This is a genomic window from Pseudomonas fluorescens (assembly GCF_902497785.1).
Lineage (GTDB): Bacteria > Pseudomonadota > Gammaproteobacteria > Pseudomonadales > Pseudomonadaceae > Aquipseudomonas > Aquipseudomonas fluorescens_BO.
In genome coordinates, this window is record NZ_CABVHK010000010.1 from 114373 (window position 1) to 172043 (window position 57671).

The following is a 57671-nucleotide window of genomic DNA, read 5'->3' on the forward strand; positions in this document are numbered from 1 at the left end:
TGTGGCTGCTTCCTTCCGGATCTGACCAGGTTCACGGGTAATCGTTGCGGGGGGACCGATGGGGTCACCATAACGACGCTCACCTGACGGCGAGCCGCGCCATTGTACCTGTCTGAGACGAAGTTACAACCGTCCGCGCGGATAAAAAAATATGAGCGGCTTCAAGGACATGCGGTGCCCCGAAAAAGATCGCAGCCTGCGGCAGCGCCTACATGGATCGGCGTACATCCGTAGGAGCTGCCGCAGGCTGCGATCTTTGGACCTCACTGCGCCAGCACCTCATCCGCCCTGCCGCCCTCTTGCTGGATCACCAAATGGATGAAGTGCAACTTGGCGATCACCGCCGGCGGCAGCACGAACGGATAGAAATCCGGCTGTCCCATACTGCGCGACAGTTCGTTGAGCATGCCCGCCAATTCTATCCACGCGTTGACGAACGACAGGAACGCTTCGCCGCCGGGATGCTGCGGATCGTAGAGGGTGCTGGACGGGAACGGTTGGTAGTCAAAATCCATTTCTCGTGCGCTCATGCCGAAACCGAGGGCAGTGTCCACCGCATCCATCATGTGCAGGTAGTGCGCCCAGGTTTCCGCCCAGTCTTCCCACGGATGCATCGTTGCGTAGGCGCTGACGAAATGTTGCTGCCAGTCCAGCGGAGCGCCGTGCTGATAATGTTGATCGAGTGCTTCGGCGTAACTGGCGCGCTCGTCACCAAACAGGCTGCGAAACGGCTCCAGCCAGTGACTGTTGGCAATCAACCGATCCCAATAATAATGCCCGACCTCATGTCGAAAATGCCCAAGCAAAGTGCGATAGGGTTCGTGCATCTGCACCCGGACGTGCTCGCGGTGCGCGTCGTCGGCTTCGTTGATATCGAGGGTGATCAGGCCGTTGGCGTGGCCGGTGGTCGGTGGCTTGCCTTCGAGGTCGACGCCAATGAAGTCGAAGGCCAACCCGGACTCTTCATCCACGCTTTTGGGAATCACCTGCAAACCCAGACTCACCAGCTGCGCGACCAGGCGCCGCTTGGCGGTTTCGACCTTGCGCCAGCGCTCGTGGTTTTCGGCGATCGACAGGTCGGGAATAGTGCGATTCAAGCTACAGGCGATGCACAGCACCGCGTGATCGTCAGCCGGCAGCAGCCAGTTGCACGCAGCCGGGGATTGCAGATTGGCGCAGCGGCGCAATTCACCCGCTTCGGGATCGGCGTCGAGTAGCCAGGTGTCGGCTTGCAGCCCGGGCTGTAACGACGACAAGCGGCTCTGTTGCGGTTGATACCCCAACGCCGCAGAGCACGCCAGACACTGACTGTTGCGAAAGAACAGCGATTGCCCGCAACGGCAATGCCAGACCTTGCTGTTGCGCGAACGCTCGCCCATGAAAGGCGCGGCGATCCGAGAGCTGAGCTGTTCGAAGAAGCGGTGCATGGCGATCTCTCCCTGGGGCTTGCCAAGACTAGATCATGATGGGGCTTCGATCGTTCCCGCTTTTTGCGCTGCGGCAAAAATTGCCTTCGCGAGCAGGCTCGCTCCCACATTCGATTGCATTCTTACAGGAAGAACCCGATTAAATGTGGGAGCGAGCCTGCTCGCGAAGGGCATCACACGGAAATACCGTGCGTAGCCAGAAACCCGACAAACGCCTCTTCATCCAGCACTTTCAACCCCAGCTCATTGGCCTTGGCCAATTTCGAACCGGCACCCGGCCCGGCCACTACGCAGTGGGTCTTGGCCGACACCGAACCGGCCACCTTGGCGCCGAGGCTTTCCAGTTTGTCTTTGGCGACGTCACGGCTCATCAACTCCAGCGAGCCGGTCAGCACCCAGGTCTGCCCGGCCAGCGGCAGTCCTTCGACAACTTTTTTCTCGCTCTGCCAGTGCATGCCGAAATCGCGCAACTGTTTTTCGGCGGCTTCGGCCACTTGGCGATTCTCGGCTACCGCAAAAAACTCCCGAACCGCATTGGCCTGTTTCTCCGGCAGCGCCTGACGCATGTCCAGCCAATCAGCGTTGAATACACCTTCCAGCGACCCGAACCGCTCCGCCAGCTTTTGCGCCCCGCCCGGCCCGACCGAAGGAATGTGCAGTTTGTCGAGAAAACCGCCCAGCGTGGTGCTTGCCGCAAACTCGGCGCCCAATTCGCCCTGATCCTGAATCTGCAAGCCGTGCTTGAGTAAATCAGCGATCACCTGCCGGTTGTGCGCATCTTCAAAAAAGCTGTGAATCTCGTGAGCCACTTCAAGGCCGACATCCGGCAAGTACGTGAGCACTTGCGGCAATGCCAGTTGAACCCGCTCCAGCGAGCCGAGGGAACGTGCCAGCACCTTCGCCGTCTCTTCGCCGACATCGGGAATCCCGAGGGCGTAGATAAAGCGCGCCAGGCTCGGCTTCTTGCTGTCCTCGATAGCGCTGAGCAGCTTCTTGCTCGACAACTCGGCAAACCCTTCGAGGTCGACAATGTCGTCAAACTTCAGTGCGTACAGATCGGCCGGGGAATTCACCAGGCCTTCATCGACCAGTTGCTCGACGCTCTTGTCGCCCAGGCCTTCGATGTCCATCGCGCGCCGGGAAACAAAGTGAATGATCGCCTGCTTGAGCTGCGCACCGCAGGCCAGGCGACCGACGCAGCGATACACCGCGCCTTCACTGACGGTCTCGCGCCCTTTGCTGCGCTTGACCAGTTGAGTGCGCTCGACATGCGAGCCGCAGACCGGGCATTGCTCGGGGATATGCACAGGCCGCGCGTTTTCCGGACGGCGCTCGAGAACCACCTGCACCACTTGCGGAATCACATCACCGGCACGCCTGATGATCACCGTGTCGCCGATCATCAGGCCCAGCCGCGCAACCTCGTCCATGTTGTGCAGGGTCGCATTGGCCACGGTGACGCCAGCCACTTTGACCGGTTTCAAGCGGGCCACCGGCGTCACGGCACCGGTGCGGCCGACCTGGAACTCCACGTCGAGCAGCTCGGTGAGTTCTTCCATGGCCGGGAATTTATGCGCGATTGCCCAACGCGGTTCGCGAGCGCGGAAACCCAGTTCACGCTGGGCGGCGATGCTGTTGACCTTGAACACCACGCCATCGATTTCATAAGCCAGGCCGTTGCGGCGCTCACCGATGTCGCGGTAGTAATCCAGGCATTCATCGATGCCGTGCGCCAGTTTCAGCTCGCGACTGATCGGCATGCCCCACGCCTGCAACTGTTGCAGATTGCCAATGTGCGTGTCAGCGATGTCCGCGGAAATCTGGCCGATACCGTAGCAACAGAATTCCAGTGGCCGGTTGGCGGTGATCTTCGAATCCAGCTGGCGCAAACTGCCCGCCGCCGCGTTGCGCGGGTTGGCGAATGTCTTGCCACCGACTTCCAGTTGCGTGGCGTTGAGGCGCTCGAAACCGGCCTTGGACATGAACACTTCGCCGCGCACTTCGAGGGTCGCCGGCCAGCCGCTGCCTTGCAGCTTGAGCGGGATGTTGCGCACGGTGCGCACGTTGACACTGATGTCTTCGCCGGTGGTGCCGTCGCCGCGTGTCGCGCCGCGCACCAACACACCGTCCTGATAAAGCAGGCTGACCGCCAGGCCATCGAGCTTTGGTTCGCAGCTGTACTCCACCGCCGCGCCAGCGCCGAACAAGTCGCCGGCCGGCAGGTCCAGACCTTCGGTGACTCGACGATCGAACTCGCGCATGTCGGTTTCTTCGAAGGCGTTGCCGAGGCTGAGCATCGGCACTTCGTGGCGAACCTGGGTGAACGCCGACAGCGCCGCACTGCCGACGCGCTGGGTTGGCGAGTCGCTGGTGATAAGGTCAGGGTGGTCCGCTTCGAGCGCCTTGAGTTCATGAAACAAGCGGTCGTATTCAGCGTCCGGAATGCTCGGCTCGTCCAGCACGTGATAACGGTAGTTGTGCTGATCCAGCTCAGCGCGCAGCTCTAGAATGCGGTTTTTGGCGGCGGTCATGGGTGTTCTCTCATAAAGCAAAAGAGCAGCCGAGGCTGCTCAATCTGATTTCATCAAGATCAAAAGATCGCAGCCTCGTTTCACTCGACAGCTCCTGCACAGCGCCTACAAAAAATCGCGATACCGTAGGAGCTGTCGAGTGAAACGAGGCTGCGATCCGTTGACCTTAGCGCTTCTGGGTCAATGCGCGACGTTCGAATTCAACGATGCGCTGACGATAGTGCTCAATCGTCTGGGCAGTCAGTACGCTGCGTTGATCGTCTTTCAGTTCGCCGTTCAGCTCCTGGGACAATTTACGCGCCGCCGCCACCATCACGTCGAAGGCCTGCTTCGGATGACGCGGGCCCGGCAGGCCGAGGAAGAAGCTCACCGCCGGCGTGCTGAAGTGGTCGATGTCGTCCAGATCGAAGACACCCGGCTTGACCGCATTGGCCATGGAAAACAGGACTTCGCCATTGCCGGCCATGCTTTCGTGGCGGTGGAAAATATCCATCTCGCCAAAACGCAGGCCGCTTTCCAGAATGTTCTGCAACAGCGCCGGGCCTTTGAAGCCAGCGGCGTCGCGGCAGATCACGCTGATCACCAATACTTCTTCGGCTTGCGGTTGTTCTTTTTCGCTGACCGAAGGCGAGGCCTTGGTGTCATCCGGGAAATCGTCGTCACGGCTGTTGAAGCTCGGGCCGCCGTCCAGGTCCAGGCTGAGGTTCATATCGCCCTGGGAAGGCTCGCCATGGCCACGCTTGCCACGCTTGGAACCCGACTCACGGGCTTCACGGGCCGGCATGCTCACCGACGGCAGATCGTGCTCGTCCAGTTGCGGTTCCTTGTGATTATCCAATACGCGCGGCGGGCCCAATAGCTCGGCACCGGCGTCTTCGTCCGGCAAATTGGACAGACTTCGGTCAAGACGGAATTTCAGTTTTCCCTTGCCGCCGCGCATGCGACGCCAGCCATCGAAAAGAATACCGGCAATGACAATAATGCCGATGACGATCAGCCACTCGCGCAGACCGATTTCCATGTAATCCCGTGCCTCTATAAAAAATGCTGAAAAATAAGGGGTTTACAACTCGCAAACCGCTTTAAAACGTGGCGCCAACTCTATGTTCTGACAGGCGTTTTGCCCACGTATACGAAAAATTGACATTAAACTAGCACGACCAAAGGCAACTTTACACCGTCTGTCACAATGGCTTGCGCGAATATGTCGTGGGGCCAGCCAATAGAGACAGGTAAAAAAGTCCTACCGACTAAAAATACTTGCCCTACTAATGCCCCCTCACGCATCCACCATCGCCATTGCCTCCTCGACATCCACTGCCACCAGACGCGAGCATCCCGGTTCATGCATCGTCACCCCCATCAGTTGATCGGCCATTTCCATGGCGATCTTGTTATGGGTGATGTAGATGAACTGCACCGTCTCGGACATCTCTTTGACCAGCCGTGCGTAGCGTCCAACGTTAGCGTCATCCAGGGGTGCGTCCACTTCGTCGAGCATGCAGAACGGCGCCGGATTCAACTTGAAGATCGCAAAAACCAGGGCCAGTGCGGTCAGGGCTTTTTCGCCACCCGAGAGCAAATGGATGGTGCTGTTCTTCTTTCCGGGCGGCTGCGCCATGATCGTCACCCCTGTATCGAGTAGATCTTCGCCCGTCAGTTCCAAATAGGCGCGGCCGCCACCGAAAACTTTTGGGAAAAGCGCCTGTAATCCGCCATTGATCTGATCAAAGGTATCTTTGAAGCGGTTGCGGGTTTCCTTGTCGATCTTGCGGATCACGTTTTCAAGAGTGTCCAGCGCTTCCACCAGATCGTCGTTCTGTGCATCCAGATAACGTTTACGCTCGGATTGTTGCTGGTATTCGTCGATGGCTGCGAGGTTGATCGCACCGAGTCGCGCAATGCGCGCGGCAATGCGTTCGAGTTCTTCTTCGGCGTCCTTCTCGTTAGCCTCAGTGGTCAGCGTGGCGAGCACGCCGTGCAGGTCGTAACCGTCTTCCAGCAATTGGTCTTCGAGGGCCTTGCGGCGAACGGTCAGGGCTTGCCATTCCATGCGCTGCGTTTCCATCTGGCCACGAATCAACTGCGATTGCTGCTCGGCCTGGTTGCGGCGTTTCTCGGCGTCGCGCAGCTCACGGTCGGCGTCTTCCAATGCTATCTGCGCGGTTTTGAGTTCTACGTCGACGGTCATGCGCTTGTCGAGCAACTCTTCGAGTTTGAGGCGCAGCTCTTCCAGCGGCGCCTCGCCCTCCTCCAGATTGAGGCTCAATTGTTCGCGTTTTTCGGTCAGGCGCTCGGACTGCATTTCCAGCCGTTCCAGCGCCTGACGCGTCGAGTCGTGTTGTGCCTTCAACGACCCCAGACGCACCGCCAGCTGATGCGCGTGATCCTTGTGCTGCCGCGCCTCCTGACGCACGCGATCCAGTCGCTCGCGCAGGCTGTCGCGCTGGGCCAGCAGTAACTCGCGCTGCTCGGTGTCCAGCGCCATGGCATCCAGAGCGTCTTGCAATCGCAGACGCGCTTCGCCGATGTTTTCGTGCTCCTGCGCGCGCTGTTCGGCGAGTTCGGTGAGCTCCTCATCGAGCCGCTTACGGCGCAACGTCAGCTGCTCGACCTTGGCTTTACCGGCAGACAATTGAGCTTTGAGTTCACCTTGCTGGCGCGCTTCGTCCTGGAGCAATCGGCGCAGATGTTCGCGACCGTTTTCCTGCTGGCGCTGTTGCGCCCTGAGGTTCTGCAGTTGGGTTTCCAGGGTGTCGACCGTGGCCTCGCGCTCCTCGCGCTCGAGGCTCAGACGCTGGATTTCCTGCCCGCGAGCCAGCACGCCGCTTTCGGCTTCGCTGGCGCGACGCACGCGTAAAAAGTGCCGACCGACCCAGTAACCGTCGCGGCTGATCAGGCTCTCGTCGGCGCTCAATTGCCCACGCAGGGCCAGGGCCTGCTCGAGGCTTTCAACCGGTTTGACCCGGCCCAGCCACGGCGACAGATCGATCTGCGCCTCGACTTTATCGAGCAAACTGCCGGGCACCCGCACGCCATCGCTGGCCGGGCTGAGCAAACGCAAATCGCCCTGGGCAAAACCGGCCAGGTCGAAATCGCCGAAGTCATCCACCAGCACCGCTTGCAGGTCGGCACCGAGTACGGTTTCCACCGCCAGCTCCCAACCCGCTTCAACCTTCAGGCCTTCGGCCAGACGCGGACGGTCGGCCAAATGTTGCTCGCGCAGCCATTCAGCCGTGCCGGTGCCTGGATCCAGCGCAGCCTGCTGCAAGGCTTCCAGCGAGGCGAGGCGGCCGTTGAGGCGCTGCAAATCGCCCTGCGCCGTTTGTTGGCTGTGCAGCGCCGATTGCAATTCCTGCCGCAGTTGCTCAAGGCGTTCAACCTGCGCTTCTTCGCTGGCCTGAAGGTCTTCAAGCGTGGCCTCGGACGCGGCCAGCTGCTCGCTGAGTTCCATGATCGCCGCGTCTTCCGGGTCCGCCGAGAGCAAGGCGCGCTCTTCGCCAAGGCGTTTCTGGCGATCGGCAAGACGCTCCATGCTGGTTTCCAGCTGCTGGATCCGCGACTGCTGCACTTCGGATTGGCGACGCGGCTCGGCGGCAGTCAGGTTGAACGTGTCCCACTGCTCCTGCCAGGCGTGCATGGTGGTTTCGGATTCTTCCAGCGCGGCGGCGGCTTCTTCGGCGGCGGCGCTGGTGATTTCCTGTTCCGGCGTGAGCATGTCCAGCTCTTCGCCGAGGGTTTGCAGCAACGTGCGGTCGAGGCCCAGGTGCGACTCGGTTTCCAGGCGCGCGCGCTCGGCTTCCTTCAGATCATCTTGTAATTGGCGCAAACGCTGCTGACCGTGCTGGATGCTCTGCTCGACCCGGGCGATGTCGCCCCCGACCGAATAGAAGCGCCCCTGCACCAGATTGAAGCGTTCGGACAGGTCATGGTGGCCGTCACGCAAGCGTTCGATGCTTGCGTCGGCGTTGCGCTGCTCAGCGACCAACGCTTCGAAAGTGACTTCCTGATTGCCGATGACCGCTTCGCGCTGCCCGACCTGCTCATTCAACGCCTGCCAGCGCAGGGCCGACAGTTGGGCCCTGAGCTGACGCTCCTCGCCTTTGTATTCCTGATACTTCTTGGCCGCCTCGGCCTGACGGTGCAAGCGTTCAAGCTGACGCTCGAGCTCTTCGCGCAAGTCGGTGAGGCGGGCGAGGTTTTCGTGGGTGCGGCGGATGCGGTTTTCGGTCTCGCGCCGACGCTCCTTGTATTTGGAGATGCCTGCCGCTTCTTCGATAAAATTGCGCAAGTCTTCGGGCTTGGACTCGATCAGCTTGGAGATCATCCCCTGCTCGATGATCGAGTAGCTGCGCGGGCCGAGGCCGGTACCAAGGAAGATGTCGGTGATATCGCGGCGTCGGCATTTGGTGCCGTTGAGGTAATAGGTGGTTTGGCTGTCGCGGGTCACTTTGCGGCGAATGGAGATTTCCGCATACGCGGCGTATTCGCCGAGCAAGGTGCCGTCGGAATTGTCGAACACCAGCTCGATGCTGGCCTGGCTCACCGGTTTACGGCTGGTCGAACCGTTGAAGATGACGTCGGTCATCGACTCGCCGCGCAAGTTCTTGGCCGAGCTTTCGCCCATCACCCAGCGCACGGCGTCGATGATGTTCGACTTGCCGCAACCATTGGGCCCGACCACTGCCGCCATGTTACTGGGGAAGTTCACCGTGGTTGGATCGACGAAGGATTTGAACCCCGCCAGCTTGATGCACTTGAGCCGCACCCTTATGCGTCCGTCAGGGCAGAAACCACCAGGTCGCAACTGCGCTGGGCGTAGGCCGTCAGCACGATGCGAATCTGCGGAAAATCACGGGCCAGTACGGCGGCGAGCAAGCGTTCGAACAGTTCGAGGAACTCGCTCATCGAGGCCTTGCGCTGGTCGAGGGCGAGAAAATACGCGCGGCTCATGGCCGGCTGCAGATTCTCGACGGTTTCCTGCAAGTACGGGTTATTGGCGAACGGGTACGCGGCGCGCATCACATTGAAGCTGTCGTCGACAAAGGTGCGGATGTCCTGACGCTCGTAGCTGGCGGTCAGGCGCTGCTGGATCTGCACGAACGGCGCCATGTCGGCCTGCACTTGCCAGCCGCTGGCCACGGCGTTGCCGAGCAAAATATACAACTCGCTCATCAGCGTGCACAGGCTCTGCACCTTGTGCGCGGTGAGCTCGGTGACATGAGCACCGCGGCGCGGCAGGATCGCGATCAGGTGCCGACGCTCGAGAATCAGCAAGGCTTCGCGAACCGAGCCGCGGCTGACATTGAGGGCCAGCGTGACCTTCTGTTCCTGGATGCGCTCCCCCGGCTTCATTTCGCCACGGATGATGCGTTCGGCGAGGTGGTGAGCAATTTGCTCGGCGAGGCTGTCCGGCGCCTTGAACGTCATGGTTGTCCCTTCAAACTCTTCGATCTGCACAAGCGGCGCAGTGTAGCGCACATGAAGGGTCATGGCGGAGTGCCCACTCAGCGGTTTTTGGCACGAATCCCGCAAAAAAGCAGGCTATCCCGAGAGGGTCAATACTGTAGGAACGTGTTGTTGATCGACAAAATGCTATTTCCTGACCTTTAAGTCAGAAAATCATTGACCGAAAAGTCAGACCTGATAAATTCGGTCCCAGTCGCTTAACAACAATAATGAGTCTGCGAGGCCTTCCGTGATCCAGTTTTTATTAAACCAGGAACTCCGTAGCGAGCACGCCCTGGACCCGAACCTGACCGTGCTCAACTATCTGCGCGACCATGTGGGCAAACCCGGCACCAAAGAAGGCTGCGCCAGCGGTGACTGCGGCGCGTGCACCGTGGTGGTCGGCGAGTTGCAAACGGCGGACGATGGCCGCGAGCACATCCGCTATCGCAGCCTCAATTCGTGCCTGACGTTTGTGTCGTCGCTGCACGGCAAACAACTGATCAGCGTCGAAGACCTCAAGCATCAGGGCGAACTGCACAGCGTGCAGAAAGCCATGGTCGAGTGCCACGGCTCGCAGTGCGGTTTCTGCACGCCCGGCTTCGTCATGTCGCTGTTCGCCCTGCAAAAGAACAGCGATCAACCGGACTCGCACAAAGCGCACGAAGCGCTGGCCGGCAACCTCTGCCGCTGCACTGGCTATCGGCCGATTCTGCAAGCCGCCGAGCAGTCCTGCTGCGGCCAGCAACCGGATCAATTCGATGCGCGCGAAGCGGACACCATTGCCCGCCTCAAAGCCATCGCCCCCACCGACATTGGCGAACTCAACAGTGGCGACAAACGTTGCCTGGTGCCGCTGACGGTCGCCGATCTGGCCGACCTCTACGACGCTTATCCACAAGCGCGGCTGCTGGCCGGCGGTACCGACCTGGCGCTGGAAGTCACGCAGTTCCACCGCACCTTGCCGGTGATGATTTACGTTGGCAACGTCGCCGAGATGAAGCGCATCGAACGCTTCGATGATCGCCTGGAAATCGGCGCCGCCACCGCCCTTTCCGATTGTTACGAAGCCTTGAAGGCCGAGTACCCGGACTTCGGCGAATTGCTGCAACGCTTCGCCTCGTTGCAGATCCGCAACCAGGGCACCCTCGGCGGCAACATCGGCAACGCCTCGCCCATCGGCGACTCACCGCCGCTGCTGATTGCCCTCGGCGCGCAGATCGTTTTGTGCAAGGGCGAGACCCGCCGCACCCTGGCGCTGGAAGATTACTTCATCGACTACCGCGTCACCGCGCGTCAGGAAAGCGAGTTCATCGAGAAGATCATCGTGCCGCGTGCCAGCGTCGAACAGCTGTTCCGCGCCTACAAGGTTTCCAAGCGTCTGGACGATGATATTTCCGCGGTGTGCGCGGCGTTCAATCTGCGCATCGACACCGGCGTGATCGCCGACGCACGCATTGCCTTCGGAGGCATGGCGGCGATTCCGAAACGCGCCAGCCGTTGTGAAGCCGCCCTGCTTGGAGCGCCCTTCAACCACGACACCGTCGAACGCGCCTGCGCCGCACTGGCCGAAGATTTCACGCCGCTCTCGGACTTCCGCGCGAGCAAGGAATATCGCCTGCTCAGCGCACAGAACCTGCTGCGCAAATACTTCATCGAACTGCAAACGCCGCACATCGAGACTCGGGTGACTGCTTATGTCTAATCATCACGCTGTAGAGAAGACCCAAGCCGAACTGGCTGAACTGTTCGCCAAGGACCTGACCTCCGGTGTCGGCCGCAGCGTCAAGCATGACAGCGCCGCCAAGCACGTGTCCGGCGAAGCGCAGTACATTGATGACCGTCTGGAATTCCCTAACCAGTTGCACGTTTATGCACGGCTGTCGGACCGCGCCCACGCGAAAATCATCAGCATCGACACCCGGCCCTGCTACGCCTTCGAAGGCGTGCGCATCGCCATCACCCATGCGGACGTGCCGGGGCTGAAAGACATCGGGCCGCTGCTGCCGGGTGATCCGTTGCTGGCGATTGATGACGTGCAGTTCGTCGGGCAACCGGTGCTCGCCGTCGCTGCGAAAGATCTGGAAACCGCACGCAAAGCGGCGATGGCTGCGATCATCGAATACGAAGATCTTGAGCCGGTGCTCGACGTGGTCGAAGCCTTGCGCAAACGCCATTTCGTGCTCGACAGCCACACCCATCAGCGCGGCGATTCGGCGACTGCCCTGGCCACCGCTGAGCATCGGATTCAAGGCACGCTGCACATCGGCGGCCAGGAACACTTCTACCTCGAAACCCAGATCTCTTCGGTAATGCCGACGGAAGACGGTGGGATGATCGTCTACTGCTCGACGCAGAACCCGACCGAAGTGCAAAAACTCGTCGCCGAAGTGCTCGACGTGTCGATGAACAAAATCGTCGTCGACATGCGCCGCATGGGCGGTGGTTTCGGTGGCAAGGAAACCCAGGCCGCCAGCCCGGCGTGCCTGTGCGCGGTGATCGCGCACCTCACCGGCCAGCCAACCAAGATGCGCCTGCCGCGCGTCGAAGACATGCTGATGACCGGCAAGCGTCACCCGTTCTACGTCGAGTACGACGTCGGTTTCGACAGCACCGGCCGCTTGCACGGCATCGCCCTCGAACTGGCCGGCAACTGCGGATGCTCGCCTGACTTGTCGGCTTCTATCGTCGACCGCGCGATGTTCCACGCCGACAATTCGTACTACCTCGGCGACGCGACGATCAATGGTCACCGCTGCAAGACCAACACCGCGTCGAACACCGCTTACCGGGGTTTCGGCGGCCCGCAAGGAATGGTCGCGATCGAAGAAGTGATGGACGCGATTGCCCGGCACCTGGCCCTCGATCCGTTGGCGGTGCGCAAGGCCAACTACTACGGCAAGACCGAACGCAACGTCACCCACTACTACCAGACCGTCGAGCACAACATGCTCGAGGAAATGACCGCCGAACTGGAAGAAAGCAGCCAGTACGCCGAACGCCGCGAAGCGATCCGTCGCTACAACGCCAACAGCCCGATCCTGAAAAAAGGCCTGGCGCTGACGCCGGTGAAGTTCGGTATTTCCTTCACTGCCAGCTTCCTCAACCAGGCCGGTGCGCTGATCCACGTCTACACCGATGGCAGTATCCACCTGAACCACGGTGGCACCGAAATGGGCCAGGGTTTGAACACCAAAGTCGCGCAGGTCGTGGCTGAAGTGTTCCAGGTGGAAATGGACCGCGTGCAGATCACCGCGACCAACACCGACAAGGTGCCGAACACCTCGCCGACGGCAGCCTCCAGTGGCGCCGACCTCAACGGTAAAGCTGCGCAAAACGCGGCTGAAATCATCAAGCAACGCTTGGTCGAATTCGCTGCACGACACTACAAGGTCAGCGAAGAAGACGTGGAGTTTCACAACGGCCATGTGCGGATTCGCGATCACATCGTGACGTTTGAAGCGTTGATCCAGCAGGCCTATTTCGCTCAGGTGTCGCTGTCGAGCACCGGGTTCTACAAGACCCCGAAAATCTTCTACGACCGCAGTCAGGCACGCGGTCGGCCGTTCTACTACTTCGCCTTCGGCGCAGCGTGCTGCGAGGTGATCGTCGACACCCTGACCGGCGAATACAAAATGCTGCGCACCGACATTCTTCATGACGTCGGCGCGTCTCTGAATCCGGCCATCGACATCGGCCAGGTCGAGGGCGGTTTCATTCAGGGCATGGGCTGGTTGACCATGGAAGAGCTGGTGTGGAATGCCAAGGGCAAGCTGATGACCAACGGCCCGGCGAGCTACAAGATCCCGGCCGTGGCGGACATGCCATTGGACTTGCGAGTGAAGCTGGTGGAAAACCGCAAGAACCCGGAAGACACGGTGTTCCATTCCAAGGCGGTGGGTGAACCGCCGTTCATGCTCGGCATCGCCTCGTGGTGCGCGATCAAGGACGCCGTGGCGAGTCTGGGCGATTACAAACATCAACCGAACATCGATGCGCCGGCAACACCGGAGCGGGTGTTGTGGGGCTGCGAACAGATGCGGCAGTTGAAGGCGGCGAAGGCTGTTGAAGCTGAAACCGAGTTGGCTTCGCTTTAAGACCGAGGCGCGGCCATCGCTGGCAAGCCAGCTCCCACAGGATTTGTGTGAAACCAGATTTTGTGGACACCACAAAACACTGTGGGAGCTGGCTTGCCAGCGAAGAGGCCCGGACAGACAACACTGATGTCGAGGTGAATATGTACAACTGGATCGACGCCCTCGCCGACCTGCAAAACCGCGGTGAGCCCTGCGTGTTGGTGACCATCATCGAAGAGCTCGGCTCGACGCCGCGCAATGCCGGTTCAAAAATGGTCATCAGCGACAGCCAGACCTTCGACACCATCGGTGGCGGACACCTGGAATACAAAGCCATGCAGATCGCTCGCGAAATGCTCGCCAGCGGCAAACAAGACACCCATCTGGAACGCTTCAGCCTCGGCGCCAGCCTCGGCCAGTGCTGCGGCGGCGCGACGGTGTTGCTGTTCGAACCGATGGGCCAGGTGCAGGCGCAGATCGCCGTGTTCGGTGCCGGCCACGTCGGTCGGGCGCTGGTGCCGCTGCTCGCCAGCCTGCCCTGCCGGGTGCGCTGGATCGATTCGCGGGAAGACGAGTTCCCCGGACACATCCCCCACGGCGTGCGCAAAATAGTTGCCGAAGAACCGGTAGATGAAATCGACGATTTGCCCGCTGGCAGCTACTGCATCGTCATGACTCACAATCACCAGCTCGACCTCGAACTCAGTGCCGCGATCCTCAAGCGCAACGACTTCGCCTACTTCGGCCTGATCGGCTCGAAGACCAAGCGGGTGAAGTTCGAACACCGTCTGCGCGACCGCGGTTTTGACAGCAGCGTGCTGCAACGCATGCGCTGCCCGATGGGTATCGGCGAAGTCAAAGGCAAGCTGCCTGTAGAAATCGCCATCTCCATCGCCGGCGAAATCATCGCCACCTATAACGCGAATTTCGGCCAGCACACCGCCAGCGCCGGATCATCGATTGCCAAACTGCTGCCTGCTTCCCGCCGCAGCCAAGCCACCCGTTGAGAACCCCCATGCCTCTGACTCGCAAAGCCTACCGCGCCGCCATCCTGCACAGCGTTGCCGACCCCGCCGAAGTCGGCATCGAAGCCTCCTATGAGTATTTCGAAGACGGCCTGCTGGTGGTCGATAACGGCCAGATCAGCGCCCTCGGCCACGCCAGCGACTTGCTGCCGACCCTGCCCGCCGACATCGAGATCACCCATTATCAGGACGCGCTGATCACCCCAGGCTTCATCGACACCCACATTCACTTGCCGCAAACCGGCATGGTCGGCGCCTACGGCGAACAACTGCTGGACTGGCTCAACACCTACACCTTTCCGTGCGAAAGCCAGTTCGCCGACAAGGCGCACGCCGACGAAGTCGCGGACATTTTCATCAAGGAATTGCTGCGTAACGGCACCACCACCGCGCTGGTATTCGGCAGCGTCCACCCGCAATCGGTGAACTCGTTCTTCGAAGCCGCCGAACAGCTGGACCTGCGAATGATCGCCGGCAAGGTGATGATGGACCGCAACGCACCGGATTACCTGACCGACACCGCCGAATCGAGCTACGTGGAGAGCAAGGCGCTGATCGAGCGCTGGCACGGCAAGGGTCGACTGCATTACGCGGTGACTCCGCGCTTCGCGCCCACCAGCACCCCGGAACAACTGACCCTCGCCGGTCAATTGCTGGGCGAGTATCCGGATCTGTATATGCAGACCCACATCAGCGAAAACCTCAAGGAAGTCGAATGGGTCAAGACGCTGTTCCCGGAGCGCAAGGGCTACCTCGACGTCTACGATCACTATCAACTGCTGGGCGAGCGCTCGGTGTTTGCCCACGGTGTGCACCTGTGCGACGACGAGTGCGCGCGCCTGGCCGAGACCGGGTCGGCGATTGCCTTCTGCCCGACGTCGAACTTCTTCCTCGGCAGCGGCCTGTTCAATCTGCCGATGGCCGAGAAGCACAAGCTCAATGTCGGTCTGGGCACGGACGTGGGCGGCGGCACCAGTTTTTCGCTGCTGCAAACGCTGAACGAAGCGTACAAAGTCATGCAGATGCAAGGTGCGCGACTGAGCCCGTTCAAATCGCTGTACCTGGCGACCCTCGGCGGTGCGCGTGCGCTGCGCCTGGAAGACAAGATCGGCACGCTACAACCGGGCACTGACGCGGATTTCCTGGTGCTGGATTACAACGCCACGCCGCTGCTCAGCTATCGCTTGAAACAGGCCAATAACATCGCCGAGACGTTGTTTGTGTTGATGACGCTGGGGGATGACCGGACTGTGCTGCAGACGTATGCGGCGGGGAATCAGGTGCATCAGCGGTAAGGTTTTTGCGGCAAAAAAAAATCCCCCGATGCCGGGGGATTTTTTTAGCTGTCGGGAAGATCAAAAGATCGCAGCCTCCGGCAGCTCCTACAGGAGACGCATTCCCCTGTAGGAGCTGGTAGGAGCTGGTAGGAGCTGTCGAGTAAAACGAGGCTGCGATCTTTTAAAGCTTGGCAGTCGGCCGCCCTGGTTTCTTGGTCTGCAACAAATGCGAAAACACCGCATGCAAATCATCCGACGCACTTTCTTCGTCGAGGTTGAGTTTGCTGTCGATGTGATCCATGTGGTGCATCATCAGGTTCACTGCCAACTCACCGTTGCGCGCTTCGATGGCGTCGATCAGTTGCGTGTGTTCGTCGTAAGAACAATGCGAGCGGTTGCCGCTTTCGTATTGGGCAATGATCAGCGAAGTCTGCGACACCAGGCTGCGCTGGAAGCTGATCAACGGCGCATTCTTCGCCGCTTCGGCCAGTTTCAGGTGAAACTCGCCCGACAAACGGATACCGGCACCGCGATCGCCACGGGAGAAGCTGTCGCGCTCGTCGTTGACCATCTGGCGCAATTCGGCGATTTGCTCGGCGGTGGCGTGTTGCACCGCCAGTTCAGTGATCGCGCGCTCGACCAGGCGCCGGGCGAGGAACACCTGACGGGCTTCTTCGACACTCGGGCTGGCCACCACCGCCCCGCGATTCGGCCGCAGCAGCACGACGCCTTCATGGGCCAGGCGTGACAGCGCACGGCGGATGATGGTGCGACTGACCCCGAAAATTTCCCCCAGCGCTTCTTCGCTCAACTTGGTACCGGGCGCCAGACGCTGTTCGAGGATGGCCTCGAAGATATGCGCGTAGACAATATCGTCCTGGGTGCCGCTGCGGCCGGCTTTGCCTGCTCGCGGTTGTTTCTTGAGGGGCTGCAACTGTTCGTTCATGGGCACTCGAGTCGGGAGAACTGCGGCGAATTGACCGTGACTGTAATACGGCACAGTGGGTCGCTGGCAAGTATCGCGTAAAAAACACCGCGATTGTACACAATGAAGGGTGGCAACACGACTGTACGGCTGTTTGTCGCCTCGGCTGTATCGCAACGATTGCTCAGGTTTGAGTTTAGGCTTTAACCCGGAATCCCGTAGGAGCTGTCGAGTGAAACGAGGCTGCGATCTTTTGATCTTGAAAAATCAACATCAACAGATCGCAGCCTCGTTTCACTCGACAGCTCCTACGGGACATCTACATTCGTGAAAAGGAACACCGCCGTCATGAACGACGCCACGCACACGCAACTGCGCCCCCTGGCCGATACATCGCCCTCGGCCATCGTCGCCGGTTTCATCGCGATGATGACCGGCTACACCAGCTCGCTGGTGCTGATGTTCCAGGCCGGGCAAGCGGCAGGGCTGACCAGCGGGCAGATTTCGTCGTGGATCTGGGCGATCTCCATCGGCATGGCGGTGTGCTCGATCGGCCTGTCACTGCGTTATCGCACGCCCATCACTATCGCCTGGTCTACCCCTGGAGCGGCGTTGCTGATCACCAGCCTGGGCGGCGTCAGTTATGGCGAAGCCATTGGCGCCTACATCACCTGCGCGGTGCTGGTGACGATTTGTGGATTGACCGGTAGCTTCGAGCGCCTGGTGAAGAAAATTCCGGCGTCCCTGGCCGCTGCGTTGCTGGCAGGGATTCTGTTCAAGATCGGCAGCGAAATTTTCGTCGCCGCCCAGCATCGCACCGCACTGGTGCTGGGGATGTTTTTCACCTACCTGGTGGTCAAGCGCCTGTCGCCGCGCTATGCCGTGCTTGCCGCGCTGCTGATCGGTACGGCGCTGTCAGGCTTGATGGGCTTGCTGGATTTCAGCGCTTTTCATCTGGAAGTGGCGACGCCGGTCTGGACCACGCCGCACTTCTCCTTCGCCGCGACCATCAGCATCGGCATTCCGCTGTTCGTGGTGGCGATGACGTCGCAGAACATGCCGGGCATTGCCGTGTTGCGAGCCGATGGATATACCGTGCCGGCTTCGCCGCTGATCACCACTACTGGCATCGCTTCACTGCTGTTGGCACCGTTCGGTTCCCACGGGATCAACCTGGCGGCCATCAGCGCGGCGATCTGCACCGGGCCGCATGCCCACGAAGACCGTAACAAGCGGTATACCGCAGCGGTCTGGTGCGGGATTTTCTACGGGATCGCCGGGGTGTTCGGCGCGACGCTGGCGGCGTTGTTTGCCGCGTTGCCAAAAGAGTTAGTACTGTCGATTGCAGCGCTGGCGTTGTTCGGTTCGATCATCAATGGCTTGAGCATTGCCATGACCGAAGTGAAGGAACGCGAAGCGGCGCTGATCACCTTCATGGTCACGGCGTCGGGGCTGACACTGTTTTCCATCGGGTCGGCGTTCTGGGGGATTGTGGCGGGGGTTTTAACGCTGGCGATTCTGAACTGGCGTAAAAGCTGAAAGATCGCAGCCTCGTTTCACTCGACAGCTCCTACATTGGAGGAGCGCCCCTGTAGGAGCTGTCGAGTGAAACGAGGCTGCGATCCCTTGACCAAAAAAAAACGGCGACCCTCAGGTCGCCGCTTCTTTTATGACATCAAGCTACCGGATTGATCGGCTTTTCCGGGTACCAGACGTCGATCAGCGGGCTGACGGTGGCTTCGGTCAGTTCGCTGCGGCCCTTGAGCCAGGCTTCAACAGCAGCACGCTGCTCTTCGGACACCGAGCCACGCTTCTGCAGGCAAACCAGACCGAAGTCGTCGCCGCCAACATAGCCCAGACCATTGGCTTCCATGGCTTCTTTAAGGAACGCATCGAGGAAAGCATCAATGGCTTCATCAGCCAAATCTTCTTTGAAATCCAGGTTCAGCTCGAAACCCAGCTCTTGAAATTCATCGACGCACAGTTTTTTGCGCAGACGCTGGGAACGGTTAGTCGCCATTGGAACAATCCTCATAAGTAATAACGGGCGGCACTTTAGCAGTTTAAGCCGCCGATTGCCCGACTCTCTGGGCGCGGCGAACGACCGTCGGTAAAAAAATAGCCGATTAGAGCGCCACGGTACGGCACAAGCCGCTACACCTTGGGGCATAATGCCGACACTTTCATGACCACCGGGGGAATTTATCTTCATGCCCTCGTCTTTTTTCCCCTCGACTGCAGGGTTCTATTTCAGATGATCAAATCTTTGCGTCCATTGTTACTGGCCGGTCTTCTTCTCCCCCTGGCCCTCCCCGTTTCAGCTGCCCCGATCAATACCGCGCTGTCGCCCAACGTCGAAAAAGCCCTGAAAGCCAGCAAGTTGCAGGACAACGCCCTGTCGCTGGTGCTGATCCCTCTGAACGGTCCGGGCACGCCAACCATCTTCAACGCTGACGTTTCGGTGAACCCGGCGTCCACGATGAAACTGGTGACCACCTATGCCGCGCTGGAAATGCTCGGCCCGAACCACCAGTGGAAAACCGAGTTCTACACCGATGGCACGCTCAGTGGCGGCATCCTCAACGGCAACCTCTACCTCAAGGGTGGCGGCGATCCGAAGCTGAACATGGAAAAACTCTGGCTGCTGATGCGCGACCTGCGCGCCAATGGCGTGACGCAGGTCACCGGAGACCTGGTGCTGGACCGCAATTTCTTCGTGCAACCGCAATTGCCCGAATTCAACGATGATGGCAACGACGAAAACAAACCGTTCCTGGTCAAACCCGACTCGCTGCTGGTCAACCTCAAGGCCTTGCGCTTTGTGGCGCGCAACGACAATGGCCGGGTGCTGATTTCGGTCGAACCGCCGATTGCCAGCATCCGCATCGAAAACCAGGTCAAAGCCGTCAATTCCAAACAATGTGCCGGTGGCGTGCGTTACAACCCGGTGACTCAGGCCGATGGCAGCGTCACCGTGACCGTCGGCGGTCAGTTGGGTGATGGCTGCAGTTCCCAGACTTACCTGTCGCTGCTCGACCATGCGACCTACACCGCCGGTGCCGTGCGGGCGATCTGGAAGGAACTGGGCGGCAGCATCCAGGGCAAGGATGTGCTGGCGCCGACGCCGAAATCCGCCAAGGTCCTGGCTCGCGCCTTCTCGCCGGATCTCGCGGAAATCATTCGCGACATCAACAAATACAGCAACAACACCATGGCGCAGCAATTGTTCTTGAGCCTGGGCCAGAAATTCCGTACCGATGCCGACGGTGACGACGCCAAAGCCGCCCAACGGGTCGTGCGCCAGTGGCTGGCGAAGAAAGGCATCACCGCGCCGCACCTGGTGATGGAGAACGGTTCCGGCCTGTCTCGCGCCGAACGTGTGAGTGCGCGTGAAATGGCGGCGATGCTGCAAGCGGCGTGGCGCAGCCCTTACGCGGCCGAGTTCATCAGTTCGATGCCGATCGCCGGCACCGACGGCACCATGCGTAAACGCCTGAAGACCACTGCAATGCGTGGTGAAGCCCACGTCAAGACCGGCACCCTGAATACCGTGCGCGCGATTTCCGGCTTCAGCCGTGACGTCAATGGCAACACCTGGGCGGTGGTGGCGATCCTCAACGACAAGGCGCCGTTCGGCGCGTCGTCGGTGCTGGATCAGGTGCTGCTGGACTTGTATCGCCAGCCGAAGGTGCCTGAGACCGCTTCGGTGTTGTAACCCTCCACGAAGTCAATGTGGGAGCGAGCCTGCTCGCGAAAGCGGTATTTCAGTCGACACTTATATTGACTGACACGCCGCTTTCGCGAGCAGGCTCGCTCCCACAGGTTCCGGCATGCAACCCTAATTCATCTCGCCCTCAACCCGATCCCGCCCCGCCTGCTTCGCCGCATACACCCCCGAATCCGCCCTTAGCAACAGCGCGTCAGCCCCCTCGCCGACCTGCCAACTGGCAATCCCGAAACTGGCGGTGACGATGCCGACGTCGTCGATCGGCGAGCTGCGCAGGCCTTGCCACAACTCCAGGGCCAGCACACGCGCCTGCTCGGCATCGATGTCCGGGCAGAGCACCATGAACTCCTCACCGCCGAGGCGACAGAACACGTCAGTGCGCCGCAGCCGTTGGCCGATGCGCTCGCACACCGCCTGCAACACCCGATCGCCCACCGCATGGCCATGCAGATCGTTGATCCGTTTGAAGTGATCGATGTCGAGCATGATCACCGCCAACTCGCCGCCGCCACGTTCGACCCGGGCCATTTCGGTGGTCAGGCGCTCCTGAAAATAGCGGCGGTTATGGATCCCGGTGAGCGAGTCGGTAATCGACAGCGCCCGCAGCTCTTCTTCCACCCGCTTGAGGTCGGAGATGTCCGAGACGTAGCCATGCCACAACACGCCGCCGCCCGGCAGCTCCTCCGGCGTCGCTTCGCCACGGACCCAGCGCGTGCCCCGCACCGGCAGCTGCACGCGGTACTCCTCACGCCACGGGCTGATCGTGTCCGCCGACGCCCGGATCGAGGCGCGGACCCGAGAGACGTCCTGTGGATGGATCCGGCCGAAAATCGCTTCAGCGTTGAGCAGCAGCACGTCTGGTTCAAGCTCATAGATTTCGCGGATGCCATCACTGGCGTAAATCACACTGAAGCGTCCGTCGAACTCCATTTTGAACTGGTAGATCCCGCCGGGCACATGGGCGCTGAGCTTCTTCAACAACATGTCCCGGGCCGCCAGCGCTTCATACACCCGCTTGCGTTCGGTGACGTCAAAACAGATCGCCAGGTGGCCGACCCACAAACCTTGCTCGTCGAGCACCGGAGTTGCCAGCATATTCACAGTCAGATGACTGCCGTCGCCACGAATCACCGTCCATTCCCGCGCTTCGTGACCACCTTGCTCGCCGCCTTCTACCAACATCGCCTGACAGGTCGGAATGGGCTTGCCGTAGCGCGCGCTCAATTCCGCCGAACGCGCTGCGAGTTCCCGGGGCAGGTGCAGGTTTTCCAGGGTCATGTGTCCGACCACGTCCTGGCTGGAATAACCGAGCATCTGCTCCGCCCCGGCATTGAACGTGCTGATGACGCCGCGAAGGTCGGTGGCGATGATCGCCACTTGCGTCGCTGCATTCAGCACGCCACGCAACTGCCCATGGGTGCCACGCAGCTCCTGCTCCCGAGCGCGCAATTCCTGAGTCCGCTGCTCGACCATTTTCAGCGCCCGCTGACGCTGGCTGACCAGCACGTAGAGCAGCGCACTGAGCAACAGACTGAGCAAGCCACCCAGCACCACCAGACTGGTCACTGATGAATGATTGGCTTGCAGAAAGGTCTCGCTGGGCTGGATGTCCACTTGATAGTCATGGTCGGCCAGCCGCAGCAAGCGGGTCGCGGACAACTCACTGGCCGCCGGTGCGTTGGGGGTTTCATACAGCACTTCGTGCTGGTCGTCGGTGGACAGGTCGAGAATGCGCACCGAGAGGTAGTCGCGGGCTGCTTCCGGCAGCCCGTCTGCCAGCAACTGGCGCATGCTGATCACCGCCATGACATAGCCATAAGGTCGGCTGGCCGGCTGTTCACGGGACACGACCGGCGCGACCAACAGCACGCCCCGCGCGTAGGCCGGTTCGATACTGACCAGATGCATCGGTTGCGACACCGCCAGTCGGCCATGCCGGTCGGCCCGTTCCAGGGTGGAGCGGCGCAAGGGTTGAGCCAGCAAGTCGTAGCCCAGCGGCGCGCCCAGTTTGCTTTGGGTCTGGCTATACAGCACCACCACGTACTCGTCCCGCTCGGCCGCCAAGTGCAATTGGCCGTTGGCATCGAGCTCGCGAATGCTGAAATCGGACAAACCCTGCTCCCGCACCTGGCGCTCGAACGCTGGACGCTCGGCAGCGCTGACGCGTCGGGCAAATGAATAGGCCTGGGTTCGGTGCAGCAAAGGGTGGGTGTATCCGTCGAATTCCGCACGGTCGACCGTGTCGGAATTGGCAAAGAACCGGCGCAGGCCGTCAAGGCGCTGCTCCTGATCTTCGAAACGTTCTTCGATACGGCTGTAACGCTCACTGGCCAGCAGTTGGAAACGTTGCCGCAATTGTTGGTGAAACAGGTTCAGTGTCGACCAGGCCAGCAACCCCGTGAGAAGTCCGCCGACGACCAATACCAGAAGCGCGACCAGCCAGGCCGAAGCATCTTCACTGATGAAACCCAGAATCTTCGGGCGCACGGCCTGCAACGACATAGAGGCAACTCAAAACGCCAGGTGCCGGAAAAGCCCATTGGCCATGGTTGAGTTATAGCTATTAGCCATCAATTTGACCAGTACAGAAACAGCGTTCTGTAGGAGCAGCCGGTCGACGCTCGACTGCTCGCGAAAATCGCCGGACAACGCGTTCATTCAGAATGCACGCGTCACCGTTTACGACCATCGCGAGCAATCGAGCATCGACCGACTGCTCCTACAGGCTCCAGTGGTCAACGCGCCATGATTTTCCAGGCGCGGTGGATCTTGCCGTTGCGGGAAAAATCCGGATCGATAGTCTGGGCGGTGATCTCTTCGACTGCGTAACGCTCAGTGAGATTGGCTTCCAGCTCGAACTTGCGGAAGTTGTTGGAGAAGTACAATACGCCGCCGGTTGCCAGTCGCGCCATGGCCAGGTCGATCAACTGCACCTGATCACGCTGCACGTCGAAGATGCCTTCCATGCGCTTGGAGTTGGAGAAGGTCGGCGGGTCGATGAAGATCAGGTCGTACTCGTCACGACAGGCCTCCAGCCACACCATCACGTCGCCCTGCTCCAGACGGTTCTTGTCGGAAAAACCGTTCAGCGACAGGTTGCGACGCGCCCAGTCGAGGTAGGTTTTCGACAAATCGACACTGGTGGTACTGCGGGCACCGCCCTTTGCCGCGTGCACGCTGGCGGTCGCGGTATAGCAATACAGGTTGAGGAAGCGCTTGCCGGCCGCCTCTTTCTGGATGCGCATACGCATCGGCCGGTGATCGAGGAACAGCCCGGTGTCGAGGTAGTCCGTGAGGTTGACCAGCAGCTTCACGCCACCTTCATTGACCTCGACGAATTTGCCCTGCGCGGCCTGGCGTTCGTACTGCTTGGTGCCGCTCTGGCGCTCGCGGCGCTTGACCACCACGCGGCTCTTGTCGATGTTCAAGGCCTGCGGAATGGCTGCCAGGGCATCGAACATGCGCGCCGAGGCTTTTTCCGGGTCGATGGACTTCGGCGCGGCGTATTCTTGGACGTGCACCCAATCCTGATACAGGTCGATGGCCATGGAATATTCCGGCATGTCGGCATCGTAGACGCGGTAGCAGTCAATGCCTTCACGCTTGACCCATTTGCCCAGCGCCTTGAGATTTTTTTGCAGACGATTGGCGAACATCTGCCCGCCTTCGCTCAAGCGCGGTTGCTCGATCACTACCGGGGCCGGTTTGATCGGGTTGCCGTTCTTGTTGTACTTCTCGTACTTGCCCGGCACTACATCGTTGCCGGCGACTTCGACTTCAGCTTGAACGTGTTCACGCTCGGCCTGACGCTGTTCCGGGGTGCGGCGTTCGCCGGTGACGAACTGGTCCGGGGTGACTTTGATCAGCAGCAACTTGCACGGCAAAGCGCCGTTCCAGAATGAATACTGTTTGTGGCTGCGGATGCCCATGCGCTTGCCCAGGTCCGGGGCGCCGGTGAACACCGCCGCTTCCCAGTTCAGGCAGGCCTGACGCAGACGCTCGCCGAGGTTCTGGTAAAGGTAAAGCAGGCTTGCCTCGTCGCCCAGACGCTCGCCGTACGGCGGGTTGCAGATCACCAGGCCTTTCTGGTTCTGGTCCGGACGCGGCTCGAATGTACCGACTTCGCCTTGGTAAATCTTGATCCACTCGCTCAGGCCGGCACGCTCGACGTTGTTGCGACCGGGTTGAATCAGGCGCGGGTCGGCTTCGTAACCGCGAATCCACAGCGGCGGCTTGGCCAGACCGGCGGCGGCGCGCTCGGTGGCTTCTTCGTGGAGTTTTTTCCACAGCGCCGGCACGTGGCCGAGCCAGGCGGTGAAGCCCCACTGCTCGCGACGCAGGTTCGGCGCCATATCGGCGGCGATCATCGCGGCTTCGACGAGGAACGTACCGACACCGCACATGGGGTCGGCCAGTGCGCCGCCATCGGCCGCGATGCGTGGCCAACCGGAACGAATCAGAATCGCCGCTGCGAGGTTTTCCTTCAGCGGCGCCGCGCCCTGCTGCAGGCGATAACCGCGCTGGTGCAGGCTGTGGCCGGAGAGGTCGAGGGAGAGAATCGCTTCGCCACGGTCCAGGCGCAGGTGAATGCGCAGGTCCGGGTTGAGTTTGTCGATGGACGGACGATCGCCTTGCGGGGTGCGCAGTTTGTCGACGATGGCGTCTTTGACTTTCAGGGCGCCGAAGTGCGTGTTGTCGATGCCCGAGCCGTGGCCGCTGAACTCGACGGCCAGGGTGCCGTCGTTGAGCATGTGGTCTTGCCACTCGATGTCGAGCACGCCGTGGTACAGGTCTTCGGCATCCTTCATCGGGAAACGCTTGAGCACCAGCAGCACCCGGTTCGCCAGACGCGACCACAGGCACAGGCGATAAGCGGTTTCCATAGTTGCCATGCCGCGCACGGCAGAGGTGTGCTCACGTGCTTCTTCAAGGCCAAGCCCGACGGCTTCCTCGATCAGCAGGCCTTCAAGGCCTTTAGGGCAGGTGAGGAAGATTTCGAATTGATCAGACATTGGACTTTCAGAACCTTTGGCGAGTGGAACGGCAACGCATTGCCGGTCCGGTTTTCAATCAGGCGCTTTTCTAAAAGAACGCCCGCGTGGCACGAAGGTGTGCCGTTCCACCCTTGCTGCCCGGGTTAAAAGAGCTTAGATGCAAGGACAGATAAAAAAGTTGATGCAACAAAATGTCATAAGTCGACCCTTCGTCGAATAGTGCTCAGCGCAACACGAGCCATTCTCACTAAAGGATTACCCCCGTCATGCTTGGGGGGCGCCGATCATACAGGGCTTTGCTTAATAAATACCGGCCAAATATCGTGTTACTTATGGCCATACCATCTTTAACGTTACGTCCTTATGACAAAACGATCATTCCCTCGATGTGACGCATTGGTTAGAACTCAACACAGGTTGGCGCCACAACGGACGTCAACACCTTGGCTCGCCACGCCGGCAGCGAGCCTCCCAACGGCAGACATTTCTGCCAGACCTCGATTGAGGTCGACGCGATAAATACAGTCAACAAGTGAGGGCAACACCCTATGAGAAGACTTAAGCGTGATCCGTTGGAAAGAGCATTTTTACGCGGATATCAATATGGCGTTGGTGGCAAATCCCGTGAGCTTTGCCCATTTACTCTACCGTCGGTACGTCAAGCCTGGATCAACGGCTGGCGAGAAGGACGCGGCGACAACTGGGACGGTATGACCGGCACTGCGGGAATCCACAGACTCAACGAACTTCACGCCGTCGGCTGACACAGGGCACACATTCCGACACGACAACCTGATTACGTAACGACTTACCACGCACGCCCCATCCGGGCGGCGGGCTTCGGCCCAGGGGCTCCTTCGAGGAGCCCTTTTTTATGCGTTCAATTCGACACATTTTCCCGTAGGAGCTGCCGAAGGCTGCGATCTTTTGATCTTGCTTTTGAAAAAAATCAAGGTCATAAGATCGCAGCCTTCGGCAGCTCCTACGGGGGTGTGTGTGTTCAGTCAGCGCAACGCGGCGATGGCGTCGACGGACTCGCGAATCAGCGCCGGGCCCTTGTAGATAAAGCCGGAATAGAGCTGCACCAGGCTCGCCCCTGCCGCAATTTTCTCGGCGGCATGCTTGCCTTCGGTAATACCGCCCACGGCAATGATCGGCAAGCGACCGGCCAATTCTGCCGCCAGCACCTTCACGGTGTGGGTGCTCTTGTCGCGCACCGGTGCGCCGGACAAACCGCCCGCCTCGTCACCGTGCTCCCTCCCTTCGACGCCGACGCGGCTCAGGGTGGTGTTGGTGGCGATGACCGCGTCCATCCCGGTTTCAACCAGCGCTTGAGCGACTTGCGCGGTTTCTTCATCGGTCATGTCCGGCGCGATCTTGATCGCCAGCGGCACATGCTTGCCATGACGCAATGCCAGTTCCGCGCGACGGGCCGCCAGATCTGCGAGCAATTGCTTGAGCGAGTCACCGAACTGCAGGCTGCGCAGGCCCGGCGTGTTCGGCGAGCTGACGTTGACTGTCACGTAACTGGCGTGGGCGTAAACCTTGTCCAGGCAGATCAGGTAATCATCGACGGCACGCTCGACCGGGGTGTCGAAGTTCTTGCCGATATTGATCCCCAGCACGCCCTTGTATTTGGCCGCTGCCACTCGGGTCAGCAAGTGATCGACGCCGAGGTTGTTGAACCCCATGCGGTTGATGATCGCCTCGGCTTCCGGCAGACGAAAAATCCGCGGTTTCGGATTGCCCGGCTGCGGACGCGGGGTGATGGTGCCGATCTCGACAAAGCCGAAACCCAACTGGGCAAAACCGTCGATGGCCGCGCCGTTCTTGTCCAGACCTGCCGCCAGCCCCACCGGGTTCGGGAACTCAAGCCCCATGACGCTCACCGGCATTTTCGCCGGGGCCTTGCACAGCAAACCGTTGAGGCCCAAACGCCCGCCCGCGCCGATCAGGTCCAGGGACAGATCGTGGGAGGTTTCCGGGGAAAGTTTGAACAACAGCTGACGGGCCAGGGTGTACATGGGCGGCGTGGTCTCGATGGGCGACGAAAGAGGCCGGGATTATAGCCGGGCATCGACGTCGCAAGCGAGGCGCGCAACGAAAACAGCGGGCGATGGCATATGCCTTGCACCAGCCAACCCACAGCACTCATGCCAACGACGGGATGAGTCGAAAGACAAAGGCGTCGTCACAAGGCTTTGCGTGCGCAAGGGCCCGGGACGACGCTTTTTTTTGGAAGGTGCTCAGTCATGCATGAAACCACAGCGGGCCCTCTGGCCTGGGTCAATGGCAGTGATGCCCCGGAAAAAACCGACATCAACCTCGGCTTCATGGCCCTGAGCGACTGCGCCTCGGTGGTGGTCGCCGCCACCCAGGGATTCGCCCAACCCCACGGGCTGACCTTGAACCTCAAGCGCCAGTCGTCCTGGGCCAATCTGCGGGACAAACTGGTCAGCGGTGAACTCGATGCCGCCCACAGCCTGTACGGCTTGATCTACGCCGTGCACCTGGGCATCGGCGGCGTCGCGCCCACCGACATGGCGGTACTCATGGGTCTGAACCAGAACGGTCAGAGCATCAACCTGTCGCACGGTTTGCAAGCGCTGGGCGTGACCGGTCCTGAGGCGCTGGATCGGCACGTGCACCAAACTCGCCCAAAACTCACCTTCGCACAGACGTTTCCGACCGGGACGCACGCCATGTGGCTGTATTACTGGCTGGCGAGCCAGGGCATTCATCCGCTGCACGACGTCGACAGCGTAGTGGTGCCGCCGCCGCAAATGGTCGCGCACCTGCAAGCCGGGCGTATCGACGGCTTCTGCGTCGGTGAACCCTGGTCTGCCAGCGCGGTGAAACAGAATCTCGGCTTTACCCTGGCAACGACCCAGACCATCTGGCCCGATCATCCGGAAAAAGTCCTGGGCTGCACCCGTGAGTTCGTCGAGCACTATCCCAACACCGCCCGGGCGCTGGTGATGGCGATTCTTGAAGCCAGCCGCTTCATCGAAGAAAGCCCCGAGAATCGCCGCAGCACCGCGCATTTGCTCAGCGCACCGGAGTTTCTCGACGCGCCACTCGACTGCATCGAACCGCGACTGCTCGGGGACTACGCCGACGGTCTCGGCAATCGCTGGCAAGACCCGCACGCCCTGCGCTTTCACGGCGCCGGCGAGGTCAACCTGCCGTATCTGTCCGATGGCATGTGGTTCATGACCCAGTTCCGCCGTTGGGGGTTATTGCGCGACGACCCCGACTACCTCGCGGTCGCCCGTCAGGTCCAGCAACTAGACGTGTACCGTGAGGCCGCCACTGCGGTCGGTGTCGCCGCGTCGAGAGAGGAAATGCGCAGCAGCCAGTTGATCGACTGCAATATCTGGGACGGCTCGGACCCGGCCGGTTATGCCCGCAGCTTCAAACTGCACGCCATGAGCGACAGCTCCCCCCTACTCACCAGCCGCTGACAGGAGACTGCGAACATGTTGCGTATCCTGCTGATCAACGACACCGCGAAAAAAGTCGGCCGCCTCAAAGCCGCGCTTACTGAAGCCGGCTTCGAGGTCATCGACGAATCCGGCCTGACCATTGACCTGCCCGCACGCGTCGAAACGGTGCGTCCGGACGTGATCCTGATCGATACCGAGTCACCGAGCCGCGATGTGATGGAGCAAGTGGTGCTGGTGTCCCGCGACCAGCCGCGACCGATCGTGATGTTTACTGACGAACATGACCCCGACGTCATGCGTCAGGCGATCAAGTCCGGGGTCAGTGCCTACATCGTCGAAGGCATTCACGCACAACGCTTGCAGCCGATTCTCGACGTGGCCATGGCGCGTTTCGAAAGCGACCAGGCCCTGCGTGCGCAACTGCACGCCCGCGACCAGCAACTGGCCGAGCGCAAGCGCATCGAGCTGGCCAAGGGGCTGCTGATGAAGATGAAGGATTGCAACGAGGAACAGGCCTACACCTTGATGCGCCGCCAGGCGATGAGCCGCCAGCAGAAATTGATTCAGGTGGCGGAGCAGATCATTGCGATGAGTGAATTGCTGGGCTGACAGAAGCAAAGATCGCAGCCTTCGGCAGCTCCTAGACGGTGTATGCCTTGCAATGTAGGAGCTGCCGCAGGCTGCAATCTTTTTTCACCTTGCGACCGAAGCACAATGTGGCACAGATCTCGCTAAGCATTCACCACAGGTAACCAACGGCGGTTGCCCCACCTACGACAAAGACGTCGCTCACCTCATTTGCCCATGGCGAATCCGGTGGCGGCGTTTTTTTGTTTTGGCCCCATAGCCCGGGGCCGGTGGTGCGGCCGTGGCGGCGCCCCACCTGCAAGCTCATGACTCCTTCTCGAGACGATCAACAGCTGAGGTGCGCGATGAATTCAAGCTTCTGGAAATCCGGCCATACCCCGACATTGTTCGCGGCCTTCCTCTATTTCGACCTGAGCTTCATGGTCTGGTACGTACTGGGCCCCCTGGCGGTGCAGATTGCCGCCGACCTGCACCTGACCACCCAACAACGCGGGCTGGTCGTGGCCACGCCGATTCTGGCCGGCGCGGTGTTGCGCTTCATCATGGGCATGCTGGCAGACCGGCTGTCGCCGAAAACCGCCGGGATCATCGGCCAGGTGATTGTCATCTGTGCGCTGTTCGTGGCCTGGCAGCACGGCATTCACAGCTACGAGCAAGCGCTGCTGCTGGGGCTGTTCCTCGGCATGGCCGGCGCATCGTTCGCCGTCGCGCTGCCGCTGGCGTCACAGTGGTATCCGCCGCAGCATCAGGGCAAAGCCATGGGCATCGCCGGTGCCGGCAACTCCGGCACCGTGCTCGCGGCATTGATCGCCCCCGTACTGGCCGCCGCGTTTGGCTGGAGCAACGTGTTCGGTTTCGCCCTGATCCCTTTGATCCTGACCATTATTGTGTTCACTTTGCTGGCGAAAAACGCGCCTGAGCGACCGAAAGCCAAGTCGGTGTCCGACTACTTCAAGGCCCTCGGCGACCGCGACAGCTGGTGGTTCATGTTTTTCTACAGCGTGACCTTCGGCGGTTTCATCGGCCTGGCGAGCGCCCTGCCCGGCTACTTCAATGACCAGTATGGCCTGAGCCCGGTGACTGCCGGCTACTACACTGCCGCCTGCGTGTTCGGCGGCAGTTTGATGCGTCCACTGGGCGGCGCACTAGCCGACCGTTTTGGCGGAATTCGCACCTTGCTGGCGATGTACACGGTGGCGGCCATCTGCATCGCGGCGGTGGGCTTCAACCTGCCAAGTTCCTACGCGGCACTGGCACTGTTCGTCTGCACCATGCTCGGGTTGGGCGCGGGTAACGGCGCGGTGTTCCAGTTGGTCCCACAACGTTTTCGTCGTGAAATCGGCGTCATGACCGGTTTGATCGGCATGGCCGGCGGCATCGGCGGTTTCGCCCTGGCCGCGGGCATGGGCGCGATCAAGCAAAGCACCGGCAGTTATCAACTCGCACTGTGGTTGTTCGCCAGCCTTGGCGTCCTCGCCTGGTTCGGTCTGCACGGCGTAAAACGCCGCTGGAGAACCACCTGGGGCTCGGCGGCCGTCACCGCAGCACGGGTGTGAGGGCTGAATGAGCCTGCAACTGAGTTTTGCCGAAGCCAGCGCCATCGGCCCGCGCGAGGAAAACCAGGACGCCCTGCGCCTGGTCACCCCCGCGCCAGCGCTGGCGGCGAGCAAGGGTTACTTGTTCGCGATTGCCGACGGCGTCAGCCAGTGCGCCGATGGCGGCCTTGCCGCCCGATCGACCTTGCAAGCACTTGCGCTGGATTATTACGCCACCCCGGAAACCTGGGGTGTCGCCCAGGCACTGGATCGCCTGCTGCTGGCGCAGAACCGCTGGTTGCAGGCCAATGGCGGTGGGCAACCGCTACTCACCACCGTCAGCGCATTGGTGTTGCGCGGTAGGCGTTTTACCTTGGCACACGTCGGTGACTGTAGGGTTTATCGCTGGCACGCCGATCAGCTTCAACGGGTCAGCGAGGATCACGTCTGGGACCAACCGGGCATGCAGCATGTGCTGAAACGGGCGCTGGGCCTCGATCAGCATTTGGTGCTGGATTTTCTCGATGGCGAGTTGCGCCTGGACGAAAGTTTCGTGCTGCTCAGCGACGGTATCTGGGCGGTACTCGGCGACACGGCCATTGCGGCAATCCTGCGCGATCAGCCGGATTTGCACAGTGCGGCGCAAACCCTTGTCAGCGCGGCGCATCTGGCCGGCAGTCAGGACAACGCCAGCGCGTTACTGGTGCGGGTTGATGCCTTGGGTGAAACGAGCATTGGTGACGCGCTGATTCATTTGCAGCAATGGCCCCTGCCGCCAACGTTGAAACCGGGGCAGCATTTTGAGGGGTGGCAGGTCGAGGGCATCCTCGGCCAGAGCCAGCAGTCGCTGCTGTATCGAGTGCGCGACGCTCAGCAGCAGCCGTGGCTGCTGAAAACCCTGCCCGCTGCGTTGCGCGACGATCATTTGGCCGGGCAAGCCTTGCTGTCGGAGGAATGGTTTCTCAAGCGCGTCGCCGGTCGGCATTTTCCTGAAGTCCATGCGGCCAGCCAGCGTCAGCATTTGTACTACGTGATGCGCGAATATGGCGGCTCGACCCTGGCACAACTGGGGCAGCGAAACGCAATGCTGCCGCTGGTGCAATGGCAGGATCTGGCGGAACGCCTGCTGCGGGCGGTCGGGATGTTGCATCGACGGCAGATTCTGCATCGCGACATCAAACCTGAAAACCTGCTGCTGGGGGATGACGGCGAGTTACGCCTGCTGGATTTCGGGCTCGCCTATTGCCCCGGCCTGTCTGAGGATCAGGCCTCTGCCCTGCCTGGAACACCCAGCTACATCGCGCCCGAGGCCTTCCGCGGTGATCCGCCGACCCCGCAACAGGATCTGTACTCGGTCGGCGTGACGCTCTACTTTCTGCTCACCGGCCACTACCCCTACGGCGAAATCGAAGCGTTCCAACGCCCGCGTTTTGGTCTGCCGGTGAGTGCCAGTCGCTACCGGCCCGACCTGCCCGAATGGATCGCGCACAGCCTGGAACGCGCCGTGGCGGCGGACCCGCGAGAGCGATTTGAAACGGCGGAAGAATGGTTGCTGGTGCTGGAACAGGGCGAGCGCCGAAGTTTGAGTGTGCGCCCCAGACCTTTGCTCGAGCGCGAGCCGTTGAAGGTGTGGCGGACGTTGGCGTTGGGGTCTCTCGTGGTGAATCTGGTGCTGATGTTCTGGGCGTTGCATGGTTGAAGATTCAAGAGATCGCAGCCTCGCTGCGCTCGACAGCTCCTACAGAAGTCTGCGAGATTTTTGTAGGAGCTGTCGAGCGCAGCGAGGCTGCGATCTTTAGAGCCTCTGCCTCAAAATCGGGCATATCGCATCGGTTCGGTGCATCAAAATGCATGCGCCACTGACATCAAATACATAGAACTGCCGGTTTTCGCCACTTGGCACAACCACTGCATTACTTCTCTCAACTTACATAAAGCCCAGCCTTCAACGATGAGGGATGGGCTTCCCGAGAGAACGGGAACAGGACAAAGGCGTCCTCGTCAGGCAACTGACGGGACGCCTTTTTTTGTTTGCGCGAAATTTGTCGAGCACGATCTGAACGCCCTGACGAGGCGGGTCCGAGCTCCCCGGAGAACCTGATGAAAAAACTCAAACTGGTGATGATCGGCAACGGCATGGCCGGGGTTCGTACCCTGGAAGAACTGCTCAAGCTGAGCAGCGATCTGTACGACATCACCGTCTTCGGCGCCGAACCGCATGCCAACTACAACCGCATCCTGCTGTCGCCCGTATTGGCCGGCGAGCAGACCTTCGACGAGATCGTGCTCAACCCGCTCGACTGGTACCTGGACAACGACATCAAGCTGCTGCTCAACCGCAAAGTGGTGCAGATCGACCGAATCAAACGCCGGGTCATCGCCGACGACGGCACCGAGGCCGAGTACGACCGCCTGCTGATCGCCACCGGCTCGACCCCGTTCATCCTGCCCATCCCTGGCAACACACTGCAGGGTGTGATCGGCTACCGCGACATCGCCGACACCCAAACCATGATCGACACCGCGAAAACTCACCGCCACGCCGTGGTCATTGGTGGCGGCCTGCTGGGCCTCGAAGCGGCAAACGGCCTGATGCTGCGCGGCATGCACGTGACCGTGGTGCACAACGGCGAGTGGCTGCTCGAACGGCAGCTGGACCACATCAGCGCTCAGATGCTGCAAACCGCACTTGAAGCGCGCGGCCTGCACTTTCGACTGCACGAGCAAACCCGGGCGCTGCACGATGCCGGCAACGGCCGGGTCGGCTCGGTCGAGTTCAACAACGGTGAAATCATCCCTGCCGACCTGGTGGTGATGGCCGCCGGAATTCGCCCGGCCATCGAACTCGCGGAAAAATGCGGCCTCCCCTGCAACCGCGCGATTCTGGTCAACGACACGATGCAAACCTACGACCCGCGGGTATACGCGATCGGCGAATGTGCCAGCCATCGCGGCATCGCCTATGGCCTGGTCGCGCCGCTGTTCGAACAGGCCAAGGTCTGCGCCAACCACCTGGCCCAGCTGGGCTTCGCCACCTACAAAGGTTCGGTGACCTCGACCAAGCTGAAGGTGACCGGCATCGATCTGTTTTCCGCTGGCGACTTCATGGGTGGCGAAGGCACTGAAACCATCACCCTCTCCGATCCCGTCAGCGGGATTTACAAAAAACTGGTGATCAAGGATGACGTGCTGGTGGGCGCCTGCCTGTACGGCGACACCGCCGATGGCGGTTGGTATTTCGGACAGATCCGCGAAAACCAGGGCATCGGCGAAATCCGCGATCACCTGATGTTCGGCGCCTCTTCATTATTTCTCAATCAGGTCATGGGCGACGCAGGCCTTCAAGGTATGTTGCCCACCGTGCGGGAAGCGCGCTGATGAATCGCCAGATCACCGCTTCCACCTGCTGCTACTGCGGGGTCGGCTGCGGCGTGCTGATCGAGCATGACGGCGAGCGTATCCTCGGCGTCAGTGGCGATCCGGCGCACCCGGCCAACTTCGGCAAATTGTGCAGCAAGGGTTCGACCCTGCACCTGACCGGCGACCTCGCCGCCCGGGCGTTGTACCCGGAACTGCGCCTCGGCAAAGGCCTGGCCCGAGGGCGCACCGACTGGGACACCGCCCTTGATCACGCCGCCAGCGTGTTCGCCAAAACCATCGCCGAACATGGCCCGGACAGCGTGGCGTTCTACATTTCAGGACAGTTGCTCACCGAGGATTACTACAGCTTCAACAAACTGGCGCGGGCATTGGTCGGCACCAACAACATCGACAGCAATTCACGCCTGTGCATGTCCTCGGCAGTGGTCGGCTACAAGCGCAGCCTGGGTGCCGACGCACCGCCGTGCAGCTACGAAGATCTTGAGCTCAGCGACTGCGTGATGATCGCCGGCAGCAACATGGCCTACGCCCACCCGGTGTTGTTTCGTCGCCTGGAAGAAGCCAAATCCCGCCGGCCACAGATGAAAGTCATCGTCATCGATCCGCGTCGTACCGACACCTGCGACCTGGCTGACCTGCACCTGGCGATTCTTCCGGGCACGGACGTCGCCTTGTTCCATGGAATTTTGCACGTGCTGTTGTGGGAAGACTGGGTCGACCGTGACTTCATCAAGGCCCACACCGAAGGCTTGGGCGAATTGAAGAACCTGGTGCGCGATTACACGCCACCCATTGTTTCGCAGTTGTGCGGGATCAGCGTTGAGCAGCTGCAACAGTGCGCTGAGTGGGTCGGTACTTCGCCAAGCTTCCTGTCGCTGTGGTGCATGGGCCTGAACCAGTCCACCGCCGGCAGCGCGAAAAACAGTGCCTTGATCAACCTGCACCTCGCCACTGGGCAAATAGGCCGTCCCGGCGCGGGACCTTTCTCGTTGACCGGTCAGCCGAATGCCATGGGCGGTCGCGAAACGGGCAGTCTGTCGAACCTGCTGCCAGGTCATCGTGAGGCGGCCAACGCCGGGCATCGCGCGGAAGTGGCGGCCTACTGGGGGGTTGATCAACTGCCGGAAAAACCCGGACTCACCGCGATTGAACTGTTTGAGCAGGTGCGCAGCGGCACCATCAAAGCCCTGTGGATCGCCTGCACCAACCCCGCGCAATCGATGCCGGACCAGAACGCGGTGCGCGCAGCACTCCAGGCCTGCCCGTTCGTGGTCCTGCAGGAAGCCTTCCGCACCACCGAAACCGCGGCGTTCGCCGACCTGCTGCTGCCCGCCGCCAGCTGGGGCGAAAAGGATGGCACGGTAACCAACTCCGAACGGCGGATTTCCCACGTTCGTCAGGCCATTGCCGCACCCGGCGAAGCGCGCCCCGACTGGGCGATCACGGTAGATTTCGCACAACGTCTGGAAAAACATCTGCACCCGGAGCGAACCAGTCTGTTTGCCTTTGAAACGCCGGCGCAGCTATTCGATGAGTACAAACACCTGACCCGCGGTCGCGACCTCGACCTGTCGGGGCTCAGCCATGCGCTGATCGACCGTCTCGGCCCACAGCAATGGCCGTTTCCAGCCGGCGCCAGCCAAGGCACCGCGCGCCTGTATCGGGACGGGATCTTCCCGACCGCCAGCGGCCGCGCCCGGTTCGTCGCCGACGCGTATCTGGCCGCCAGAGAACAGCGCGACGGGCCATTTCCGCTGACGCTGATCACCGGTCGCCTGCGCGATCAATGGCACGGCATGAGCCGCACCGGCACCGCTGCGCAATTGTTCGGGCATGTCAGCGAGGCCGTGTTGAGCCTGCACCCGGATGACCTGCGCGGGCACGAACTGCAATCGGGTGACCTGGTCAGCCTCAACAGCCGTCGCGGCGCCTTGATTGTCGCCGTCGCCAGCGATGACAGCGTGCGCCCCGGCCAGGCCTTTATGCCTATGCATTGGGGCGACCGCTTCCTGAAAGGCGGTGTCAATACGATCACTCAGCCGGCTTTCGACCCCCTGTCGAAGCAGCCGGAACTCAAACACACCGGCGTACGAATTGAACCCGTTGCACTGCCGTGGAAACTCTTCGTCCTGATCGAAGGCAATGTTCAACAGCATTTTGAGACGCTACGACCGCTGTGTGAGGCTTTTTCCTACGTCAGCCTGAGCCTGACTGGCCGCGAACGTCCCGCGCTGCTCATACGCGCCGCCAGCGCCACGGCGCCAGATCCGCAATTGCTGCGCGATATCGACACGTGTCTGGGACTCAACGACGGGCCGGTACTGGCCTACGACGACCCTCGGCGTTCGATTGGCAAACGGGTACGAATCGAACATGGCCGGATCACCGCCATTCGCCTTGCGGGCGAAACCCTGGCGCAGCACTGGCTGCAAAACCTATGGCTGGAAGGTCGCGCCGACGAACAACTGCGGCGCTGGCTGCTCGCACCACTGAGCGGGCCACCGGGCAACGCCGGTGCGTCGGCCGCCAGCTCTAAAACGCTGTGCAACTGCAAAAACGTCAGCCAGAGCGCGGTCTGTGCCGGCATCCGCCGAGGCCTGGATTTGCAGGGTTTGAAACAAGCATTGGGCTGCGGCACGCAATGCGGCTCCTGCGTTCCGGAAATCAAGCGTTTGCTGGCCGCCACTGCGCAGCCAATCGCCGTCATCTCGTGAGGAAAACACTATGAGCGCAAAAGTCTGGCTGGTGGGTGCGGGTCCTGGCGATCCGGAATTGCTGACCCTCAAGGCTGTTCGAGCGTTGAGAGAAGCCGATGTGGTGCTGATCGACGATCTGGTCAATGTCGCCGTTCTTGAGCATTGCCCTCAGGCGCGGATTATTCCTGTGGGCAAACGCGGGGGCTGTCGTTCGACGCCTCAGGCGTTTATTCACCGGCTGATGCTGCGTTACGCGCGCCAGGGCAAATGCGTGGTGCGGCTCAAGGGCGGCGACCCGTGCATTTTTGGCCGGGGCGGTGAAGAGGCGCAGTGGTTACGCGAGCGCGGGGTCGACGTGGAACTGGTCAACGGCATCACCGCCGGGCTGGCGGGCGCGACGCAATGTGACATCCCGCTGACCCTGCGCGGTGTGGCGCGAGGCGTGACGCTGGTGACGGCCCACACGCAGGATGGCAGCAGCCTGAATTGGCAGGCTCTGGCGCAAGGTGGTACGACACTGGTGGTTTACATGGGGGTGGCGAAGCTGAGTGAAATCCGCGATCAACTGCTCGCAGGTGGCATGGCGGCGGATACGCCGGTGGCGATGATTGAAAACGCGTCCTTGCCGCATCAGCGCGAATGTCGAAGCGATCTGACAGCGATGGAAGCAGATGCCCTCGCATTTGCGCTGAAGAGCCCGGCGATTCTTGTGATTGGTGCGGTGGCCGCCCATGGTGAGATCAAAAGATCGCAACCTGCGGCAGCTCCTACCTTGGCCCTGCGTACATCCGTGTAGGAGCTGCCGCAGGCTGCGATCTTTTCGCCACTCCGCAACTCCATTGCTGAAACCCAAATCGCAGACAAAGAAAAGCCCGGCCTAAGCCGGGCTTTTCTCAGAGCTGCGCGCTAATTACTTAGCGTTAGCTTCAACCTGCGCTTCTACGCGACGGTTAACAGCGCGACCAGCGTCAGTTTTGTTGTCAGCAACTGGGCGGGATTCGCCGTAGCCAACAGACTGAACGCGGGACGATTCAACACCGTACTGGTTGGTCAGAACTTGCTTAACGGCGTTTGCACGACGCTCGGACAGTTTCTGGTTGTAAGCGTCAGGACCGACGGAGTCAGTGTGACCTTCAACAGTAGTGCTGGTGGATGGGTACTGCTTCATGAAGTCAGCCAGGTTCTTGATGTCGCCGTAGCTGTTGGTTTTAACAACAGATTTGTCGAAATCGAACTTGACGTCCAGCTCTACACGAACAACTTCAGCAACGGCTGGGCAGCCATCAGCATCAACAGTTACGTTGGCTGGGGTGTCCGGGCACTTGTCAACGTTGTCGCAAACGCCATCGTTGTCGCTGTCGGAGCAGACTTCAGCAGGTGCTGGAACTGGAGCAGCAGCAGGCTTGGAGCCGCCACCGAAGTTCACACCGATACCGACGCTTGGAGCCCACTCGGTGTCGCCCTGGTCGATGTTGTACTGAGCTTCAACGCCGGCACGGGCGTAGAAGTTCTCGGTGAAGTACAGTTTTGCACCGCCGCCAACGTTGGCGAAAGTGGAACGGTTACGACCGTTCGAACCGTTCTGGTCGATGCTCTGGTCGGAGAAACCGGCCGAAACGTAAGGACGCAGCATGTCGCCTGGGTTGTTGAAGTGGTACAGAGCGTCCAGAGCGGTGTTCGCGCCTTTAACGTTTGTGCCGTCTTCAGTACGTGCGTTGTGCACTTCGTCGTAAGCCAGACGCAGTTCAACGTCGTCAGTCAGGAAGTAACCAACGGAACCGCCGAACAGGTTGCCGTTGTTCTTGAAGTCACGAGCGCTATCGAACATTTCTTTCTTGGCGAAGCCTTCGATTTCAACTGCGCCTTGGCCTTGTGCCAGCGCGCCGAACGAAGTGGCTGCAATAAGAGAACCAATGGCAAAGCCCAAGGTGTTTTTCAGTTTCATCCGTTAAATCCCCATCTGGTGATTGTGAAGCAGTCCCGCAAACCGGGGGACAACTCGGCGGCAAGTCTATCAGAACTTGCCTACACGTAAGAGATATTTGCGCTGAACTAAGTTTCAGCAATGCCTGCAAATTTCTCACGCAATTTGTCTAGAGCGCGTTTGTACCGCATTTTTGTCGCACTCAAACCCATGTGCATGATGTCTGCGATCTCCTGAAATTCCAGCTCTGCGACAAATCGTAGCACCAGAATTTCACGGTCAATCGGATTCACATACACCAGCCAGCGATCAAGTCCGCCCTTCTCATCCGGTTTCGGCGCCTTTTCTTCGGACGCTTCCTCCAGAGGATCCAGACTTAAAGCGTCCATCAAGCGACGCTTTCGCCGTTCCTTTCGATACTGCGTGATGCATTCGTTGTACGTGATGCTATAGAGCCATGTCTTGAACTTCGATTTCCCCTCGAAGTTCTTCAGGCCATACAACACCTTCAACATCACTTCCTGACAGACATCGTCTGCGTCGCGATCGTTCCCAAGATATCGTGCACAGACGTTAAATAATGTTCGTTGGTAACGCCGCATCAATTCTTCATAGGCGCGCGTTACGTGAAACAGCTCGGTATGCGAGCGCGCGACCAACTCCTCATCAGAGAGCTCGCGGGGGTCGTAGCGCGTGGAGATCGATTGAGCTTTATTCAAAACAAGTCGGGCCGACAGTCAGGTCAATGTCCGCCGCAGCCCTCAGGGCAATTTGCGGCGGCATACATTAGCAGGGTTTGCCGGGTTAGCGGCTACTCACATGCTGCTCCAGAAGGATCCGATTGGAGAGAGAGACTAGCTCACCCTCATCGGTCAGCAATGTGGTTTTGACCGTGCCGATCTCTTCGATCTGACCTTCGACCTCGCCAACACGCACTTGTTGCCCAACCTGATACAACTCACGCACATAGATTCCCGCAAGAATCTGACCGGCAATTTCCCGGCTTCCCAAACCCATGGCCAGCGCAACGGCCAGACCAACGGTAATCAATACGATCACAATCACATGGTTGAGCAGGTCAGTTTTGACCTCCAACTGGCTGATCGCGACCGAAATGCTGATGATGATCACCAGGCCCTGGGCAATTCGCCCCAGCCCGGCGGCATAATCGAGCCCTACACCCTCTGCCGCCCCGCGCACCAGCCCATTGGCCAGTTGCGCCAGCAGCACACCCACCAGCAACACCAGCGCGGCGCCGAATACCTTCGGCAAATACAGCGCAAGCATGTCCAGCGTAGCTGAAACTCGCTCAAGTCCAAGGGATTCTGCGGCCGAAACCAGAAAAATCAGCAGAACGAACCAGTAGACGATCTTGCCGATCAACGTCGAGATCGGCACTTGCAGGCCGGCCCGGGACAGCAATTTTGTCAGACCGGTGCCGCCCATCAGGCGATCCAGACCCAGCTTGGCGAGCAACTTGGACAGCAAAGTGTCCAAAAGTTTCGCCACGACGAAACCGAGCAGCAACACAACCAGTGCGCCGAACAGGTTCGGGATGAAATTCGCAACCTTGGTCCATAACGCAGTCATTGCAGTGACGAGGCTCTGAGTCCAGAGATCAAGTTCCATATTCAATCAGCCTTATCAGCAGTGCGAACGTTAGGTTTACGGTGACGGGAAACCGGCGAGACATGCGCCGATCCATTGTTCAGGGCGATCATCAGCGCGGGCAGCCAGCGGCCCAGCAGGCTGAACAGATCGCCAGCGCCGACCTGGCGATTAGCGGTTTTCAGGACACGGCCGAGGCAGGCATCGTCGTCCCGGGTGGACGGCGAAGCGTTCAGCATGTCGCGCAAAGACTGTTCAAACGGATCGTGCATACGCACCTCTCGTGATGTCTGTGAAAGACGCGGTCAAATTTGCCCGGGTCACATGGCGCATGATCAGACCCAGCGCAAACGCCGGAATAACCACCACTGCCCGAGTGCCACCGAAACCATCATCAGGCAGGCAATCAGGAACCCATAGGGACTGTCAGACAACGGAATACCGCCAACATTGATCCCCAAAAGACCGGCCAGGAAACTCATCGGCAAAAAGATTCCGGTGATGATCCCGAAGCGGTACATCGTGCGGTTCATGCGCACGCTCAAACGCCGGTCTTCAGCCTCCAGGACCAGCCCCACGCGCTCGCGGGTCAACTCCAGCTCCTCAAGATAGCGCGTCAGGCTGTTGTTCAATTCATTCCAGTAATCGCCATCGTCTTCGACAAACCAAGGCAGTTTTATCCGCGTCAGTTGTCCGAAAATATCCCGCTGCGGAGCCAGGAAACGTTTCAGCGCAGCAGCCCTGCGACGGATCTGCAAAATGGAGCCGTGTTCAGGTGTATACCGTTCGTCGGCATCCAGTTTTTCTTCTTCCGCATCGACCACTTCCGAGAGGCAACTGACCAGATCCTGAACCTTGTTGGTGAGGTTCTGAGCCATATAAAGGACGAGCTCAGACGCGGTTTTCGGCCCTTTGCCCTCGCTCAGTTGCACCAGCAATTCATCGGTGGCGCGCAACGGACGCAGACGCAGGGAAATCACCCGCTGTGCCGAGGCGAAAATCCGCACCGACACCATGTCTTCCGGTTCAGCCCCCGGATTGAGGTTGACCCCACGCAAAAATAGCAGCAGTTCGCTGTCGGAAAGCTGTAATAGGCGCGGACGGGTGTTTTCTTCGAGCAGCAGGTCGCAGCTGAATTCGCTCAGGCCGCTGGATTTGCGCAGCCAGGTCTGGGTTTGCGGGTGACTGCGATCCCAATGCAGCCACAGGCTTTCATGCGCCTGCAACTGCAAGTCATCGAGTTCAGTCCGGGCAATCGAACGCGCGCCGCCTTTACCGTCCAGCACCAGGGCATGCACCAGCCCCCACTGCGCGTTTTCTTCCTCGAACATCCTCACCCCTTTGGCTGTTTAAACGGTTATTCAGGCATCTTCAGCGGGCTGGGCGAGATGATCACGCCATTGTTGTCCGCGTAAACATATTCGCCTGGACGGAACGTCACGCCAGCAAAGGTCACTGCAACGTTGAGTTCGCCTACGCCGCGCCGGTCGGATTTTCTCGGGTGGCTGGCAAGCGCCTGAACGCCCAGATCGGTCTGCGCGATGATATCGACGTCGCGGATGCAACCGTAGATCACCAGCCCTTCCCAACCGTTGCTCGCGGCTTTCTCGGCCAGCATGTCGCCCAGCAACGCATGACGCAGGGAACCGCCACCATCGACGACCAGGACCTTGCCATTACCCTTGAGCTCGACCTGCTCCTTGACTCGCGAGTTGTCTTCGAAGCACTTGATGGTCACGATCTCGCCACCGAAGGAATCACGGCCACCGAAATTGCTGAACATCGGTTCCAGCACCTGCACCAGTTCCGGATAGGCGTCGCACAGGTCAGGCGTAAGGTAATGGTTCATCGAGAAACTCCTGTAAAGAGGAAGACAATCGAGGCTGCAAAGTGACCGAAAAAGCGTAATGCGTCATATCTTAGCCGCATGCCGATCAGAGCGAAATGCTCTTGATAGAGCATCCAGCTTAGATCGCCGCAGCCAAATCCGGCTTGTCACCGAGCAATGGCGTTTGTTGATCCGCGAGCCAGCGTGCCACCAGCGGCCAGACTTCGGTTTGCGCAGCCTTGCTGACCAGCATTTCCACGTGACCGAAATTGTCGCCAAAGCCCTGCTCGCGGCCCAGGTTGATGAATTGCTTGTGCTCGGCACCGATCTGATCGAACAGCTTGCGACACGCCCACGCCGGGTCTTGATGGTCGCTGACTGCGCTGACCGCCAGCACCGGCACCTGAACGTTGGCCAGTCCGGCCCACCAATCCTTGTCGGCATCGCCAAAGCGCCCGAACAAGCCATACCAACGCATGCTCTCGAGCGCCAGGCCAATCGGTTCGTCCTCCGGCCCGCGCTTGAGTCGGGAACCGGAAAGATGCGCGAATCGCTTGAGAATAAAGCGTCCGCTCCATTCCAGCGGCGGAATTTTCAACGGCCAATAGGTGCGACTGACTTGCGTGCCAAAAAACGCCGCGGACGCCACCACAGGCTCGCCGATGTACTCGCCACCCAGCGCGGCCGCCAGCGTGATGCCACCCAGCGAGTGACCGATCCAGTGCGGCACCTGGCCGCTTTGCTCACGCACGAAGGCGCCAATGGCCGGCAGATCATAACGGGCGTAGTCGGCGACGCGGTTCTTGCGGTAGTTCTGGTTGCGCTGGGACAGGCCATGGCCGCGCATTTCCGCAATCCACACATCGAACCCCAGACGCGTGAGGTAGGCGCCCAATCCCAAACCCTTCGGAGAGAACCAGAACCGTCGATTGGAAAAACTGCCGTGCAACAGAATCACCGGCACGCCACCGTGGGCGGGCGCATCGGCCATGCCCAAGCGGGTCACGGCCAGCTCGACGGTGCCGTCGGGGCTGTTGCCGGGTTTCAAACGATAGACGTCTTCGCTCAGATCACCGCGCCGCTCGGCGCTGATCAGGGCGACAGGAAATAGGTTGCTGCTGCTTTGCATAATGCTCTTGCACAAAAAAGGGCGGCTTCCAGAGGAGCCCGCCCTGATTGAATCTAAAAGCCCGGTCAGTGGCTCCTGTAGGAGCGAGCTTGCTCGCGAAGGTCTTCAGAACACCGCGTTCATCCAGGATAAGCGCGTCATCGTTAACGTCCATCGCGAGCAAGCTCGCTCCTACAGAGGCATGTGACCGGCCCGTCTCACTCCATCAAGCCGGAGCTTGACCTTCAGCCAGGAAGAACCAGGTTTCCAGTACGGAATCGGGGTTCAGCGAAACGCTTTCAATGCCCTGTTCCATCAGCCATTTGGCCAGGTCAGGGTGATCCGAAGGGCCCTGACCGCAGATGCCGATGTATTTGCCGGCCTTGTTGCACGCGGCAATGGCGTTGGCCAGCAGCTTCTTCACCGCCGGATTACGCTCGTCGAACAGGTGCGCAATGATCCCGGAGTCACGGTCCAGGCCCAGCGTCAGCTGAGTCAGGTCGTTGGAGCCGATGGAGAAACCGTCGAAGAATTCGAGGAACTCTTCCGCCAGAATCGCGTTGGACGGCAGCTCGCACATCATGATGACGCGCAGACCGTTGTCGCCACGGGCCAGACCGTTCTCGGCCAGCAGGTCGACAACCTGGCTCGCTTCGCCCAGGGTACGGACGAACGGCACCATGATTTCAACGTTGGTCAGGCCCATCTCGTTGCGCACGCGCTTGAGAGCACGGCATTCGAGTTCGAAGCAATCACGGAACGCTTCGCTGATGTAACGCGACGCGCCACGGAAGCCCAGCATCGGGTTTTCTTCTTCCGGCTCGTAGAGCTTGCCGCCGATCAGGTTCGCGTATTCGTTGGACTTGAAGTCCGACAGACGCACGATGACCTTTTTCGGGTAGAACGCAGCGGCCAGGGTGCTGATGCCTTCGACCAGTTTCTCGACGTAGAAGCCGACTGGATCGTCGTAGCCGGCAATGCGCTTGTCGACGCTGTCCTTGATGTCCTGTGGCAGGCCGTCGTAGTTCAACAGTGCCTTGGGGTGCACGCCGATCATGCGGTTGATGATGAATTCCAGACGGGCCAGGCCCACACCGGCGTTCGGCAGTTGCGCGAAGTCGAATGCACGGTCCGGGTTACCGACGTTCATCATGATCTTGAACGGCAGATCAGGCATGGCATCAACCGAGTTTTTCTTGATGTCGAAGCCCAGTTCGCCTTCGAAGATGTAACCGGTGTCGCCTTCAGCGCAGGAAACGGTCACGCCCTGGCCGTCCTTCAACAGCTGAGTGGCGTTGCCGCAACCGACCACGGCCGGGATACCCAGCTCGCGAGCGATGATCGCCGCGTGGCAGGTACGACCGCCACGGTTGGTGACGATGGCGCTGGCGCGTTTCATGACCGGTTCCCAGTCCGGGTCGGTCATGTCGGAAACCAGCACGTCGCCTGGCTGGACTTTATCCATCTCGGACACGTCCTTGATGATGCGCACCTTGCCGGCGCCGATGCGCTGGCCGATGGCGCGACCTTCAACCAGCACGGTGCCGGTTTCTTTCAACAGGTAACGTTCCATGACGTTGGCCTGGGTGCGGCTCTTCACGGTTTCAGGACGGGCCTGAACGATGTAAAGCTTGCCGTCGTCGCCGTCCTTGGCCCATTCGATGTCCATCGGGCACTGGTAGTGCTTCTCGATGATCATCGCTTGCTTGGCCAGTTCGCTGACTTCGGCGTCGCTCAGGCAGAAACGTGCGCGATCAGCCTTGTCGACGTCGATGGTCTTGACCGATTTACCGGCCGTAGCGACTTCGCCGTAGATCATCTTGATCGCTTTGCTGCCGAGGTTACGGCGCAGGATCGCCGGGCGACCGGCTTCAAGCGTTTGTTTGTGGACGTAGAATTCGTCCGGGTTCACCGCGCCTTGTACGACGGTTTCACCCAGGCCGTAGGCACCGGTGATGAACACCACGTCACGGAAGCCCGATTCGGTATCGAGGGTGAACATCACGCCGGCAGTACCGGTTTCGGAGCGCACCATGCGCTGCACGCCTGCCGACAGGGCAACCAGCTTGTGGTCGAAGCCCTGGTGCACGCGGTAGGAAATTGCACGGTCGTTGAAGAGGGAAGCAAACACCTCTTTGGCGGCGCGAATGACGTTCTCGACACCCCGGATGTTCAGGAAGGTTTCCTGCTGACCGGCGAAGGAAGCGTCCGGCAGGTCTTCGGCAGTCGCGGAAGAGCGCACGGCCACGGCCATGTCAGGGTTGCCGGCCGACAGCGTGGCGAACGCGGTGCGGATCTCGGCGTTGAGCTTCTCGGGGAATTCGGCTTCCATGATCCATTGACGGATCTGCGCACCGGTCTTGGCCAGGGCGTTGACATCATCGACGTCCAGGGCGTCGAGAGCGGCGTGGATCTGATCGTTGAGGCCGCTCAGTTCCAGAAAATCACGATAAGCCTGAGCTGTCGTGGCGAAGCCACCGGGCACCGATACACCGGCACCTGCAAGGTTGCTGATCATCTCGCCCAGGGATGCGTTCTTGCCCCCCACATGCTCAACATCGTGTTTGCCGAGCTTATCGAGGGAAACTACGTACTCTACCAAGGTGATCTCTCCACTAACTGTGTTGGAAAAGCTCAGACGCCGGCGCTCTCGAGGAGCATTTGCCAGCCGTATGGCCTGGACCTGGAAAATAAGTGAGAATGCGGGCCACTGGCGGCCGGCAAATCGCGCCTATCATATCCAAGAATGATCATTAGCTTAAGGCCCAAGGTGCAAATGAAACGATCTGCTTTCTTTATCTCCGATGGCACCGGCATTACCGCCGAAACCCTGGGTCAAAGCCTCCTGGCGCAGTTCGAAAACATCACCTTCAGCAAATTCACGCGGCCGTACATCGACAACGTGGATAAAGCGCGGGCCATGGTACAACAAATCAACAAAGCCGCCGAAACCGACGGCTTCCGGCCGATCATCTTCGACACCATCGTCAATCAGGACATCCGTGAGATCCTCGCCATGTCCAATGGTTTCATGATCGACATTTTCTCGACCTTCCTGGCACCGCTTGAACAGGAACTGACCGAGCATTCTTCCTACACGGTCGGCAAGTCCCATTCCATCGGCACCAACTCCAACTACATGGAGCGCATCGAAGCCGTAAACTTCGCCCTCGACAACGACGACGGCGCCCGCACGCACTATTACGACAAGGCCGACCTGATTCTGGTTGGCGTGTCACGTTGCGGCAAGACCCCGACATGCCTGTACATGGCCATGCAATTCGGCATTCGCGCGGCCAACTACCCGCTGACCGAAGACGACATGGAGCGCCTTACCCTGCCCAACGCCCTGCGCGCGCACCAGCACAAGCTGTTCGGCCTGACCATCGACCCGGACCGCCTCACCGCCATCCGCAACGAACGCAAGCCCAACAGCCGCTATTCGAGTTACGCCCAGTGCGAATTCGAAGTGCGCGAGGTGGAAAACCTGTTCCGTCGCGAGAACATTGCGCACATCAATTCGACGCATTTTTCAGTGGAAGAAATCTCCGCGAAAATCCTCGTGGAAAAAGGCGTGGAGCGACGCTTCAAGTAACTCTTTAGCGCCTGATCTATCGCATCGCGGGCAAGCCCGCTCCCACAGAGTTCTGTTGTGAATGCAACATTTGCAACAACCGAAATAACTGTGGGAGCGGGCTTGCCCGCGATTGAACGATGACTCGGAATCAGATAACAAACAAATCCACAAACCGGTTCACCGCTGTCGCCTCCAGCCGCGCCTGATCCTTGCACAGCTGAAAAATTTCGTCACAGCGCTGCGCCGTAAATCGCGTCGCCAGGTTTGCTTTGAACTTGTCCTCCAGCAATGGAATACCCTCGGCACGGCGCCGCCGATGTCCGATCGGGTACTCAACCACCACTTTCTCAGTACTCGAACCGTCCTTGAAAAACACCTGAATCGCATTGGCGATCGAGCGTTTGTCTGGCTCCAGGTATTCGCGGGTGTACTGCGGGTCTTCGACGATGATCATTTTGTCGCGCAGCACGTCAATGATCGGATGCGCCGCGTGGAAATCGTCTTCGTACTGCTCGGCCACCAGATTGCCGAAGGCCAGCGGCACGGCGGTCATGTATTGAATGCAGTGATCGCGGTCGGCCGCGTTGGCCAGCGGGCCGACCTTGGAGATGATGCGGATCGCCGATTCGTGGGTGGTGATGACGATCCGGTCGATGTCATGCAGGCGATTTCTGACCTGCGGATGTAACGTCACCGCCGCTTCGCAGGCGGTTTGCGCATGGAATTCGGCCGGAAAACTGATTTTGAACAGTACGTTTTCCATCACATAACTGCCGTACCGGCGGGAGAAACTGAAGGTGCGCCTGTCTTCGGGTTTCAGCGCCAGATCGTTGTTGGTATGGCTGAACAAGACGTCGTAGAAACCCCACTGACGGGCAGTCAGTACGCCGGGAATGCCCATTTCGCCGCGCATCGCGATATCTGCCAGACGCACGCCTCGACTGGTCGCATCACCGGCGGCCCAGGATTTGCGCGACCCGGCATTCGGTGCATGCCGATAAGTGCGCAACGCCTGGCCGTCGGCAAACGCGTGGGACAACGCTGACAGCAGTTGCTCGCGATTGGCCCCCATGAGTTTGGCGGTGACCGCGGTGGAGGCCACTTTCACCAGGATGACGTGATCAAGGCCTACGCGGTTGAAGGAGTTTTCCAGGGCAATTACGCCTTGAATCTCGTGGGCCATGATCATCGCCTCAAGCACCGCGCGGAGGGTCAGCGGCGCCTCGCCATTGGCCAGGCGTTTTTGCGACAGGTGATCCGCCACCGCGAGAATGCCGCCAAGGTTATCCGACGGGTGGCCCCATTCGGCAGCGAGCCAGGTGTCGTTGTAGTCGAGCCAGCGCACGATGCAACCGATGTCCCACGCGGCTTTGACCGGGTCCAGACGAAAACTCGTGCCCGGCACGCGGGCACCGAACGGGACGATGGTGCCTTCCACCATCGGGCCGAGGTGCTTGGTGCATTCGGGGAAACGCAGGGCCAGCAGGCCGCAGCCGAGGGTATCGATCAGACAGTGACGGGCGGTGTCCAGCGCTTCTGCGGATTCGATTTTGAAATCGAGGACGTAATCGGCGATGTCCTGCAGGACCGTGTCGTAGTCGGGTCGGTTGTTCTGGTCGACGTTGGTGCTCATGTTCGATTCACTCGTAAAGTGGTTCGGTGATGGGACCTCGGTTCAGGGGCAATCTCGATTAGTTACAACATTCTTATTGTTGAAATGCCGTCCTGTGGGAGCGGGCTTGCCCGCGATGGCGGTGTATCAGCTAACTTGGATGCCGAATGTGAAGGCCTCATCGCGGGCAAGCCCGCTCCCACAGGGTTTTGTGTTTATCTCTGGATTCGGGTTAGAAAGAATCACCCGGCACGCGAACGAACCCTTCCATCAACACCCGCGCACTGCGGCTCATGATCGCCTTGTTGACGGTCCATTCGCCGTTGACCTGGCTGGCTTCGGCGCCGACGCGCAAGGTGCCCGACGGATGCCCGAAGCGCACCGCATTGCGTTCGATGCCACCGGCCGCGAGGTTCACCAGTGTCCCGGAAATCGCCGCCGCCGTGCCGATGGCCACCGCCGCCGTGCCCATCATCGCATGGTGTAATTTGCCCATGGAAAGCGCACGTACCAACAGGTCGACATCACCCTTTGAAATCGCTTTTCCACTGGAAGAAACATACGCGGCCGGCTTGGCAACGAAGGCCACTTTTGGCGTGTGCTGACGCTTGGTCGCTTCGTCCAGATCCTTGATCAATCCCATGCGCAACGCGCCGTAGGCACGAATGGTCTCGAACATCGCCAGCGCTTTCGGATCGCTGTTGATCGCGCCTTGCAATTCAGTGCCGGTGTAGCCGATGTCTTCGGCGTTGACGAAAATCGTCGGGATGCCGGCATTGATCATGGTCGCCTTGAAGGTGCCGACGCCCGGCACTTCGAGGTCGTCCACCAGATTGCCGGTAGGGAACATCGAACCGCTACCGCCCTCTTCTTCCGCGGCCGGGTCCATGAATTCGACCTGCACTTCGGCGGCCGGAAAGGTCACGCCGTCGAGTTCGAAATCACCGGTTTCCTGGACTTCGCCGTCAGTCATCGGCACGTGGGCGATGATGGTCTTGCCGATGTTGGCCTGCCACACGCGCACCACGGCCACGCCGTTCTGCGGAATACGGCTGGCATCGACCAGGCCGTTGCTGATGGCAAACGAACCGACCGCCGCCGACAGGTTGCCGCAGTTACCGCTCCAGTCGACAAAAGGCTTGTCGATGGAGACCTGACCGAACAGGTAATCGACGTCGTGATCGGCCTTGATGCTTTTCGACAGGATCACGGTTTTGCTGGTGCTGGAGGTCGCGCCGCCCATGCCGTCGATCTGTTTGTCGTACGGGTCGGGGCTGCCGATCACGCGTAGTAACAAGGCGTCGCGCGCGGGACCGGGAATCTGTGCCGCTTCGGGCAGGTCTTTGAGGCTGAAAAACACGCCTTTGCTGGTGCCGCCGCGCATGTAGGTGGCGGGGATTTTTATCTGAGGTGCATGAGCCATGGGTGCTCCTTTATAGCGGGCAAGGGATTTGACTCCCCTGCCCGCACAGGCTGTTTTAAACGGCGACCGCCGACTCTTCGAGGAAGTCCTGGGCGAAGCGTTGCAGCACGCCGCCGGCCTCGTAGATCGACACTTCTTCGGCGGTGTCGAGGCGGCAGGTCACTGGCACTTCGACGCGCTCGCCGTTGAGCCGGTTGATCACCAGCGTCAACTGCGCACGCGGCGTGCGCTCACCGATCACGTCGTAGGTTTCACTGCCATCGATGGCCAGCGTGTGGCGATCAGTGCCCGGCAAAAACTCCAGCGGCAACACGCCCATGCCCACCAGGTTGGTGCGGTGAATGCGTTCGAAACCTTCGGCGGCAATTGCTTCGACACCGGCCAGACGCACGCCTTTCGCCGCCCAGTCCCGGGACGAACCCTGACCGTAATCGGCGCCGGCAATGATGATCAGCGGCTGCTTGCGCTCCATGTAGGTTTCGATGGCTTCCCACATGCGCATCACTTGGCCTTCCGGCTCGACGCGGGCCAGCGAACCCTGTTTGACCTTGCCATTTTCCCGGACCATTTCGTTGAACAGTTTCGGGTTGGCGAAGGTGGCGCGTTGCGCAGTCAAGTGGTCGCCGCGGTGGGTGGCGTAGGAGTTGAAGTCCTCTTCCGGCAAGCCCATTTTCGCCAGGTATTCGCCAGCAGCGCTGTCGAGCATGATTGCGTTCGAGGGCGACAAGTGATCAGTGGTGATGTTGTCCGGCAGCACCGCCAGCGGGCGCATGCCCTTGAGCGGACGAGCGCCGGCCAGCGCGCCTTCCCAGTACGGCGGACGACGAATGTAAGTGCTCATCTCGCGCCAGTCGTACAGCGGCGTCACCTTCGGACCGGTGTCTTCGTGGATGGCGAACATCGGGATGTACACCTGACGGAACTGCTCCGGTTTGACCGAGGCCTTGACCACTGCGTCGATTTCTTCATCGCTCGGCCAGATGTCCTTCAGGCGGATTTCCTTGCCGTCCGCGTCCAGGCCCAACACGTCTTTTTCGATGTCGAAACGGATGGTCCCGGCAATGGCGTAAGCGACCACCAACGGCGGCGAGGCGAGGAATGCATTCTTGGCGTACGGATGAATCCGCCCGTCGAAGTTGCGGTTGCCCGAAAGCACAGCGGTGGCGTACAGATCGCGGTCGATGATCTCTTGCTGGATCACCGGATCGAGTGCGCCGGACATGCCGTTGCAGGTGGTGCAGGCGAACGCGACGACGCCGAAACCGAGTTGCTCGAGTTCGTCGGTCAACCCCGCTTCATCGAGGTACAACGCCACGGTTTTCGAACCCGGCGCCAGGGACGATTTGACCCACGGCTTGCGGGTCAGACCGAGCTTGTTCGCGTTGCGCGCCAGCAGGCCGGCGGCGATGACGTTGCGCGGGTTGCTGGTGTTGGTGCAACTGGTGATGGCGGCGATGATCACCGCGCCGTCCGGCATCTGGCCCGGCACGTCGTCCCACTGACCGGAGATGCCTTGCGCCGCGAGATCGGAGGTCGCGACCCGGGCGTGCGGATTGCTCGGTCCCGCCATATTGCGCACCACCGAGGACAGATCGAAGGTCAAGCCGCGCTCGTATTGCGCGCCCTTCAGGCTGTCGGCCCACAGGCCCGTGGTCTTGGCGTAGTGCTCGACCAGCTGCACTTGCTCGTCTTCGCGGCCGGTGAGTTTGAGGTAGTCGATGGTCTGCTGATCGATGTAGAACATCGCCGCCGTAGCGCCGTATTCCGGTGCCATATTGGAGATGGTTGCGCGGTCGCCGAGGGTCAGCCTGGAGGCGCCTTCGCCGAAGAACTCCAGCCACGCGCCAACGACTTTTTGCTTGCGCAGGAATTCGGTCAGCGCCAGCACCATGTCGGTGGCAGTGATGCCCGGTTGCAGCTTGCCGGTGAGCTCGACACCGACGCTTTCCGGCAGGCGCATCCACGAGGCGCGGCCGAGCATGACGCTTTCGGCTTCGAGGCCGCCGACGCCGATGGCGATCACGCCCAACGCATCGACGTGCGGGGTGTGACTGTCGGTGCCAACGCAGGTGTCGGGGAATGCCACGCCGTCGCGCACCTGGATCACCGGAGACATTTTCTCCAGGTTGATCTGGTGCATGATGCCGTTGCCCGGCGGGATCACATCAACGTTTTTGAAAGCCTTTTTGGTCCAGTTGATGAAGTGGAAACGGTCTTCGTTACGACGGTCTTCGATGGCGCGGTTTTTCTCGAACGCCTCAGGATCGAAGCCACCGCGCTCGACGGCCAGGGAGTGGTCGACGATCAATTGCGTCGGCACCACCGGGTTCACCTGCGCCGGGTCACCACCTTGCAACGCGATGGCGTCACGCAGGCCGGCGAGGTCGACCAGTGCGGTCTGGCCGAGAATGTCATGGCATACCACACGCGCCGGGAACCACGGGAAATCGAGGTCGCGTTTGCGCTCGATGAATTGCTTCAGGGATTCGGTGAGCGTGGCCGGGTCGCAGCGACGCACGAGGTTTTCCGCCAGCACGCGGGAGGTGTACGGCAGAGTGTCGTAGGCGCCGGGCTGAATGGCTTCGACCGCCGCACGGACGTCGAAGTAATCCAGGTGGCTGCCGGGCAGCGGTTTGCGGAATTCAGTGTTCATCGGTCAGGACTCGGTCACGGTGATTGCAAATGGAGGCGCTTGGCTCCGGGCTTGAATTCAACACAATCCACTGTGGGAGCGAGCTTGCTCGCGATAGCGGTCGGTCAGCCGACATCAATGTCGGATGTGACTCAGTCATCGCGAGCAAGCTCGCTCCCACAGGGATCTGCGTTTAACTCAGATCCCGGTGCGGGCCCCCACCATTCAGCGTTGTTCGATTGGCACGAACTTGCGCTGTTCGACGCCGGTGTATTCGGCGCTCGGGCGGATGATGCGGTTGTTGGCACGTTGTTCGAACACATGCGCCGCCCACCCGGTCAGGCGCGAGCAGACGAAAATCGGCGTGAACAACTTGGTCGGAATGCCCATGAAGTGGTACGTCGACGCATGGTAGAAGTCGGCGTTCGGGAACAGCTTCTTCTGCTCCCACATGGTCTTGTCGATGGCTTCGGAAACCGGGAACAACACGGTGTCACCGACTTCGTCAGCGAGCTTTTTCGACCAGCCCTTGATCACCTCGTTGCGCGGATCGTTGTCCTTATAGATCGCGTGCCCGAAGCCCATGATCTTGTCCTTGCGTTCCAGCATGCCGAGGGTGCCTTTGATCGCCTCTTCCGGCGAGCTGAAGCGCTCGATCATTTCCATCGCCGCTTCGTTGGCGCCGCCGTGCAACGGACCGCGCAGGGAACCGATGGCCGCGGTGATGCAGGAGTACAGATCGGACAGGGTCGATGCACACACCCGAGCGGTGAAGGTCGAAGCGTTGAACTCGTGTTCCGCGTAGAGGATCAGCGAAACGTTCATCACTTTGACGTGCAGGTCGCTCGGTTTCTTGTCGTGCAGCAAGTGCAGGAAGTGGCCGCCGATGGACTGTTCGTCGCTCACGCAGCTGATGCGTTTGCCGTCGTGGCTGAAGCGATACCAGTAGCACATGATCGCCGGAAAAGCGGCCAGCAGGCGGTCGGTTTTGTCGTGCTGTTCGGAGAAGTCTTTCTCCGGCTCCAGATTGCCCAGGAACGAGCAACCGGTGCGCATCACGTCCATCGGGTGGGCGTCGGCGGGAATGCGTTCCAGCACTTCTTTCAGCGCTTGCGGCAGGTCGCACAGCTTGCTCAATTTGCTCACGTACGCGGCGAGCTGTGCTTGGGTCGGCAGTTCGCCGTACAGCAGCAGGTAAGCAACTTCTTCGAACTGGGCGTCAGCCGCCAGGTCGCGAACGTCGTAGCCGCGATAGGTCAGCCCGGCGCCCGACTGGCCCACGGTGGACAGTGCGGTTTGCCCGGCAACCTGGCCACGGAGCCCGGCGCCACTGAGTACTTTTGCTTCGGCCATTGCTGTCTCCAATCTTGAATTTGTTAGGGAAACCTGTAGGAGCGAGCTTGCTCGCGAAAAACATCAAATCGCCGCGGGGCATCAGGTTTCCCGCGTTATCGTTGACGACCATCGCGAGCAAGCTCGCTCCTACAATTAAGGGGTTGCATTACTTCTTCGCGGCGAACAACGCATCAAGCTTCTGCTCGAAGGTGTGGTAGTCAATGCGATCGTAAAGCTCCATGCGCGTCTGCATGGTGTCGATCACGTTCTGTTGCGTGCCGTCGCGGCGGATTGCGGTGTAGACGCTTTCCGCCGCTTTGTTCATCGCGCGGAAAGCCGACAATGGGTATAGCACCAGCGACACGTCGGCACCGGCCAACTGCTCAGTGGTGTACAGCGGCGTTGCGCCGAACTCGGTGATGTTGGCCAGGATCGGCGCTTTCACGCGGCTGGCGAACAGCTTGTACATCTCCAGTTCGGTGATGGCTTCCGGGAAGATCATGTCAGCACCGGCTTCGATGCACGCGGCGGCGCGATCCAGTGCAGACTCCAGACCTTCAACGGCGAGGGCGTCGGTGCGGGCCATGATCACGAAGCTGTCATCGGTGCGCGCATCAACAGCCGCCTTGATCCGGTCGACCATTTCCTGCAGCGAGACGATCTCTTTGTTAGGGCGGTGACCGCAGCGCTTGGCGCCGACCTGGTCTTCGATGTGAATCGCCGCCGCGCCGAACTTGATCATCGATTTGACGGTGCGCGCAACGTTGAACGCCGAGGAACCGAAACCGGTGTCCACGTCCACCAGCAGCGGCAGGTCGCAGACGTCGGTGATGCGGCGCACGTCAGTCAGCACGTCATCGAGGCTGGTGATGCCCAGGTCCGGCACGCCGAGGGAGCCGGCAGCAACGCCGCCGCCAGACAGGTAAATAGCCTTGAAACCGGCGCGCTTGGCCAGCAGCGCGTGGTTGGCGTTGATCGCGCCGACCACTTGCAGCGGATGTTCGCTGGCGACCGCATCGCGGAAACGCTGGCCTGGAGTGCTCTTGTTGGAACTCATGACTCACCTCGTTCAGTGGCTGTCGGGTTAGCGCCGTCCTGATAGTGACGGGCGATATTGCGTTTGGAGGCGCCGATGTGACGGCGCATCAACAACTCGGCCAGTTCGCCGTCACGGTCGGCGATGGCATCGAGAATCCGGTGGTGCTCGGCAAAAGCCTGGCGCGGGCGATTGGGCGTGGTGGAAAACTGGATGCGGTACATGCGCACCAATTGATAGAGCTCGCCGCAGAGCATCTGCGTCAGGGTGCGGTTGCCGCTGCCCTGGATGATTCGGTAATGGAAGTCGAAATCACCTTCCTGCTGGTAATAGCCGACACCGGCCTGAAACGCGGCGTCGCGCTCGTGGGTTTCGAGGACCCGGCGCAGTTCGTCGATCTCTTCGACGGTCATGCGTTCGGCCGCCAGCCGGCAGGCCATGCCTTCGAGGGATTCGCGGATTTCGTAGAGTTCCACCAGTTCGGCGTGGTTGAGCGACACCACTCGCGCACCGACGTGCGGTATGCGCACCAGCAGGCGCTGGCCTTCCAGGCGGTGGATCGCTTCGCGCAGCGGGCCACGACTGATGCCGTAGGTGCGCGCCAGTTCGGGCTCGGAGATCTTGCTGCCCGGGGCGATCTCGCCTTTGACGATGGCCGCCTGAATGCGCCGGAAAACGTTCTCGGAGAGTGTTTCCGAATCGTCTTGGGCTATGACCGGGGGATCGAGTTGATCCAGCATATTGTCGACACCTTGGAAGCTGATGCGGCAAAAACTAGCGAATACAGGGGAAATAGTCAAAGGATAATTAGGTATTGTCGACAATCGTCTGATAACCGGCAGCACCTGACGAAGCTGCCCCTCTGCTCATTGCCGTCTCCCGGCGCTGGCGCCATAAAACCACCGTGCTAGAATGCCGCCCGCATTTGTTTGTGACATCTGCACTGCCTGTCATAAACAGTTGCCAGGCATACGAAGGAGCTTGCGCAGCGATGCCAGGGCCTTGAATCGATACACGGACCGCTGCGCACCAGGATTTATGAGACTCAAGCCCTTCCCCACCTTTCTATATCTGCTCTGCCTGCCCGGTGTCGCCGCCGCCGGGGAAAAGACCGTGTACGGCCTCAACGAATACGCCTCGCTGGGCGGCATCAACCTGGAAGTCGCCGCCAAACTCGACACCGGAGCGAAAACCGCGTCCCTGAGCGCCCGCGACATCAAACGCTTCAAACGCAATGGCGAGTCCTGGGTGCGCTTCTACCTGGCCATCGACGCCGCGCACTCGCACCCGATCGAACGACCCTTGGCCCGCGTCAGCAAAATCAAGCGCCGTGCCGGCGATTACGATCCGGAAGAAGGCAAGAAGTACACCGCCCGTCCGGTGATCGAGCTGGATATCTGCATGGGTTCGGCATTACGCAGCATCGAAGTGAACCTAACTGACCGAAGCGCTTTCCAATATCCGCTCCTGATCGGCTCCGAAGCGCTCAAACGCTTTGATGCGCTGGTCGACCCAAGTCTTAAATACGCTGCTGGCAAACCCGCCTGCGCCACCGACGCACATACCGCAGAGTAATTCCAATGCGCGCTCTTACCCTTCATCTGAAAATGCTGATCGCCATCCTGGTGGTGCTGGGCATTTCAGTTACGGCCTATCAGATTTTCGTGCTCGGCATTCCCGTGACCGAAGACGCCACCGACGACTTGTGGAACATCGACGCCAAGGTCGAGTTCGTCGCCAGTAGCAAGGACCCGGTCAAGATCCAGATGTTCGTGCCACCGCTGAGCCGCGATTACGTCAGCCTCAACGAGAGTTTCATCTCCAATAACTACGGCGTCGCCGTGAACCGTGTCGACGGCAACCGCAAGGTCACCTGGTCGGCACGTCGGGCCAAGGGCAACCAGACCCTTTATTACCGCCTGGTGCTGACCAAACGCTACACCGGCGAAAAATCCAAGGTCAAAGGCCCGACCTTCCGCGACAGCATCGCCGTCGAAGGCGCGGAAAAAGTCGCCGCCGAAGCCTTGCTCGCGCCGATCCGCCAACACTCTGCCGACGTCGAAACCTTCATCGGCGAAGCGATCAAGCGGGTCAACAATGTCAATGACGACAACGTGAAGCTGTTACTGGCCGGCGATCCGTCCAGCGGGCACAAAGCCAAGATCGTTGAACTGGTGCTGTCCATCGCCCACGTGCCGGTGGAAAAGGTCCATACCATTCGTCTGGTTGCCGACCAGCCGCAAACTCCTGAACTCTGGCTGCGCAGTTTCAACGGCGCAGACTGGCTCTACTTCAACCCGGAAACCGGCGAGCAAGGTCTGCCCACCGACCGCCTGCTGTGGTGGACCGGCGACGAAAACCTGATCACCGTCGATGGCGGCAAGAAAGCCAATGTCACGTTCAGTATGAACAACAGTGAAATGAACGCGATTCGCCTGGCCAAGCTGACCGACGAAAACACCGACGCCAATTTCCTCGAGTACTCGCTGTACGGCTTGCCACTGCAAACCCA

General features: G+C 60.3%; 40 protein-coding genes, 1 other RNA gene and 1 pseudogene (2 of these 42 only partly in view). 17 read left to right on the forward strand and 25 right to left on the reverse strand.

The window, feature by feature from the left end:
* The 6 genes from ffs to F8N62_RS16540 form a co-directional block, all read right to left on the reverse strand.
* Positions 1–61, reverse strand: an RNA gene (ffs, locus tag F8N62_RS16515) — signal recognition particle sRNA small type; it reaches 36 nt to the left of the window's first position.
* Positions 62–263: 202 nt separating this feature from the next.
* A complete protein-coding gene (locus F8N62_RS16520) occupies positions 264–1427 on the reverse strand; it encodes a putative zinc-binding metallopeptidase (protein WP_150711669.1) in 1164 nt (387 codons plus the stop codon).
* A 173-nt stretch (positions 1428–1600) separates the two neighbouring features.
* Positions 1601–3958, reverse strand: coding sequence for an NAD-dependent DNA ligase LigA (ligA, locus tag F8N62_RS16525; protein WP_150711670.1), 2358 nt, complete (start codon positions 3956–3958; stop codon positions 1601–1603).
* Positions 3959–4124: 166 nt separating this feature from the next.
* Positions 4125–4979: a cell division protein ZipA gene (gene zipA / locus F8N62_RS16530; RefSeq protein ID WP_150711671.1), complete on the reverse strand. Its 855-nt coding sequence runs from the start codon at positions 4977–4979 to the stop codon at positions 4125–4127.
* 258 nt (positions 4980–5237) lie between these two features.
* Positions 5238–8726 carry a chromosome segregation protein SMC gene (smc, locus tag F8N62_RS16535; RefSeq protein WP_150711672.1) on the reverse strand — a complete coding sequence of 1163 codons (3489 nt, stop codon included), beginning with the start codon at positions 8724–8726 and terminating at the stop codon, positions 5238–5240.
* Between the two features lie 2 nt (positions 8727–8728).
* Positions 8729–9388 carry a GntR family transcriptional regulator gene (locus F8N62_RS16540; protein ID WP_150711783.1) on the reverse strand — a complete coding sequence of 220 codons (660 nt, stop codon included), beginning with the start codon at positions 9386–9388 and terminating at the stop codon, positions 8729–8731.
* Positions 9389–9656: 268 nt separating this feature from the next.
* Between F8N62_RS16540 and xdhA the strand changes: the two genes are divergently transcribed.
* The 4 genes from xdhA to guaD all read left to right on the forward strand — a co-directional run bounded on the left by xdhA (position 9657) and on the right by guaD (position 15802).
* Positions 9657–11111 (forward strand): xanthine dehydrogenase small subunit, encoded by a 1455-nt coding sequence (xdhA, locus tag F8N62_RS16545; protein ID WP_150711673.1) that lies wholly within the window; start codon positions 9657–9659, stop codon positions 11109–11111.
* Positions 11104–13503, forward strand: a complete 2400-nt coding sequence (xdhB, locus tag F8N62_RS16550; protein ID WP_150711674.1) for a xanthine dehydrogenase molybdopterin binding subunit — start codon at positions 11104–11106, stop codon at positions 13501–13503. Before xdhA ends, xdhB begins: the two co-directional genes overlap by 8 nt.
* 140 nt (positions 13504–13643) lie before the next feature.
* On the forward strand, positions 13644–14489 hold the full coding sequence (xdhC, locus tag F8N62_RS16555; protein ID WP_150711675.1) for a xanthine dehydrogenase accessory protein XdhC: 846 nt from the start codon (positions 13644–13646) through the stop codon (positions 14487–14489).
* Between the two features lie 8 nt (positions 14490–14497).
* Positions 14498–15802: a guanine deaminase gene (gene guaD / locus F8N62_RS16560; RefSeq protein WP_150711676.1), complete on the forward strand. Its 1305-nt coding sequence runs from the start codon at positions 14498–14500 to the stop codon at positions 15800–15802.
* A 163-nt stretch (positions 15803–15965) separates the two neighbouring features.
* On the opposite strand, the gene F8N62_RS16565 is transcribed toward guaD, so the two are convergent.
* Positions 15966–16730 (reverse strand): GntR family transcriptional regulator, encoded by a 765-nt coding sequence (locus F8N62_RS16565; RefSeq protein ID WP_084318661.1) that lies wholly within the window; start codon positions 16728–16730, stop codon positions 15966–15968.
* Between the two features lie 327 nt (positions 16731–17057).
* Here F8N62_RS16565 and F8N62_RS16570 point away from each other — a divergent pair, with 327 nt between their 5' ends.
* The gene (locus F8N62_RS16570; RefSeq protein WP_150711677.1) at positions 17058–18248 is read left to right on the forward strand and encodes a benzoate/H(+) symporter BenE family transporter; all 1191 of its coding nucleotides are present in this window, start codon (positions 17058–17060) and stop codon (positions 18246–18248) included.
* 136 nt (positions 18249–18384) lie between these two features.
* Here the strand turns inward: F8N62_RS16570 and F8N62_RS16575 are convergent, their stop codons facing one another.
* Positions 18385–18729, reverse strand: coding sequence for a YggL family protein (locus F8N62_RS16575; protein ID WP_007896965.1), 345 nt, complete (start codon positions 18727–18729; stop codon positions 18385–18387).
* A 234-nt stretch (positions 18730–18963) separates the two neighbouring features.
* Between F8N62_RS16575 and dacB the strand changes: the two genes are divergently transcribed.
* Positions 18964–20424, forward strand: coding sequence for a D-alanyl-D-alanine carboxypeptidase/D-alanyl-D-alanine-endopeptidase (gene dacB, locus F8N62_RS16580; protein WP_150711678.1), 1461 nt, complete (start codon positions 18964–18966; stop codon positions 20422–20424).
* 123 nt (positions 20425–20547) lie between these two features.
* Here dacB and F8N62_RS16585 read toward each other — a convergent pair whose 3' ends face one another.
* Positions 20548–22938, reverse strand: a complete 2391-nt coding sequence (locus F8N62_RS16585; RefSeq protein ID WP_150711679.1) for a GGDEF domain-containing protein — start codon at positions 22936–22938, stop codon at positions 20548–20550.
* A 233-nt stretch (positions 22939–23171) separates the two neighbouring features.
* Positions 23172–25448 (reverse strand): bifunctional 23S rRNA (guanine(2069)-N(7))-methyltransferase RlmK/23S rRNA (guanine(2445)-N(2))-methyltransferase RlmL, encoded by a 2277-nt coding sequence (gene rlmKL, locus F8N62_RS16590; protein WP_150711680.1) that lies wholly within the window; start codon positions 25446–25448, stop codon positions 23172–23174.
* 530 nt (positions 25449–25978) lie between these two features.
* On the opposite strand from rlmKL, the gene rmf reads away from it, so the two are divergent.
* Positions 25979–26194 (forward strand): ribosome modulation factor, encoded by a 216-nt coding sequence (gene rmf / locus F8N62_RS16595; protein ID WP_003223300.1) that lies wholly within the window; start codon positions 25979–25981, stop codon positions 26192–26194.
* Between the two features lie 240 nt (positions 26195–26434).
* Here rmf and F8N62_RS16600 read toward each other — a convergent pair whose 3' ends face one another.
* On the reverse strand, positions 26435–27454 hold the full coding sequence (locus tag F8N62_RS16600; RefSeq protein ID WP_150711681.1) for a quinone-dependent dihydroorotate dehydrogenase: 1020 nt from the start codon (positions 27452–27454) through the stop codon (positions 26435–26437).
* Between the two features lie 228 nt (positions 27455–27682).
* Here F8N62_RS16600 and F8N62_RS16605 point away from each other — a divergent pair, with 228 nt between their 5' ends.
* The 7 genes and pseudogenes from F8N62_RS16605 to cobA all read left to right on the forward strand — a co-directional run bounded on the left by F8N62_RS16605 (position 27683) and on the right by cobA (position 37872).
* Positions 27683–28894, forward strand: a complete 1212-nt coding sequence (locus tag F8N62_RS16605) for a CmpA/NrtA family ABC transporter substrate-binding protein (RefSeq protein WP_150711682.1) — start codon at positions 27683–27685, stop codon at positions 28892–28894.
* 15 nt (positions 28895–28909) lie between these two features.
* The gene (locus F8N62_RS16610) at positions 28910–29485 is read left to right on the forward strand and encodes an ANTAR domain-containing response regulator (protein ID WP_128870630.1); all 576 of its coding nucleotides are present in this window, start codon (positions 28910–28912) and stop codon (positions 29483–29485) included.
* A 323-nt stretch (positions 29486–29808) separates the two neighbouring features.
* Positions 29809–31020, forward strand: coding sequence for a nitrate/nitrite transporter (locus F8N62_RS16615; protein WP_150711683.1), 1212 nt, complete (start codon positions 29809–29811; stop codon positions 31018–31020).
* A gap of 7 nt (positions 31021–31027) precedes the next feature.
* Positions 31028–32698: a bifunctional protein-serine/threonine kinase/phosphatase gene (locus F8N62_RS16620; RefSeq protein ID WP_150711684.1), complete on the forward strand. Its 1671-nt coding sequence runs from the start codon at positions 31028–31030 to the stop codon at positions 32696–32698.
* Positions 32699–33099: 401 nt separating this feature from the next.
* Positions 33100–34347: pseudogene (locus F8N62_RS16625) on the forward strand (NAD(P)/FAD-dependent oxidoreductase); the annotation flags it as partial.
* A 29-nt stretch (positions 34348–34376) separates the two neighbouring features.
* Positions 34377–37094, forward strand: coding sequence for a nitrate reductase (locus F8N62_RS16630; protein WP_150711685.1), 2718 nt, complete (start codon positions 34377–34379; stop codon positions 37092–37094).
* A gap of 10 nt (positions 37095–37104) precedes the next feature.
* The gene (gene cobA, locus F8N62_RS16635; RefSeq protein WP_150711686.1) at positions 37105–37872 is read left to right on the forward strand and encodes a uroporphyrinogen-III C-methyltransferase; all 768 of its coding nucleotides are present in this window, start codon (positions 37105–37107) and stop codon (positions 37870–37872) included.
* A gap of 114 nt (positions 37873–37986) precedes the next feature.
* On the opposite strand, the gene F8N62_RS16640 is transcribed toward cobA, so the two are convergent.
* The 8 genes from F8N62_RS16640 to ppsA all read right to left on the reverse strand — a co-directional run bounded on the left by F8N62_RS16640 (position 37987) and on the right by ppsA (position 46146).
* A complete protein-coding gene (locus F8N62_RS16640) occupies positions 37987–39021 on the reverse strand; it encodes an OmpA family protein (RefSeq protein WP_150711687.1) in 1035 nt (344 codons plus the stop codon).
* Between the two features lie 107 nt (positions 39022–39128).
* Positions 39129–39719, reverse strand: a complete 591-nt coding sequence (sigX, locus tag F8N62_RS16645; protein WP_150711688.1) for an RNA polymerase sigma factor SigX — start codon at positions 39717–39719, stop codon at positions 39129–39131.
* A gap of 85 nt (positions 39720–39804) precedes the next feature.
* The gene (locus F8N62_RS16650; RefSeq protein WP_008027407.1) at positions 39805–40629 is read right to left on the reverse strand and encodes a mechanosensitive ion channel family protein; all 825 of its coding nucleotides are present in this window, start codon (positions 40627–40629) and stop codon (positions 39805–39807) included.
* A gap of 2 nt (positions 40630–40631) precedes the next feature.
* Complete coding sequence (locus F8N62_RS16655; RefSeq protein ID WP_150711689.1) at positions 40632–40880, reverse strand: CrfX protein; 249 nt, start codon at positions 40878–40880, stop codon at positions 40632–40634.
* 63 nt (positions 40881–40943) lie between these two features.
* The gene (locus tag F8N62_RS16660) at positions 40944–41939 is read right to left on the reverse strand and encodes a zinc transporter ZntB (RefSeq protein WP_150711690.1); all 996 of its coding nucleotides are present in this window, start codon (positions 41937–41939) and stop codon (positions 40944–40946) included.
* Positions 41940–41965: 26 nt separating this feature from the next.
* A complete protein-coding gene (gene rraA / locus F8N62_RS16665; protein WP_150711691.1) occupies positions 41966–42457 on the reverse strand; it encodes a ribonuclease E activity regulator RraA in 492 nt (163 codons plus the stop codon).
* Between the two features lie 118 nt (positions 42458–42575).
* Complete coding sequence (locus F8N62_RS16670) at positions 42576–43565, reverse strand: alpha/beta fold hydrolase (protein ID WP_150711692.1); 990 nt, start codon at positions 43563–43565, stop codon at positions 42576–42578.
* A 205-nt stretch (positions 43566–43770) separates the two neighbouring features.
* Entirely contained in the window at positions 43771–46146 is a 2376-nt protein-coding gene (gene ppsA / locus F8N62_RS16675; protein ID WP_150711693.1) for a phosphoenolpyruvate synthase, read from the reverse strand.
* A 174-nt stretch (positions 46147–46320) separates the two neighbouring features.
* Between ppsA and F8N62_RS16680 the strand changes: the two genes are divergently transcribed.
* Positions 46321–47139, forward strand: a complete 819-nt coding sequence (locus F8N62_RS16680) for a pyruvate, water dikinase regulatory protein (RefSeq protein WP_150711694.1) — start codon at positions 46321–46323, stop codon at positions 47137–47139.
* 130 nt (positions 47140–47269) lie between these two features.
* Here the strand turns inward: F8N62_RS16680 and prpD are convergent, their stop codons facing one another.
* The 6 genes from prpD to F8N62_RS16715 form a co-directional block, all read right to left on the reverse strand.
* On the reverse strand, positions 47270–48754 hold the full coding sequence (prpD, locus tag F8N62_RS16685) for a 2-methylcitrate dehydratase (protein WP_150711695.1): 1485 nt from the start codon (positions 48752–48754) through the stop codon (positions 47270–47272).
* A 211-nt stretch (positions 48755–48965) separates the two neighbouring features.
* Positions 48966–50156, reverse strand: coding sequence for a 2-methylaconitate cis-trans isomerase PrpF (prpF, locus tag F8N62_RS16695; RefSeq protein ID WP_150711696.1), 1191 nt, complete (start codon positions 50154–50156; stop codon positions 48966–48968).
* Positions 50157–50211: 55 nt separating this feature from the next.
* Positions 50212–52809 carry a Fe/S-dependent 2-methylisocitrate dehydratase AcnD gene (acnD, locus tag F8N62_RS16700; protein WP_150711697.1) on the reverse strand — a complete coding sequence of 866 codons (2598 nt, stop codon included), beginning with the start codon at positions 52807–52809 and terminating at the stop codon, positions 50212–50214.
* A gap of 204 nt (positions 52810–53013) precedes the next feature.
* The gene (prpC, locus tag F8N62_RS16705; RefSeq protein WP_150711698.1) at positions 53014–54141 is read right to left on the reverse strand and encodes a 2-methylcitrate synthase; all 1128 of its coding nucleotides are present in this window, start codon (positions 54139–54141) and stop codon (positions 53014–53016) included.
* Between the two features lie 148 nt (positions 54142–54289).
* Positions 54290–55180: a methylisocitrate lyase gene (gene prpB / locus F8N62_RS16710; protein ID WP_150711699.1), complete on the reverse strand. Its 891-nt coding sequence runs from the start codon at positions 55178–55180 to the stop codon at positions 54290–54292.
* The gene (locus F8N62_RS16715) at positions 55177–55896 is read right to left on the reverse strand and encodes a GntR family transcriptional regulator (protein WP_191632395.1); all 720 of its coding nucleotides are present in this window, start codon (positions 55894–55896) and stop codon (positions 55177–55179) included. Before F8N62_RS16715 ends, prpB begins: the two co-directional genes overlap by 4 nt.
* A gap of 301 nt (positions 55897–56197) precedes the next feature.
* Here F8N62_RS16715 and F8N62_RS16720 point away from each other — a divergent pair, with 301 nt between their 5' ends.
* Complete coding sequence (locus tag F8N62_RS16720; protein WP_150711701.1) at positions 56198–56734, forward strand: ATP-dependent zinc protease; 537 nt, start codon at positions 56198–56200, stop codon at positions 56732–56734.
* A 5-nt stretch (positions 56735–56739) separates the two neighbouring features.
* Positions 56740–57671: the 5' portion of an inactive transglutaminase family protein gene (locus F8N62_RS16725; protein ID WP_150711702.1), read on the forward strand. 604 nt of this gene lie beyond the right edge of the window; only the first 932 of its 1536 coding nucleotides appear in the window; it begins with the start codon at positions 56740–56742; its stop codon lies off the right edge, out of view.

Bases quoted from the DNA above. Each gene is read 5' to 3' on its own strand.
- F8N62_RS16520 (WP_150711669.1), bottom strand. From the start codon at position 1,427: ATGCACCGCTTCTTCGAACAGCTCAGCTCTCGGATCGCCGCGCCTTTC.
- ligA (WP_150711670.1), bottom strand. From the start codon at position 3,958: ATGACCGCCGCCAAAAACCGCATTCTAGAGCTGCGCGCTGAGCTGGAT.
- zipA (WP_150711671.1), bottom strand. From the start codon at position 4,979: ATGGAAATCGGTCTGCGCGAGTGGCTGATCGTCATCGGCATTATTGTC.
- F8N62_RS16540 (WP_150711783.1), bottom strand. From the start codon at position 9,388: ATGACGTTCAAGGCGCCGGACAGCCTCGCCGAGCAAATTGCTCACCAC.
- xdhB (WP_150711674.1), top strand. From the start codon at position 11,104: ATGTCTAATCATCACGCTGTAGAGAAGACCCAAGCCGAACTGGCTGAA.
- xdhC (WP_150711675.1), top strand. From the start codon at position 13,644: ATGTACAACTGGATCGACGCCCTCGCCGACCTGCAAAACCGCGGTGAG.
- guaD (WP_150711676.1), top strand. From the start codon at position 14,498: ATGCCTCTGACTCGCAAAGCCTACCGCGCCGCCATCCTGCACAGCGTT.
- F8N62_RS16565 (WP_084318661.1), bottom strand. From the start codon at position 16,730: ATGAACGAACAGTTGCAGCCCCTCAAGAAACAACCGCGAGCAGGCAAA.
- F8N62_RS16570 (WP_150711677.1), top strand. From the start codon at position 17,058: ATGAACGACGCCACGCACACGCAACTGCGCCCCCTGGCCGATACATCG.
- F8N62_RS16575 (WP_007896965.1), bottom strand. From the start codon at position 18,729: ATGGCGACTAACCGTTCCCAGCGTCTGCGCAAAAAACTGTGCGTCGAT.
- dacB (WP_150711678.1), top strand. From the start codon at position 18,964: ATGATCAAATCTTTGCGTCCATTGTTACTGGCCGGTCTTCTTCTCCCC.
- F8N62_RS16585 (WP_150711679.1), bottom strand. From the start codon at position 22,938: ATGTCGTTGCAGGCCGTGCGCCCGAAGATTCTGGGTTTCATCAGTGAA.
- rlmKL (WP_150711680.1), bottom strand. From the start codon at position 25,448: ATGTCTGATCAATTCGAAATCTTCCTCACCTGCCCTAAAGGCCTTGAA.
- rmf (WP_003223300.1), top strand. From the start codon at position 25,979: ATGAGAAGACTTAAGCGTGATCCGTTGGAAAGAGCATTTTTACGCGGA.
- F8N62_RS16600 (WP_150711681.1), bottom strand. From the start codon at position 27,454: ATGTACACCCTGGCCCGTCAGCTGTTGTTCAAACTTTCCCCGGAAACC.
- F8N62_RS16605 (WP_150711682.1), top strand. From the start codon at position 27,683: ATGCATGAAACCACAGCGGGCCCTCTGGCCTGGGTCAATGGCAGTGAT.
- F8N62_RS16610 (WP_128870630.1), top strand. From the start codon at position 28,910: ATGTTGCGTATCCTGCTGATCAACGACACCGCGAAAAAAGTCGGCCGC.
- F8N62_RS16615 (WP_150711683.1), top strand. From the start codon at position 29,809: ATGAATTCAAGCTTCTGGAAATCCGGCCATACCCCGACATTGTTCGCG.
- F8N62_RS16620 (WP_150711684.1), top strand. From the start codon at position 31,028: ATGAGCCTGCAACTGAGTTTTGCCGAAGCCAGCGCCATCGGCCCGCGC.
- F8N62_RS16630 (WP_150711685.1), top strand. From the start codon at position 34,377: ATGAATCGCCAGATCACCGCTTCCACCTGCTGCTACTGCGGGGTCGGC.
- cobA (WP_150711686.1), top strand. From the start codon at position 37,105: ATGAGCGCAAAAGTCTGGCTGGTGGGTGCGGGTCCTGGCGATCCGGAA.
- F8N62_RS16640 (WP_150711687.1), bottom strand. From the start codon at position 39,021: ATGAAACTGAAAAACACCTTGGGCTTTGCCATTGGTTCTCTTATTGCA.
- F8N62_RS16650 (WP_008027407.1), bottom strand. From the start codon at position 40,629: ATGGAACTTGATCTCTGGACTCAGAGCCTCGTCACTGCAATGACTGCG.
- F8N62_RS16655 (WP_150711689.1), bottom strand. From the start codon at position 40,880: ATGCACGATCCGTTTGAACAGTCTTTGCGCGACATGCTGAACGCTTCG.
- F8N62_RS16660 (WP_150711690.1), bottom strand. From the start codon at position 41,939: ATGTTCGAGGAAGAAAACGCGCAGTGGGGGCTGGTGCATGCCCTGGTG.
- rraA (WP_150711691.1), bottom strand. From the start codon at position 42,457: ATGAACCATTACCTTACGCCTGACCTGTGCGACGCCTATCCGGAACTG.
- F8N62_RS16670 (WP_150711692.1), bottom strand. From the start codon at position 43,565: ATGCAAAGCAGCAGCAACCTATTTCCTGTCGCCCTGATCAGCGCCGAG.
- F8N62_RS16680 (WP_150711694.1), top strand. From the start codon at position 46,321: ATGAAACGATCTGCTTTCTTTATCTCCGATGGCACCGGCATTACCGCC.
- prpD (WP_150711695.1), bottom strand. From the start codon at position 48,754: ATGAGCACCAACGTCGACCAGAACAACCGACCCGACTACGACACGGTC.
- prpF (WP_150711696.1), bottom strand. From the start codon at position 50,156: ATGGCTCATGCACCTCAGATAAAAATCCCCGCCACCTACATGCGCGGC.
- acnD (WP_150711697.1), bottom strand. From the start codon at position 52,809: ATGAACACTGAATTCCGCAAACCGCTGCCCGGCAGCCACCTGGATTAC.
- prpC (WP_150711698.1), bottom strand. From the start codon at position 54,141: ATGGCCGAAGCAAAAGTACTCAGTGGCGCCGGGCTCCGTGGCCAGGTT.
- prpB (WP_150711699.1), bottom strand. From the start codon at position 55,180: ATGAGTTCCAACAAGAGCACTCCAGGCCAGCGTTTCCGCGATGCGGTC.
- F8N62_RS16720 (WP_150711701.1), top strand. From the start codon at position 56,198: ATGAGACTCAAGCCCTTCCCCACCTTTCTATATCTGCTCTGCCTGCCC.